Below are 57,073 nucleotides of genomic sequence, written 5' to 3'. Positions count from 1 at the left end.
AAACCGAACGCCTGCGCCTCAGAAGCTGGATCGACAGCGATCGCGATCTCTTTCGCGAGATCAATTCCGATCCAAAGGTGATGGAGTTCTTTCCGTTCCGACGCACCTACGAAGAGGCCGATGCCTTCCTCGCAAAGCTCAACGACGCGATCACCGAGACCGGGCTTGGCTTCTACGCACTGGAACTAAAGGAAACCCGGGAGCCCATGGGTTTTTGCGGCCTGTCGCTCGCCAACATGCCGGATGTCTTTCCGGTCGAGACCGTGGAGATAGGCTGGCGTCTGGCGACCCGCTTCTGGGGCAATGGCTATGTCACCGAAGCCGCCCGCGCCCTTCTCGACTTCGCCTTCGGCGAAAAGCATCTCGACGCGGTGGTCTCCTTCGCGGTTGGCGAAAACAAGCGATCGACCGCGGTGATGAAGCGGCTCGGCCTGCACCGCATCACCGGCATGGATTTCGACCATCCGCGGGTGCCGGACACGCACCCGCATCTGAAACCGCATGTGGTCTATGCGATAACGCGCGACGAATGGCTGCGCCAGCGAGCGGACGCGGGACGCGCCCGCTGACCGGCTCGCGCCACAGGCTTACTCCAGCGGGAGCGCCACGAAGCGCAGGTTTCCGGAAGGATCCGAGACCATTACATGCGCGTTGCGGCGGCCCTCGGACTTCAGGACCGCAATCCGCTTGACGACGTCCGCCGGGTTCTCCACGAAATCCTGTGCCACTTCGACCACGACCTCGCCGACCTTCAGCCCCTTCTGGGCGGCTGGCGAGTTCGGCGCGACGGCCGTGATCAGTACGCCCTCGACGCTTTCGACAATGCTGAAACTCTTGCGGCGGTCCTCGTCGAGCACCGCGAGCGTCATGCCGAAGGCGGCGGCCGGGTCCTGGCTGAGCTCGCCCTTCTGGTCGCCGGGCGCCTTATTGTCCGGCGCCTTGTTCTCGCCCTGGCCTTCCGGCAGGGCCGGCTGGTCGTCTTCCTCGTCCGGCTCGGCGCTATCTTCCAGGCGGCCGAGCGTCACCTTGACGGTCTGCTGCTTGCCGTCGCGCAGGATCACCACGTCGACTTCCTTGTTGACCGGGCTTTCCGCGACGATGCGCGGCAGGTCGCGCATCTCGTTGACGGACTGGCCGTCGAAGGTGAGGATCACGTCGCCAGCCTTGATCTCGCCGTTCTTGATCGGCCCGCCATTGACGACGCCCGACACCAGCGCGCCGCGCGCCCGGTCGAGGCCGAGGCTTGCCGCCACGTCGTCGGTGACCGGCTGGATGCGCACGCCGAGCCAGCCGCGGCGCGTTTCGCCGAATTCGGTCAACTGGTGCACGACGTTTTCGGCGAGTTCCGTCGGTACGGCGAAACCGATGCCGATCGAACCGCCGGATGGTGAAATGATCGCGGTATTGATGCCGATCACCTCGCCGCGCATGTTGAACAACGGGCCGCCGGAATTGCCCTTGTTGATCGCCGCATCCGTCTGGATGAAGTTGTCATAGGGGCCGGCATTGATGTTGCGGCCGCGGGCCGAGATAATACCCAACGTGACAGACCCGCCGAGACCGAACGGATTGCCGATCGCCATCACCCAGTCGCCGATCCGCATGCGGCGGGAATCGCCGAAGCGAACCGCCTTCAGTGGCGCCTTGGGCTCGACCTTCAGGACCGACAGGTCGGTCTTGGTGTCGGTGCCGACCAGCCTGGCCTTGAGCTTGGTGCCGTTTGGAAAGATCACCTCGATGTCGTCGGCGCCTTCGATGACATGGTTGTTGGTGACCACGTAACCGGAGGGATCGATAACGAAGCCCGAGCCGAGCGAGGAAACCTTCTGATTGCCGTTCTGGTTGCCCTGGCCGTCGAAGAAATCCTCGAAAAACTCCTGGAACGGCGAGCCTTCCTGGATCTGTGGTTGCGGGCCGGCACCCTGGTCCTTGACGCTCTGGGAGGTGGAGATGTTGACGACGGCATCGAGCAGGCCCTCGGCGAGATCGGCGATCGAACCCGGTCCGCCGCCTGCCATCGGCCCCGGAGCCGGGGGCGGATTGATGCTCGGAGACGGTGTCGGCGGAGCCGGCAGCATGAGGCCCGGAGAACCGGCGGCCGGCGGATTGGCATTCTGCCCTGGAGCGGCAGGAACCGGCGTCTGGGCAATCGCCTGCAAGGGAGCCGCCAGCAGGGCAAAAGTTGCCGCAAGCGTGACGGTGCGCTTGAAGGTCGATCGAACCGAATGGGCCATCTGGCATCCTCGCTGTTGGATTGTCCGCAACCCCGGAAGAGCGGTCTCTACCCGGGCAGGCTATAGGAACCTTTGAATCGGGCGGAGTTTCGGCAGAGCATAAGGCGGAATGACGACTGTGGAAATTACCTTTTCGTGAGGATTGCGCCCTTACCCGTCACGCCTGTGGATGGCCTTGTCATGAAAGGGGCGGCTTGCGCCGCCCCAAGCTTGTCGGGTCACTTCGCCGGCGCAGCAGGCGGTGCCGGAGGCTGCACCGGCGCAAGTGCCTGACCTGCGGACGAGTTGAAGAACCGGAAGAATTCCGAATCCGGCGACAGCACCAGTGTCGTGCTGTTGTCGGCAAGTGACGCCACGTAAGCCCGCATGGTGCGGTAGAACTCGAAGAAGGCCGGATCGCGCTGGAAGGCTTCGCCGAAGATCTTGTTGCGTTCGGCATCGCCCCGACCACGCAGGATTTCCGAATCCCGTTGCGCTTCGGAGACCAGTTCGACCACCTGACGGTCAGCGATGGCGCGGCGGCGCTGGCCCTGCTCGTTACCACGGGCGCGGATCAGCTCGGCTTCCGCAAGACGCTCGGCCTTCATGCGCTGGAAGGTCTGCTGCGAGACTTCCTGAGTGAGGTCGGTGCGGCGGATACGAACGTCGCGGATCGCGAGCCCGAGTGTTTCCGCAGCAGCGGTGAGGTCTGTACGAACCTCCTGCATCATCGAAGAACGCTCGTTGGAGAGCGCCGCATCGAAATTGCGCAGACCATAGACACGGCGCAACGCCGCATCGAGGCGGGTGCGAAGCCGCGATTCGGCAGAGTCGCGGTCGCCCGAGACAGTTTCCCGGAAGAGGCGCGGATCGGTGATCGAATAGACAACGAAAGCATCGACTTCATAAAACGCGCCACCGCGCACCTGGACGCGGATATTGTCGAGATCGAAGCGCAAAGCCCGGTCCTCGACATACTGGACACGATCGGCATCCATGAAGGCAAACGGCAGCTTGAAATAGATGCCCGGCTCGCGCTTGACGTCCTGGATTTCGCCGAAGCGGACGACGATTGCCTGTTCGCGCTCGTTGACCACGAAGACCGACGAGTAGATGAGCACGAGGAGAACGGCGAGGCCGATCAGAATTGCGGGGAGTCGATTGGAGTTCATCGGTTGGCTCCCTGGTTCGTCTGCGGCTTGATCATCTCGTTGAGCGGCAGATAGGGGACGACGCCGTCCTTGTTGTCCAGAATGACCTTGCGGGAGTTCTTCAGGACCGTTTCCATGGTTTCGAGGAAGATCCGCCGGCGCGTCACTTCAGGCGCATTGGCATATTCGTTGTAGATCGAGACGAAGCGTTGGGCCTCGCCCTGCGCTTCGTTGACGACCCGGTCCTTGTAGGCGGATGCCTCTTCGCGGACCTGGGCTGCCTGGCCGCGGGCCTGGCCGAGCTTCTGGTTGGCGTACTGGTTCGCCTCTTCGACGAAACGGTCCTCGTCCTGCTCGGCACGCTGCACTTCTTCGAAGGCGTCGGCCACTTCGCGGGGCGGTGCCGCATCCTCGATCGGTACGGCATTGATGGAAAGGCCGGAGCCGTAGGTATCCATCGTGCCCTGGATGATGTTGCGCACTTCGGTCGAGATGCCTTCTCGGTTGTCGCGGAAAATGTCCTGCGCCGGACGACGGCCGACGACTTCGCGCATGGCACTTTCGGAAACCTGCTGCAGCGTCGAGGCCGGACCTTCCAGGTTGAAGAGATAGGCCTTGGGATCGGTCACGGTAAACAGAACGGAGAACTGAACGTTGACGATGTTCTGGTCGCCGGTCAGCATCCAGCCGGCATTGGAGCTTGAGCCCCGGGCCGCGCCGATATTCTGCTGCTGTTCGGTGACCTTGACGATCTCGACGGATTCGAACGGCCAGAAATGGAAATGCAGGCCAGGCATGGAGATTTCGTCCTTCGGGCGGCCGAAGCGCAGTTCGACACCGCGCTCGTCCGGCTGGACCGTGTAGACGGACTGGAAGGCGAGGAAGGCAATGATCACGATGACCACGATCGCGAAGGCGCCGCCGTTGAAGCTGCCGGGCATCACGCTGCGCAGCCGGTCCTGACTGCGCCTTATGATGTCTTCGAGGTCCGGTGGACCACCGCTGCCCCCGCCGCCGCGCGGGCGGTTCGGTCCCTGTCCCCAGGGCCCTTGATTATTACCGCCACCGCCGCCCCAAGGGCCGCCGCCGCCACCATTCTGATTGCTCCAGGGCATCAAAACCTCTTTGTTCGTATTCGCTCCCAAGCCGCGACCCTGCCGTGTGGCAGCAATCTGGCTATTGCCCGTTATAGGGATGGGGAGGCCCGCTTTCAACGCGGGTTCAATAACTTCCCGTTCAACGGTAACGAAATGTTTCAGTTTGTCGCGGCTCTGCGGACATAAGTGGCGAAACGGGTGGGATAACTGTCCTTCTCGCCCGCCGGAACCGCAATCTCCTCCACCTTCTCGAACGCCGCCGGATCGATGGCAGGAAAAAACGTATCGCCGTCTAAGATATCGGTCTCGACATGGGTAACGCGCAGCATGTCTGCGATCTTGATCGCCTGGGCATAGATTTCACCGCCGCCGAGCACATAAATCTCGTCAGCCCCAACCTCCTCGGCCCTGCGGTCAGCCATTCCCAGAGCCGCGTCGAGGGATACGGCCACGTCGACGCCCTCGTACCGGAAATCCCGATTGCGCGTGACGATCACATGCGGCCGCCCCGGGAGAGGCCTGCCGCCGAAACTGTCGAAAGTCTTGCGCCCGACGATGACCGGTTTTCCCAAGGTCAGCGCCTTGAACCGCCTGAGATCGGTCGAAAGCCTCCAGGGCATGTCCCCATTCCGGCCGATGACGCCGTTCTGCGACACCGCCGCGATGATGACGAGGCGAGGCTTGCTCACACCGCCACCGCTGCCTTGATATGCGGATCGGCCTCATATCCTTCGAGCGCAAAATCCTCGAAGCGGAAGGAGAAGATGTCCTTCACCGCGGGATTGATGCGCATGGTGGGCAGCGCCCTGGGAGTGCGGGTCAGTTGCAGCTTCGCCTGCTCGAAATGATCCGAGTAGATATGCGTGTCGCCGAGCGTGTGGACGAAGTCGCCGGGCTTCAGGCCGGTGACCTGGGCAACCATCATCGTCAGCAATGCGTAGGACGCGATGTTGAAGGGCACGCCGAGAAAGACGTCGGCGGAGCGCTGGTAAAGCTGGCAGGAGAGCTTGCCGTCAGCGACGTAGAACTGGAACAGGCAATGGCAGGCAGGCAGCGCCATGTCGTCGAGCTGGCCGACATTCCAGGCCGACACGATATGCCGGCGCGAATTGGGATTGACCTTGAGGCCCTCGATCAGCTGCGAGATCTGGTCGACATGGCTGCCGTCGGGGGCGGGCCATGAGCGCCACTGGTAGCCGTAAACGGGGCCAAGCTCGCCCTTCTCATCGGCCCATTCATCCCAGATCGAAACGCCGTTCTCCTTCAGATAGGCGATATTCGTATCGCCCTTCAGGAACCACAGCAGCTCATGGATGATCGACCTCAGATGCAGCTTCTTGGTCGTGAGGACCGGAAAACCTTCTGCGAGGTCGAAGCGCATCTGATATCCGAACACCGAGCGGGTACCCTTGCCGGTGCGGTCGCCCCGGTCGGTACCGGTTTCCATCACATGCCGAAGAAGATCGAGATATTGTTTCATGGGTCAGGCAGCCGATTCCATCGTCACTGAATGATATAGTAGCATAAACGCGCCCGACCAATCTCCTGTGACGGCTTTCCCCGCTATTTTGGCCCCGCTATTTTGGCAAGGCCCGGCCCTCAGGATCAGTTGGTGACATATTTGCGCCAATCATGGCTCTCGGCGAAACCCAGCACCTCCCTGATCTTGCGGTTGCTGATCGGAGCCTCGAATTCGCCGATCCTGCCGACGATAGGCGTACCCGGCGCCCAGCGCTCGAGGAACGGCCTGGTCGGCTCAAGCGCCGTAATCGTGTCGTTGACCGCGTTGAAGACCTGGAAGCCCAAACCGTCTTTTTCGATGCAGAGATGCACGATCTGGCCGAGATCGCGGGCATCGATATAGCTCCAGGCATTGCGCTTGCGCGATGGCGGGTCCGCCAGGAAACCGGGGAAGCGGCTGTAGTCCTCAGGCGAGATCACGTTGCCGATCCGAAGCGCATAGATGTCCGCGCCGAACCGCATGGCAAAGGCCCGCGCCGTCTTCTCGTTGACGACCTTGGAGAGGCCGTAGCTGTCCATCGGGTCGACATCGTAATCTTCGGTGAGCGGAAACGAATGATAGTCCTTGTCGCCCTCGGCAAAGCAGACTCCATAGGTCGTCTCGCTGGATGCGATGATCACCTTGGGGATGCCGAGCTTCATCGCCGCCTCGATGACATTGTAGGTGGAGATCGTGTTGGCCGAGAACGTCGCATTGTCGGGGCGCATCAGGATGCGCGGCACGGCGGCGAAATGCACCACCGCATCGACGCGCGCAGGCCCCTTGCCGCTTTCCAGCCCCTGGAAGCCGAAATGCATGGAGAGCGCGTTGAAGGTCTCGCCGCCGTCCCTGAGATCGGTGATTAGCGTGTTGACGCCGGGGCAATCGAGCGGCACCAGATCAAGGTTGAAGACCTCATGCCCTTCCCCGAGGAGATACGGCACGACATGCCGTCCCGCCTTGCCGCTGCCGCCGGTGAATACGATTCGCTTGCCCATGATGCCGCCTCCTCAAATCCCATCCGGCCCTGCCGCGACTGTCGACATCGCCTGCCTGCTGCGACGAGGCATAGCCGGAACGACGTAACCGGGCCGATGATGAAGCATGGCACCGCCTGCCCGTCAATGTCGATCGCGCCTGCCGATCATCGCCTCCGCCTCACAAGAGAGTGCGGTCAAGCGTTTCACCTGGACATTGCCCGAAGGGAAAACGTGACTGGCGAACGTCACAAATCGACGAGGTGGAAAACGGCCCGGGACTTTCGTGACGTTGTTGCAGTGCCACACAAACGACGCGAAGTGGTGGTTGGAGAAGGCGGCGGTTGACAAGCTCGAATGCTCTGTCGATCCTAACAGGCATGAGCGGGATGTATCGAATCACATCTAGAGCAATGGCACTGATGTTCAGACTGGTGATGATCTTGTCACTGGCTGGCTACAGCTTTTCCGCCGTCAGCGCCGCTATGCATCCTGAAAGCTCCGCCCAGATCGCACAGATCGAAGAGGGCCACTCCTCTCACCATGGCGACGACGGCGTCGCGATGGCCGATACCGATCATCACGGCAACCAGCAAGACCACGGCAGCCCGGAAAAATCCAAGAACTCCTGCTGCAAGGACTATTGCGGCGTTACGGCCATCACGTGCTCCGGTTCCGCGTTGAGCCATCCGCGCGTGGTCTCCATTCGCGAGTTCATCGACGACACGGATGCCGCCGGTCAAAAGCCGAGCCTCAATCGTCCACCTAATATCTGAGAACTAGCACCCGCAGGGCGGGTCTTGCTGTGCCTGCGCGCGAGTGAGCGCCATGGCGCAATTGCGATCATATTCTCGGATTTTCACCATGAAACATTTGTTCCTGGTGGTTGCTCTTCCGCTTTTCGCTAGCGGATGTGCATCCACATTGCCTGAAGTCGTTGCCTCGACTGACCACCCTGACACCGTGTCCGACGTCAGGCCCGCCCGGTATCAGAGCTCCTTAGGCGGCTATACTCACCGCATGCCCGTCGACCCGAAGCCGTGGCGCGATCTCAATGACGCCCAGGCTCCGAAAAAAGGATGAGCGCGATGATCGCACGTCACATCAAGCTCGCGTCCGCCATCGTATTTCCCCTCGCCGCCGCAGGCTGCGTTGCGACGGACTACGCAGCCAGAGATGCCGGTTTCATGAATGCCTCGTTGAAAAGCAGCGAAGCGACCGGCAAGCAAACCGTCTGGGTGCAAGACCGGCAGCAGGCCCAGGCAGTCCGGGACCGCGTGAAGACACTAATGGCCAGGAAGACCATCGACGTCGAGACCGCCGTCCAGGTCGCTCTCCTGAATAACAAGGGCCTCCAGGCCTCCTATGCCGATCTCGGAGATCGTGCTGCGGACGCATGGCAGACGCAGCTTTCGGTTTTGCCGCGCTTCTCCGTCGGCCTGACCGGGATAGCCACTCCCGGACTTGAGGCATATCGTGTTCTCGAAGGCGCTATCGCTGCCAATATTCTGGCACTGGCGACATACGACAAGAATATCAAGCTGGCTGACACACGGTTGCGCCAGGCTCAGCTCGACGCAGCCATCGCAACGGTCTCTCTCGCCGCCGAAACCCGCCGAGCCTGGATCAACACGGTGGCGGCATGGGAGAACGTCGCCTACCTCAACCAGGCCAAGGTAGCCGCCGACGCTGCCTCCGAGCTCGCCAAGAAAATCGGGGAAGCCGGGTCGATGGCGAAGGGCGACCAGGCACGGGAGCATGTTTTCTACGCCGAGTTGACTGGCGAGACCGCCAAGGCCCGCCTCGCTGCAAAGCTCGCCAAGGAGGAACTGATCAGGCTGATGGGACTGTCCGGCTCCGAAGTGGAGTTCCAGATCCCCAACCGCCTCCCCCCGCTGCCGAAGGCCCTGATCGGGCGCAACGACATCGAGGCCGAGTCGATTCACAAACGTATGGACCTGCAGGTCGCCCGCCTGGAGCTTCAGGCGACCGCCCAGTCCTACAAGCTCGAGGATGTCACCCGGATCGTCACCGACATCGAACTGGTCGGCACTTACGAAAAGGAACGCGAGCGCGAAGACGGCAAAATCCTCTCGGACGTCTCGAAGACGGCGTCGCTGGAGTTCACGATCCCGATCTTCGATTCCGGCCAGGCGCGTCTGCGAAAGGGTGAGCTCGCCTATATGCGCGCCGCCAACCAGCTGGCCGAGCTCGCGGTCAATGTCCGCTCGCAAGCCCGCTCTGCCTATCTGGCCTACAAGTCGAACTACGACATCGCACGTCACTACCGAAACAACGTCCTGCCGTTGCGCAACGCGATCGAGGAACAGTCGCTCCTCACCTACAACGGCATGATCACCAGCACCTTCGAACTGATCGCCGATGCCCGCGAAAAGATCGACTCTACCATCCTCGCCGTCAACGCCAAGCGTGACTTCTGGCTCGCCGAAGCGAACCTGGCCCCCGTCATCTATGGCGGCGGCACCGGTTCGGCCTCGGCGGAAACCAAGGTGGCATCGGCCGAACAAACCGCAAGCGGCGGACACTGAGAAAGGAAACGAGAATGTTCAATAGAAGACAACTGCTCGGAGCAGGTGCCGCCGGTGCCGCCCTCGTCTCCTCACAGGCCTGGGGCCAGACCTCCAACATGGGTCTGCCGGAGGCTGCCGTCATGGGCACTGCCGCAACCCAGACGCCGGTTCGCCCGTCTACCGGCCCCGATTACAACCCGGTCGTGACCTTGAACGGATGGACCCTGCCGTTCCGCATGAACAACGGCGTCAAGGAATTCCATCTGGTCGCGGAACCGGTCGAACGCGAGATGGCCGAGGGCATGACAGCCTATCTTTGGGGTTATAACGGCCAGTCGCCGGGGCCGACCATCGAGGCGGTCGAAGGCGACCGCGTTCGTATCTTCGTGACCAACAAGCTGCCGGAGCACACGACGGTCCACTGGCACGGCATGATCGTCCCGTCGGGAATGGACGGCGTTGGCGGCCTTTCGCAACCCCACATCCCCGTCGGCAAGACCTTCGTCTACGAGTTCGACCTCGTGAAGTCCGGCACCTTCATGTACCACCCGCATTCCGACGAGATGGTCCAGATGGCGATGGGCATGATGGGGTTCTTCGTGGTGCATCCCAAGGACCCGAAGTTCATGCCGGTGGACCGCGACTTCGTCTTCCTGCTCAGCGCCTATGACATCGATCCCGGCACCTATGTACCGCGTGTCATGGAGATGACCGACTTCAATCTCTGGACCTGGAACAGCCGCATCTTTCCGGGCATCGACCCGCTGGTGGTTTCGAAGAACGACAAGGTCCGCGTCCGTGTCGGTAACCTGACGATGACCAACCACCCGATCCACATGCACGGATATGATTTCGAAGTGACGTGCACCGACGGCGGCTGGGTCCGGCCCGAGGCACGCTGGCCGGAGGTCAGCATAGACATTCCCGTCGGCGCCATGCGGGCCTACGAGTTCGACGCAAAGCATGTCGGAGACTGGGCGATCCATTGCCACAAGTCGCATCACACCATGAACGCGATGGGTCACGACATCCCGACGTTCATCGGCGTCGACAAGAAGGACGTCACCAGGAAGATCAGGCAGATCCGTCCCGAGTACATGCCGATGGGTACGACCGGCATGGCCGATATGGGCGAGATGTCCATGGAAATACCGGAAAACACCGTTCCCATGATGACTGGCTGGGGTCCCCACGGCCCCATCGAGATGGGCGGCATGTTTTCCGTGGTGAAGGTCCGCGAGGGTATCTCGGCGGGCGACTACACCGATCCGGGCTGGTACGAAAACCCGCCCGGCACACAGGCCTGGGAGTGGACGGGAAGCCTTCCCGACGCGACCAAGGCCAAAGACGCAAAGACGCAGCCGCCCTCGAGACATTCGAACCACGGCTGATCGAACACCTCCCAAACAAGCAAAGGACATGATCATGAAAACTGCAATCCTCGGCCTGCTCCTGGCCACCCTCGCAACGCCGGTTCTGGCCTCGGGCAGCCACGCGGGCGGCCACGGTGAAATGGCCGTTGGCGAACCCGGCGACAAGTCGAAGGTCAGCCAGACCATCCGTGTCAGCATGAAGGAGACGCCGGATGGCAAGATGATCTTCACCCCCAACGATTTCAAAGTCCGCAAGGGCCAGACCATCCGCTTCACCATCAAGAACGAAGGCGAGCTCGACCACGAGTTCGTCCTCGACCAGGAGGACAAGGTGATGGAGCACAAGGCCGTCATGGAGAAGTTCCCGGGCATGGAACATGACGATCCGAACGCGATCCGCCTCAAGCCGGGCACGTCCGGCGATATCGTCTGGAAATTCACCAACGACGGCGTCTTCAAGATCGCCTGCCTCGTTCCCGGCCACTACGACGCCGGAATGCATGGCGACGTCACTGTCGCCAAGAAATAAGTAAGAAGGAAGGAGTAGTCCATGAAAACCGTTTTCAAACTTGCTCTCGTCACAGCGCTCGCCCTGACCTCGGTGTCTGGTGCGCTTGCCCAGGAATTCACCAAGGGCACGGTCAAGAAGGTCGATGCCAAGGCCAAGAAGGTGACGCTCATCCACGAGGAGCTGAAGAACCTCGAAATGCCCGCGATGACCATGGTCTTCAGCGTGGCCGACGAGGGGATGCTCAGGAAGATGAAGGAAGGCGCGAACATCCAGTTCGTGGCGGAACGTGTCAACGGCAAGCTGACCGTCACCCAGGTGAAGTGACAACAACGGCCCCCGCTTCCCCGGAAGCGGGGGCCTCCCTCAGGAGACGGGTTGAAGGCACAAGGCCTTCCACAGGTCCTCTTTCCAGTCGCCCATTACAGCCGGGTCATGCAGTCTGTAAACTGTAGCACCGACCAATACCGTTCGTGGCGCCTGACACCGGATGCGCATGACATGGGTGCCGTTGTCCACGAAGATGGGTCCGCCGCCGGTCTTGTGCTCGGTCAGCCCAATTGCGACGTCGTAATCATACTCGATGTCTTCCGACGTCGCCGCCGACGTGATCGTGAGGCTCACCGTCCGGCTGTCGGGGAATTGCGCAATGTGAAACGGCTGACGTTCCTGAGCCTCCAGGCCCGACGCCACGATGACGAATGCTGCCACAGCTAAGCAGAGACGGCCCATCGGCCCCTCCCAAGGCACGATACTTCAATAGCTTAGCATCGATCGGACCGCTGGGACAGCGATTATCAGGTGCTGCCACGACGGCTCATATCAAAAGGGGAAGCGCAACGATCGCGGATGGTTATCTGCGCGAAGGAACCGGTCGATTGCGCTGATCCTCGGTTCCTGCCCGTTTTCCTGTTGGCCAGCGGCAAAAGTGATCGATGCGACGATTTATGGGAGCCTTCACGGCTCCCACCCCTTTTCACCGGCGGAGGAAGCGCCTATATGACGGTTGCCGGACCTCGGTCCGGCTATGGCAATAAACGGTCGGTGTAATAAACCTATTGGACCCGGGGGCGGTACCCGGCGCCTCCACCAAAAACCGGTCGGCCGCATGGAAAACCTTGCGGACCGGCTTTTGATGGGGGCGAAATAGGATCGACAAGGGCTTAAAGATCGAACTTTTGCTCGGCATGATACCACCGTTATCGGGTCAAAAAGTGTAGTTGCAAACGACAACAACGCTAAGGGTTATGCTCTCGCTGCCTAATGGCGGTGCGGGAAATCCGAACTAAGTCCTTGGAGGTAGCACTTTAAGGCGGGGTCCGAAGGCACCTGGCAACAGAAGCCTTCACCTTCGCTCCCCAGTCGAATACTATGGAACTGACTCGGATGCTCGTCGGGGCTTCCCCGCAGCCGGTCGGCATGGCATAACGCGTCTGACTAAAAGACGAGAGAATGGAAAGACAGGACCGTATGGGGCAGGACCACATCCGTTACGATATTCTGGCGCAGGACGCTTTGCGCGGCGTCATCCGTAAGGTTTTGACCGAGGTTGCGGCCACGGGCCGTCTGCCGGGCGACCATCATTTCTTCATCACATTCCTCACCGGCGCTCCGGGTGTGCGCATCTCGCAGCACCTCAAGGCGAAATATGCGGAACAGATGACCATCGTCGTCCAGCACCAGTTCTGGGATCTCAAGGTCTCAGATACCCAGTTCGAGGTCGGCCTTTCCTTCTCCGACACCCCAGAACGCCTGGTGGTTCCCTTCAATGCCATTCGCGGTTTCTACGATCCCTCGGTGAATTTCGAACTCGAATTCGAAGTGCCGCTCGCCGACGAGGACGAGAACACAACCGCCGAAATCACCGCCATTCCCGTAGACGCCGTTTCCAAGTCTACCGACACCGAAGCCAAGCCCGGTGAAGAGAAGAAGCCCGGCTCGGTCATCTCGCTCGATTCCTTCCGTAAGAAGCAGTAAGCGCCGGGAGGCGCGTCAGCCATGAGCGCCGAAATCGTCAATCTCCGCCAGTTCCGCAAAGCCAGGGAACGGCTCGAAAAGGAAAAGGAGGCGGAACAGAACCGCCTCACCTTCGGCCGTACCAAGGTCGAAAAATCCCTGACCAAGGCACGCAACGACAAGGCTGAGAAGGAGCTCGACCAGAGCCGCCTGGAAAAGCCCGGAAAGGACGACTAAGTTTCCCTCCGGTGCATATTAACGGTCCGCTAACCACGCTTTAGCCGATCGGCTTGACGCCGGAAGTACCACAGTCTGAATAAGCGAGCTTGTTCCGAAGGTCCGGAGAGTCTCGTGATCCGCAAACATTCCGCGACCCTTCACGGTCATCGCACCAGTTTTTCCCTCGAGGACGAGTTCTGGGTGGAGTTGAAGGCAATCGCCGCAAAACGCGATATCAGTCTGGCAACCCTGATCGCCGAGATCGACGATCAAAGAAGTGCCGACAGCAATCTCTCGTCGGCGTTGCGCGTCCATGTCCTGACGTGGCTCAAGTCCTCATAGAACGGAAACGGGCACCGCCAATATCGAGGCGGAATTCTTGCCAAACAAGCGAACCCGACGCAAACGCACAGTCGGCTACAAAGGCCGACCCGAACTCGTCGGAGAAGCTACTGCTGCACCCCTGGCAGGCTTGGCATATTGGACATGCCGGCGGGCGGAAGGCTCGGAAAGTTCTGTCGGATCGCGCCGTCGGTCGGCGGAACGATGAGCTGCGGCGGCTGGCTGATCTGGCGTTGACGCACCTCTTCCGCCGCGCGCGCTGCCGCTTCCACCGCCTGCCGCTGGCGTTCAGCCTCGGCTGCCTGCTGGCGGGCTCGCTCTTCGGCCGCCGCCCTGTCGCGGGCCGCCTGCCGCTCGATCGCCTGAAAGTTATAGAGCGCCACCTCGCGGCGAAGCCGCTGCTTTTCGAGCACGCTCGCCTGGAGCGTCTCGACACGCCGCCGCTGCTGCTCGAAGGCCCGCTGCGACAGGAAATTCGTCATCGCCGCGATATCGATCCGTTTGGTGGGCGCTGCGAGATCCCCCGAATATTCGAGCCGGATGGTGGGATCGCCGCCGGCCAGCGCTTCCTCGCCGGCATCGTAGGTGACCGCCAGATTTGCGTTCACACTGTCATCCAGAAGGTCGAATCGCCCCTCGCCCGACAGTTTCGCCGCGCCGACGGCGGCCGTGATATTTTGCGCCCGCGCTTCGCCTGCCGTGATTGTCACGGGAATGGTCACGTTGCCGATCGCTGAATTTCCCTGATGCAGCAGGCCGGCCACGATCGGCCGGACCCGCGCCTCCGTCACCTCGCCCCCGAGCTTGTCGACCCCGGCCATCAAGGGCTTCATCGCATCGGGATTGATGCCGGCGACGGTCAGGCCCTTCAACCGCAATTCGGCCGAGCCGCTGGTTGCACCGAGGAGTTCGGCCAAGGTCTTGCCGGTCGATTCGGCGGACATGTTGAAATCCAGCTTGCCGCTGGCGACCGGCTTGCCGCCAGCCTTCCAGACGAGCGGCGCAAGATCGGCGTTTTCAGCCGAGAGCCGGGCCTGCAGAAGTCCGGTCCCGTCACCGTTCGACATCAGCAGCCGGCCGGCAAGCCGGCCGCCCTGCCAGTCGCCTGCACCGTTCTCGATGGTGATGCCGCCGCTGCGATGGATGACCTTGGCCGCAAAATTATCGATATTGCCGAACATGCCGGCATCGAACCTTCGCGCCTTGACGTCGAGAGCGACATCCGCGCCGGAAAAGATCGGCCGGGCGAAGGGCCTGGAGGAAAACGCCGCGCTCTGCGGGTCGCTGACTGGCCCGTAGATCGCCTCCCCGAGCCAGGCAAGATCGAGGCTATCGACGCTGATCGAACCAGTGGCCGGCATGCCCGGAGCCTTGCGGTCAATGGCGATGTCGCCGCTGATCGCATTGCCGTCTGCCGCACCTTTCAGCGCCGCAATCTTCACGGCCTGAGGGGTCATGCTGATATCGGCGTCGAGCGTGACCGGCAGGCCCGTCCCGAACTGCGGCAGGCCGATGCCGTTCATCAGCAGATAAGGCTCAAGGTCGGCGCTCCGCAGCGTGACGTGACCGCTTCCCTCGCCAAAGCCCTCGCTGCCGATCCGGATATCGCCGTTAAGGTCCAACGAGGTCTTTTCGGTCGTGAACGTCAGCCTAGTCTGTGCCGCGGCATCCGGACCCTGATGGACGTTGAGCAGGAGTTCGCCCGCGCCATCCCCCTTGAAAGGCAGGGGATCGAGGCCCGCCTGCCCCAGGAGAACCATCGGATCGGTATTGTCGAGCGAGGCGACGAGCGTCATGTCGGTGCCGCTTGTCAGGTCGAAGAGACCGGGCAGCTTCAGGTTGGCGTTGAGCGCGCTGCCGTTCGTCTTGCCTTTGACGACGACCTCAACCCCGTTCAGGCTCCCGCCGACGGTCAGGCTGGCGCCGAGATCCGTATTGGCGAACCAGGTGCCGTTTGCCGCAAGCCGGGCCAGAGCCGGATGTGGAGGCAGCCGATCGCGCAGCATGGTCAGAAAAGCCGTCGGATCGGCGGAACGCAAGGTGACGCTGCCGTTGCCCGAATAGGCAAGCAGCGATCCTTCGATGCGACCTCGCGCCGAAACCGTGGCACCTTCGATATTGCCGATCGTCAGGCGCTCCAGCGACAATGCGCCGCCGGCCAGGGTGAAGGCGGTGTCGACATTGTTGGCGGCTACCCCCAAGGCGGTGAACCGGTCGGCCTTCAGCGTCGCGGCCACCCGATGGTCGAGCACGTCCTGCCCGGCGTCGTCGCCGGTCAACAACGAGGCAAGCGCCCGCATGGCGTCGATATCGATCTCGTTGCCGGCAAGGCTCATCGAAAGATTGGGCACCTGCCCCTGGGTGGACTGGCGTTCGAGACGGCCCTTGAGCGTCGCCGGACCGACCGCCAGTTCGAGGTTGTCGAACCGCTGCAGGTCCGGCGTCAGGTTGACCTTTGCCGAAAAGCCGGCGGAGCGGAGCTGGCGCAATTCAGGCGCCACCCGGCCCGAAAGCCAGTCGGAAAGTCCGGATGGTTGGCTGGAGGCGACCAGCATGTCCCCGACGAAGGACGTCCGGTCGCGCAGCACGAGGCTGCCCTTGGCCTCCAGCTGCGTGCGGCCCGGCAGGGTGGCCACCACGTTGTCTACCGTCCAGCCGCGCCCGGCAGGCCGGATGTCGAGCCTGATATCGCGTATGGTCGTGTCGTTGGCGACGATCGCCGGCAGCCGGAGGCTCGCGCGGCCAGGCACCTGCGGAATCGGGATCGATGCTGCGAGCCGGATGAAATTGTTGATGCGGCGCTGTGCAGATGCGGCGGCATCGCGGCCGGTCTTGGCCCGTGCCCCCTCGCCCAGCCGGTTGACATCGATCTGCTGGCCGTCGGCGGTCAGCAGGAATTCAGGCTTCCCGCCGGTATCGAGCGTCGCCTCGCCGGTCACCACGTAAGGGTTGTCGGTCGCCCCGACTTCCAGCCGGTATTGGGGCACGCGAATACGTTCGTTGGTAACCTCGAAACCGCCCTTGAGGCGCGGCCCGGGCGGCGGCGGCGTCACCGGCTCGGTCTCGTCTTCCTCCTCGAGGAAGTCGAGGGTGAAGTTGCCGTTGTAGGCAGGCTTGTTGTCGGCAACGGTGAGCTCGCCGTCGAGATTGACCTCGACGGGCTGCGCATCGGGCCAGAGCCTGAGGCGCAACGGCATACGCTTGCCCTCGGCATCCGCGGTGCCGCTCGCCAGGTTGAACCGCGTCTCATAACCGTCGAGCGTCGCATTGCCTTCACCGCGCCACGGACCGCGCAGCGAACCTGCCGAAAAATCGCCCGCGAGGCCGGTAATCTGCCGCGACCGGCCGGACTGTTCATCGATCAGGCTGATCTCGCCGCCGGTGATATGCACGTCCTCGATGACCACGGTGCGGGCCGGGATCGAAGCACGGCTGCCGCGCATCCAGTCGAGCGAGCCATCCTTCAATAACCGGACCCGAGCCTTCGGCTCCTCGATGCGCATGTCGAAAATGCGCGCCTCGCCCGAGAGGAAGGGCGCAAGCTCCATGTCCATCGAAAACCGGGCTACCTGCACCAGCGGCTCGCCATCCGTATCGGCCCCCACCCGTACGTCATGCAGGGTGACTGAGGGAAACGGCAGTATACGCGCATCGACGTTGCCGTGGACGGTGACCTTCTTGCCGAGGATGCGGCTCGCCTGTTCCTCGAAGCCGACGCGCAGGCTCGACCAGTCGACGAAGAAAGGCGCGAGCAGTGCTGTGAACAGCGCCACCACCACCAATCCGCCGAATGCCAACAGGATGCGTCCGAGCACGGTATCCGTCTCCCTGATCTTGCCTAAGAGACTAGTTCCATCGGGTTCACAGGCAAGTCAAGCTTGCGGGAGCATCTCATTCGGCAATCCTGAAGATCTTGCCCGGATTGAAGATATTATCCGGATCGAGGCCCTGTTTGATGGTCCGCATCAGGTCGACGGCGCCGCCCAGTTCCTCCTCAAGGAACGACATCTTGCCCTGGCCGATGCCATGCTCGCCGGTACAGGTTCCGTCCATGGACAGCGCCCGGTGATTGAGGCGGGCGATGAACGCCTCGACCTTGTCGACCGAGGCCGGGTCCTTGCCGTCGAACAGCACCAGGACGTGGAAATTGCCGTCGCCCGCATGGCCGACGATCGGGGCGAGCAACCCCCGCTCGGCGATATCGTCTTGCGTCTCGGCGACACATTCGGCAAGACGCGAGATCGGCACGCAGACGTCGGTCGACAGCCCGTCGAGTTCCGGCGCCAGCGCCCGGCTCGCCCAATAGGCATTGTGCCGGGCGTGCCACAGCTTTGCCCGCTCCTCGGCATTGGCCGTCCAGAGAAATTCGTCGCCGCCACAGTCCGCGGCGATCTCGGCGAACTGCGCCGACTGCAGCGCCACCGTCTCCTCGGTGCCGTGGAATTCCAGGAAGAGCGTCGGTTTTTCCGGATAGGAGAGTTTCGAATAGGCGTTGCAGGCGCGCATCTGCACGTCGTCCAGCAGTTCGATGCGGGCGACCGGTATGCCCATCTGGATGGTCATGATGACGGCGTCGCAGGCCGCCTTGACGCTCGGAAAGGCGCACACGCCGCCGCCGATCTTCTCCGGAATACCCTGCAGCCTCAGCGTCACCGAAGTGATGACGCCGAGCGTGCCTTCCGAACCGACGAAGAGACGGGTCAGGTCGTAGCCGGCCGAGGACTTCCGGGCCCGCTGCGCGGTGCGGATTTCCTCGCCGTCGGCGGTGACGACCGTGAGCGACAGGACATTGTCCTTCATCGTGCCGTAGCGCACCGCATTGGTGCCGGATGCGCGCGTGGCGGTCATGCCGCCGATCGAGGCATTGGCACCGGGATCGATCGGGAAGAACAGGCCGGTGTCGCGAAGCTCGCGGTTCAGTTCCTCGCGGGTGATGCCGGGCTCCACGGTCACGTCGAGATCGGCCGGGCTGACGCGAAGCACCTTGTTCATGCGGCTGAAATCGATCGAGATTCCGCCGGACGGCGCATTCACCTGGCCTTCAAGCGAGGAGCCGACGCCAAAGGGCACAACCGGCACGCGGTGCTCGGCGCAGGCCTTGACCACGGCTTTGACGTCATCGGCACTTTCCACGAAGACGACGCCATCCGGCAATTGCGCCGGCAGATAGGTCGTCGTGTGCGCATGCTGCTCGCGAAACGACTGGCCGGTCTGAAAACGTTCGCCGAAGGACTGCTTGAGGATGCCGAGGACCGTCGAGATGCCCTCCTCGTTGCGAAGGCCCGCCTTCACGTCCTTGACCGCCATGATCACTCTCCTCGTGTCTTTTCAAGGGATTGGTTAGGCGACGGGTGAGGCTTTGTCCAGACGGAACAACGGTGGATCGACCGGGCGGAGTCGGACCTTGGCGATTTCGATTTTCGGTGTCGGACGGGCGCTGAAAGCTGCCTCGTAAGATAGGTAACAGGTGACACCTCTCAGCCCCCGTTCGGCGGTTTATGCCCGCGACTGCGGTCCCTCTGCGATGACGGGGGTTGTGAGAACGGTTGCGTGCCCCTCCGGAGAGGGCGTCATGCACGCTCTCAGACCATGATACCGCAGCCATGACCGCCGCCCGGCATCGTCTTCCACCTGCGCCACACAATCCGGGTTTTGAAAAACCCTCGGACGCCGCCCGGCGCGGCCCCGATCACCCTGTGTGCCTCACAGGCACGCCCGGCGCTCCATGATGGAAAACGAAACGAGAAGTCGGTCCGACAGCTTCTCACCCGTCCCACGCCGCCGGAGGGAGACCATTTTCCGCGAACCCCGAAGGGAAGGACTTACGTCGTTTCCTGCCCACCCGGCGCCGGTCCCGCCTCGCCGGCACGCCTGCCGGTGTATCCGTGACGAAACGGGAGGATTGTAGGCACGGGTTGGGAAGGCGGGGGTGAGAGGGATGAAAAATTAAACTAAGTCGTTGAGCCCACAGGCGGGTAAAGCTTGGGACATCCCCGCGACAGTGCTTCCCGACGAACCCGAAATGAGGATGCCGGACGAGAAACCTGAGGCCGGAACCTAGCCCGCTATGGCCACGCTCAGCCTCTGCTGTACCTGATCGACATTGCCACGGACATAGACAGCCGTGGGCTTGCCGCCGGTGCTGGCGAGCGCAAGCGCGACGATCGTGACTTCCTCTTCGAAAGTCGTGACGTAAAGCACCTGTGCAGGATTGATGTATACGGGCTGGTTATGGGTATTCTTGAAGCCGATCAGCGCCATACGTCTCTCCTTCTGCTGCGTGGCAACATTGCCATGCCATGCACAAGGTTGCCGCAAGTTTAACAGGCGCCGATCGCGAACGTCATGGACACAAGAACCCTCGAAAGCGACCACCACAAGGAGATATCTGTGGCGAGCCTCCCGCGTCGGTAAGTCCTTCAGCTCCACCCCGGCATGGCTTCCACGAGCCGGACGCGAATCGCCGAAGTAGTCGTTGACCGAGGTGGAAGCAGGAGTCCCCTGATTCCGGCACCACGGGCAGATCTTTTTTCCTCGGCGCAAAATAGTTCACCTGCAAGTCACCGATCGATGCTCTAGATCAGGTCCTGCCCTTTTCAAGTTTCAGGAGATCAACGATGGCGACAATTGCAATCATCGGCGCGGGTGCGATGGGGAGCGGGATCGGCCGGCAGTTGGCGGACGGCGGCGCCAAGGTGCTGACCTATCTGGACGGCCGCTCGCCCGAGAGCCACGACCGGGCCAGAGCCGCAGGAATGGAGCCCGCCCCGCTCGAAGACATCGTCGGGGCGGAGATCGTTCTGTCGATCGTCCCGCCCGCCGAAGCGATCGGCGTCGCCGAGCTTCTATCCGCGGCCATCACAGAGCGCCGGACCCCGATGACATTCATCGATTGCAACGCGATCTCGCCCGACACGATGCGCCAGGTTGCAGCGGCTTTCAGGCCCGGCCAGGCGAACGTGCTGGACGGCTCTATCATCGGCCTGCCGCCGCAGCCGGGAAAAGCCGGGCCAAAACTTTATATCAGTGGTGATGGGGCGGACAGAAGCGCCGTTCTCGCCCCGCACGGGCTTCACGTCCGCCGCATCGAAGGCGCGGTCGGGGCGGCCTCGGCGCTGAAGATGTGTTATGCCGGCATCAACAAGGGCGTCACCGGCCTTGGCACCGCCATGCTTCTCGCCGCGATCGGATCGGGTGCCGACCAGAGCCTCAGGCGGGAGATGGCCGAAAGCAACCCCGACCTCGACCGGAAACTCTCAAGCGCCATTCCAGACATGTATGCGAAAGCCTATCGCTGGGTAGCGGAAATGGAAGAGATCGCCGCATTCCTTGGCGAAGACGATCCGGCCTCGCTGATCTTCAAGGGAATGGCCGGATTGTTTCAGAAGATGGCCGATGATCGGGCGAGTGGCGGCGAGCTTTCTGGCCAGTTGAACGGGCTGCTCGGCCGGTAGTGCAGACAGGCCCTTTCCGCACTCCCCGGGATCGGCTCCGGTGCAAAGGGAAGCGACGGCTTGCGCCGGCGCTTGCGAACAGGCTCATTCGGCGGCGAGCAACTGTTCCTCTTTTTCCTTCTCGTTGTCCTGCTTCTCTTGCCTGCGGCGCGTGGCATGCGCCAGTTCCTGATGGAACCGCGCTTCCTCGTGCATATGCGGCCTGGCGAAACCGGCGATCAGAAGATAGGCGACCGGGGTGATGAACAGCGTCACGATGACCGCAAAGCCGAGCCCGCCGACGATGACCCAGCCGAGCGCGATACGGGCTTCCGCACCGGCGCCCTGGGCAAGCAGCAGCGGCACGCCGCCGATGACGGTGGCGATCATCGTCATCATCACCGGCCGCAGACGAAGCGCACAAGCGGTTTCGATCGCCTCGCGTACGCTCGCCCCGCGGTCCCGGAGCTGATTGGCGAATTCGACGATCAGGATGCCGTTCTTGGCCATGACGCCGACGAGCAGCACGAGGCCGATCTGGCTGTAGACGTTGAGGCTCGATCCGGTCAGCACCAGCGCGATGGCGGCGCAGGCAAGACCAAGCGGCACGGTCGACATGATGATGATCGACGACAGCACGCTTTCGAACTGCGCCGCCAGAACCAGGAAGATGATCGCGATCGCAAAACCGAAGGTCATCAGCATGGCGTTGGAATTTTCGCCGAGCGTCTTGGCCTCCGCCATCGGCACCAGCCGGACGCCCGCCGGCAGCAACGGCTGGGCGATCGCGGAGACTTCCCTGACCGCATCTCCGAGCGCCACGCCGTCGCGCAGGTTCGACGAGATCGAGACAGATGCGAGCTGTTCCTCGCGGTTGAGCTGCGGCGCCACCGCGCCTTCCTTCAAGGTAGCGATCGTCGACATCGGCACGATCTTGCCGTCACCGGTCTTGAGGAAGATGTTTTCGAGATCGGTCGGGTCGTCGATCGGACGGGTGGTCGAGGTGAGCTTGACGGGCAGCGCATCGCCATTGACGAAGACGTCGACGACCGAGCGGCCCTCGAGCAGCGACTGCATAGCGGTCGACAGGCCGGTAATGTCGATGCCGAGGTCGGAGGCCCGCTCGCGGTCGATTGCGACAGAAAGCTGCGCCTGGGTCGGCTCGTTGGTGAGACGCGGCGTATCGAAGAACCGGGCTCCCTGGCTTTCCATATGCGACACGAGCTTCTGGGCCGTCGAGGTCAGAACGTCGTAGTCGTTGCCGACCAGGGCCATCTGCAGGCCGTTGCCGGCGCCGCGGATCTTCAGGCTGTTGGCCTGCATGGTGAAGCCGCGCAGGGCCGGAACCCTCAGCGCTGCCGCATTGACGTCGGCGGCGATCTGGTCTTGGCTGCGGGTGCGCTCGTCCCAGGGCGCCAGCGTCAGAACCATGAAGCCGCTGTTGGTGTTGGCTCCGAAACCCGAGATCGAGAAGACATTGGTGATCTCGCCGGAATCGCGCAGCGGCTTCAGGTTCTCTTCGAGACGCTGCATCTGGTCGCGGGTGTAATCGAGGCTGACGCCCTGCGGGCTCGTGACGCGAAGCATGATCGTGGCGCGGTCTTCGCGCGGCGTCAGCTCGCTCTTGACCAGTCCAAAGACATTGTAGGCGGCAACCGAGAAGACCACAGACACGACGATGACGACCAGCGGCGCATTGAGGCAGAACCGCAGCGCCGACGCATAGACCTTGGCGAACCCGTTGCCGAAGGCGCCGAGCAGGCCGTGGTCTTCCTTCATCGGCTTGGTCAGCATGCGCGACGCGAGCATCGGGCAGAGCGTCAGGGCGGTGACCGACGACAGGGCCACCGAGAAGGCGAGCACGAAGCCGAATTCCTTGAACAGGCCGCCGATCTGGCCGGGCAGGAAGGACAGTGGAATGAAGACGGCCGCGAGCGTCGCGGTGGTCGCGATGACGGCGAAGAACACTTCCTGGGTGCCGAGCACGGCGGCGGCGCGCGGACCCATGCCTTCCGCTCGGCGCCGGACGATGTTTTCGAGCACGACGATCGCGTCGTCGACCACGAGACCGGTCGCGAGCACGATGGCGAGCAGCGTCAGGATGTTGATCGAGAAACCGACGAGGTAGATCGCCACCAGCGTGCCGATCAGCGCCACCGGCATGGTGATCGCCGGGATCAGCGTGGCGCGCCAGTCGCGTAGGAAGAGGTAGATGACCACGACGACGACCGCGGCCGACAGCATCAGCGCGGTCTCGACCTCGTGCAGCGCGCCCTGGATGAAGATCGCGTCGTCGCCGGTGACGGCGATGCGGGTGCCTTCCGGCAGGGTCTTCTGCATCTCGGCGACGGCGGCCTTGACGCCTTCCGAAATGTTGAGCGTGTTCGACTGCGCCTGGCGGATGATGCCGAGGCCGACGCCCTGCACGCCGTTGGCGCGCAGCACGGTCGTGCCGTCATCCGGACCGAGTGCCACGGTCGCCACATCGCGGACGCGGACATTCGGACCGATCAGGACGTTTTCGAAATCCTGCGGCGTGGTGAGGTTGGCGGTGGCGCGAACGACGATATCCTGGGTGGTGCTCTTCAGCGAGCCGGCCGGAACGTCGAGCGCCGCGCTCGACAGCGCCTTGGAGACGTCGGCGACGGTCAGGCCGCGGCCAGCCAGGGCGGCCTGGTTGACGTCGACGCGAAACACCTTGTCCTGATCGCCGTAAAGTTCCACGTCTGCGACACCTTCGACGGCGGCGAGCCGGTCGACGACCTCGTTGTTGACCAGCTGGGTGAGGTCTTCCATCGACAGTTTCGACGAGGTGACCGCAAGCCGCATGATGGCGTCGGAATCGGCGTCCGCCTTGACGATGCGCGGTTCGTCGGCATCGTCCGGCAGCTGGTTGACGACACGGCCGACCGCATCGCGCACGTCGTTTGCGGCCTCCGACAGGTCGACGCTGTCGGAAAATTCCATCGTCACGCGGCTGGAGCCGAACTGTGACTGCGAGGACAGCGCCTTGAGGCCTGAGACACGGGCCACAGCCCCTTCGATGACCTGGGTGACTTCCTGGTCCATCGTCTGCGGCGAGGCACCGTCGTAATTGGTCCGCACCGTGATGACCGGCTGGTCGACGTCGGGAAGTTCGCGCACTTCGACGCCGGCGAGCGCCGCAAGGCCCGCGACGACCATCAGCGTGTTCAGAACTGCGGCAAGGATCGGCCGGCGGACAAAGAGGGCGGTAAAGCTCTGCGCGGATTTCTCCGCCTCCGCCTTGCCCTCGTCGTCATGGCCAACGCCTGGCTGTTCGGTCTTCATTGGCGCGCCACCTCAGCCGTTTCCGGCGCCCCGAAAATCCGGACCGCTGCCCCCTCCCTCACACGCTGCAAACCTTCGGTCACGATCCTGTCGCCCTCCTTGAGCTCGGCGCCCACGAGGACCGCATCGGGATTGCGCTGAACGACGCGCACCCGGGTCTTGACCGACTTGTTCTCCCTGACCTGCCAGACATACGAACCTTCGCCGTCCCACTGGATAGCCAGCGGATCGACCGCCGGATATCTTTCGCCGGCAAAACGCATGCCGACGTTGAAGGCCATGCCGGCGCGCAGCACGTCGCCCGGATTTTCCACCCGGGCGCGGATCCGCATCGTGCGGCTGGCGGGATCGATGCGGTTGTCGATTGCTTCGACCTTGCCGGAGAAGACCTGGCCCGGACGAGCGATCGAACTCGCCTCGACCGCCTGGCCCGGTTCGATGGCGACGGCAAAACGCTCCGGCGCCCAGAAATCGACGAGGATCGCCGAGCGGTCGTCGAGCGTCACGATATTGGTCTGGGTGGTGACGTTGTCGCCGATATTGACCGCGACGATGCCGGCAATGCCGTCGATGGGCGCGACGATATCGCGGCGCCGGAGATTGAGTTCGGCGGTGGAGAGCGCAAGCTTTGCGGCCTGTTCGGCGATCTGCGCATCGAAAACGTCGAGGCGCGAGAACGACTGCAGGTTCTTGTATGAAGCGGATTTTTCCTGGGCGCTGGCCAGCGCCACCCGCGCCTTGTCGCGCTCGATCGTCTGCTCTTCGTCGTCGAGGCGGGCGAGAACCTGGCCCTTGGTGACCTTCTGGCCCGACGTCACCATGATCTCGTGGATGGTACCGGAAGCCTGCGGCATGACGACGACCGACTGGATCGCCTCGCCGCTGCCGATCGCCGACAGGCGGTCGTTGACGGTGCCGGTCGCGACCGGCTGGGCGACGACGAGCGTGGCGCGATTGCCGCCGCCCTGTCCGCCGCCTTGGCCGCCTGCCCCGCGCTGGCCGTTCTGGGCTGCTCCCTGTGCCCCGCCCTCGCCCTGCGGACGCGCCGCAGCATTGCCGGCCGCACCACCCGCTGGAGCGGGTGCTGGCTGGGCTGCGGTTTTCGGAATGACGGCGGCGATCACTTCACCGGGAACGCCCATCTTCGTGAGGGTTCCGCCGGCGCTCGGCACCAGATAGACCCACAGGCCGAGCGCTCCGGCCAGGACTACGATACAGAGCAGAAGCTGTTTCCAAATCCGCATTCAATTCTCCGATGGCGGCACCAAGAGGCCATATTGCCCGGGAGTATCCTTTTTTGCGGGTGCTCACGCAATGGGTGTTCGGCAACCTTACAAAAATGTAACCTCACGAAATTTCACGCATATGTTAGATCGGAGGCATACATATACTCCTAAAATCGCCGCTTTCGCAGTGGGCAACCGGCAGCCTCTTCACAATTTGGCCTTGCCTTGTGTGAACAGTCGGAATGAAAGCAGAACATTTTCTGGTCTTTCAGGTCCGAATCACTACATTGGCCGCATGACGAACAGTTTCGACGACATTCCGTTCTTCGACGAAGAACCGCAGCACCCGCAGGCGCCGCGCAAAGCCACGTCGCCAGCCCCGCCGCAGGCTGCGGGCAATGGCGGCCTCGGCATCGCCGCGCGCGCCATGGCGGCCCGCGACCAGCACCGGGCGCCCGACTATCTCGCTGGCCTCAACCCGGAACAGCGCGAAGCGGTCGAGACGCTCGACGGCCCGGTTCTCGTGCTCGCGGGCGCGGGCACGGGCAAGACGCGCGTGCTGACAACCCGCATCGCCCACATCCTCGCAGCCGGCCGGGCCTACCCTTCGCAGATCCTTGCCGTCACGTTCACCAACAAGGCGGCGCGCGAGATGAAGGAACGCGTCGGCGTTCTGGTCGGCGGCGCGGTCGAGGGCATGCCCTGGCTCGGCACCTTCCACTCGATCGGCGTGAAACTGCTGCGCCGCCATGCGGAACTGGCGGGCCTTCGCTCCGACTTCACCATTCTCGACACCGACGACGTGGTGCGGCTGATCAAGCAGCTCATCCAGGCCGAGGGGCTGGACGACAAGCGCTGGCCGGCAAAGCAGTTCGCCGGCATGATCGACACCTGGAAGAACAAGGGCCTGTTGCCCGCAGACATCCCGGAGGGTGATGCCCGAGCGTTTGCCAACGGCAAGGGCCGAGAACTCTATGCCGCCTACCAGGCGCGGCTCAGAACCCTGAACGCGTGCGATTTCGGCGACCTTCTGCTGCACCCGATCGCCATCCTCCGCAAGAACCCGGATCTGCTCAAGGAGTATCACGGCAAGTTCCGCTACATCCTTGTCGACGAGTACCAGGACACCAATACGGCGCAATACATGTGGCTGCGGCTGCTCGCCCAGCGGCCGAAGGATGTGCCTCAGAACGTCTGCTGCGTTGGTGACGACGACCAGTCGATCTACGGCTGGCGCGGCGCGGAAGTCGACAACATCCTGCGCTTCGAGAAGGATTTTCCGGGCGCGAAAGTCATCAAGCTGGAGCGCAACTACCGCTCCACCGAACACATCCTCGGCGCCGCCGGCCACCTGATCGCCCATAACGAGGGCCGGCTCGGCAAGACGCTGTTCACCGACCGCTCCGACCCGGACGACGAGAAGGTGGTGGTGCATGCCGCCTGGGATTCGGAAGAGGAAGCCCGCGCCGTCGGCGAGGAGATCGAGAACCTCCAGCGCGGCAAGCACGCGCTCAACGACATGGCGATCCTGGTGCGCGCCTCCTTCCAGATGCGCGAGTTCGAAGACCGGTTCGTGACATTGGGCCTCAACTACCGCGTCATCGGCGGCCCGCGCTTCTACGAGCGGCTCGAGATTCGCGATGCGATGGCCTATTTCCGCATGGTCTGCCAGCCCTCCGACGACCTCGCCTTCGAGCGGATCATCAACACCCCGAAACGCGGCCTCGGCGACACGACCGTGCGCTACCTGCACGACTATGCCCGCAAGCGCGACATTCCGATGCTGCAGGCGGCGGCCGACCTGATCGAGACCGACGAGCTCAAGCCATCTCCACGCAAGTCTCTGTTCGACGTCGTCACGAACTTCCGGCGCTGGCAGGACTTGCTGGAGAATACGCCACATACCACGCTTGCCGAGCAGATACTCGACGAGAGCGGCTACACCGCGATGTGGCAGAACGACAAAACCGCCGAAGCGCCGGGCCGCTTGGAAAACCTCAAGGAACTGGTGCGCTCGATGGAAGCCTTCGAGAGCATGCGCGGCTTCCTCGAACATGTGTCGCTGGTCATGGATGCCGAGAACAACGAAAACCTCGATGCCGTCTCGATCATGACGCTGCATTCGGCCAAGGGCCTGGAATTCGACACTGTTTTCCTGCCCGGCTGGGAGGAAGGCCTGTTTCCGCACCAGCGGGCGCTCGACGAGGGCGGCCGCTCAGGGCTGGAGGAGGAACGCCGCCTCGCCTATGTCGGCCTGACGCGCGCAAAACACCGCTGCCATATCTGGTTCGTCTCGAACCGCCGCATCCACGGCCTGTGGCAGTCGACCATGCCGTCGCGCTTCCTCGAAGAATTGCCAGCCGCCCATGTGGATGTCGCGGCCTCCGACAGCAATTACGGCGGTTATGGCGGCCGCGGCGGCTACGGCCAGTCACGCTTCGACAAGGCCGACCCCTTCGCCAACAATTATTCCACACCCGGCTGGAAACGCGCCCAGGCCAACAAGACCGACGCCACCCGCGACAACTGGGGCACCCGCTCCGGCCACGCCGTGGAACGCATCGGCTACGGCGAAAGCGGCCCGCGGACACGGACGATCGATGGCGAATTGGTGGCCAAATCGGTAGCGGATACGCCTTCGCAATTCTCGGTCGGGGACAGGGTCTTTCACGTCAAGTTCGGGAACGGCAATATCTCGGCGATCGAGGGGAACAAGCTGACCATCGAATTCGACCGGGCCGGAGAGAAGCGGGTGCTTGAAGGGTTTGTGGAGCGGGTGTGAGTGAGTGCGGTAACTCCACCTCAGTGCACCCGCACCGTCTTTCCAAGTCTTCGATCCAGCCACACCATCACAGTACCGGCGATCAGGTAACCGATCGCTATTCCTATGGCGTTGACCGCGACACGTGCCCAGCCAAGTGCGGCAACGTCGAGAAACGGATAGGCATATCGCCCCTCCGAGAAACCTCGGGCAATCGCGTAGACGAAGTAGAGGAGCGGGAATACCGCCCATTGAAACGGCGCTCGGAGCGCGAGGGTATTCTTCGAGACGAGGAAAAGCCAGAACAGCGGCACCAGCAGCGGATTGAGGCGGTGCAGCAGGAAGTCACCGACAATCCCCGCGCCGCTCAATTCGCGAAGGCCCTGCAGCAGCAAGGCGAACACGATCCCCACCAAGGCAATACTCAATGCCACACCGGCGACATACCATCCATGATCGGCTCGAGGTCCGACCACGGCGATATGCGAGAACAATAGAGCGACGAGGAAGTTGGTGATGATGGTGAAATAGGCGAAGATGATCCATAGTGCCACCGGCAGATTGAACCCGTTCGCCAGTACCGCCCGCAGCTCGATGAACAAGCCGAGCCAGGCCGAGATCGCGATCACAGCCGCCGAAAGTCGCGAAACGGCGGGATGGCTCGTTGCAAACATCAATATCCTCTACGTGACGGATCGAATGGTTCTCAGTCTACACGATCAGGCGTCTTCTGTGACTCTCTGAATATGCTGCCGCAACGTCACCTCGTCCCTGCCTTATCACCTCCACATCCGGCACCGCCACATCCATCGCCGCAGCCTCATTTCAGCAAAGGGTTTCGCCGCAAACTCCGCGGCGGCGCGGACATCGCCTTGTCAGCCTCCCTGTCTCCCGCTACCTGAAGCACCGGAGATTTTTGAATTTTAAGGGGAGGAATTCATGAAGGCGATTGTCACAGCCCCAGGCGGCCTCGATGCCCTGAAACTCGTCGATCTGCCGGATCCGGGAAAGCCCGGACGCGGTGAGATCCGGGTGGCGCTGCATGCGAGTTCGATCAACTTCCATGACCTGAGCGTCGCAAGCGGCAGGACGCCAACCGATGGGCGGGTGCTGATGGCGGATGGCGCCGGCGTGGTCGAGGAGGCCGGTGAAGGGGTGGGCGAGTTCAAGCCGGGCGACCATGTGGTCTCCTGCTTCTTCCCCGACTGGCAGGACGGCCCGCCTTTGCCCGGCGGTTTTTCGCGCACGCCGGGCGACGGCATCGATGGGTTTGCGACCGAATATGCGGTGCGGCCGGCGGCGGCCTTCACGCTGGCTCCAACAGGGTTCAGCCACGTGGAGGCGGCGACGATCACCACGGCCGGCCTCACCGCCTGGCGGGCGCTGGCGGAGCTTGGGCGACTGAAGGCCGGCGAGACGGTGCTGGCGCTCGGCACGGGCGGCGTGTCGATCTATGCGCTGCAGATCGCGAGAGCCATGGGCGCACGGGTGGCGATCACCTCCTCCTCGGACAACAAACTGGAGCGTGCCCGCAAGCTCGGCGCCGAGTTTACGGTGAACTACAAGGACAATGCCGACTGGGGCAAGCAGGTTTTCGACTGGACCGGCGGCCGCGGCGTCGATCATGTGGTGGAGGTCGGCGGTCCGGCAACGCTCGGCCAGTCCATCCAGGCGGTGAAGATGGGCGGCCATATTGCCATGATCGGCGTCCTGACCGGCCCGCGCGGCGAAGTGCCGACGGCGGCGCTGATGGGCAAGCAAGCGGTTCTCTCCGGCATTCTGGTCGGCAGCCGCCGCCAGCAGCAGGATTTCGTGCGGGCGCTCGATACGGGCCTCGTCCGGCCGGTGATCGACAAGGTCTTTCCGCTCGAACAGCTCGCCGACGCCTTCCGCTACGAGATGAGCGGCAGCCATTTCGGCAAGATCGGCATCGAGTGGTGATTGGTCGGGCAGAGGTTTTCCTTGCGGAGAACCCCTGCCCCGGTTACCTCGGGATCAAACCCGGCGATCACGGAGCGCGCCATGTTTCTCACCAACCAGGACGTCATCGAGCTCACCGCATGGCGGCGCAAGCTGCATGCCATGCCGGAAGTGTCCGGCGAGGAGGTGGCGACGGCCGTGGAAGTGCAAGGCTTCCTCGCCGATACCAGGCCGGACCGGATCGTGACCGGCCTCGGCGGCATGGGTGTCGCGGTCGTTTACGACAGCGGTATCGCCGGCCCGACCGTGCTGTTCCGCGCCGAACTGGACGCGCTGCCGATCGAGGAGGTGGGCATGCCGGACCATCGCTCGAAAATTCCCGGCAAGGGACATATGTGCGGGCATGACGGCCACATGACCATGCTGGCCGCGCTCGGCCGTCAGTTCGGTCGCGAAAAGCCGAAGCGCGGCCGCGTCATCCTGCTGTTCCAGCCCGCCGAAGAGACGGGCGCCGGTGCGGCGGCGGTCATCGCCGACGAAAAATTCCGGGACCTGGTGCCGGATTACAGTTTTTCCCTGCACAACATGCCCGGCCTGCCGCTCGGTCGCGTCTGGCTGAAGCAGGGGATTGTCAACTGCGCGTCGCGCGGCCTGCGGATCGTCCTCACCGGGCGCACGGCGCATGCCTCCATGCCGGAAACCGGCATTTCGCCGGTCCCGGCGGTCGCAGCGCTGATGCCGGCGCTGACGGCGCTCAGCGAGGGCTCGATCGCAACCAGCGACATGGTGCTGGCAACGGTCACCCATGCCGCCGTCGGCGAACCGGCCTTCGGGATTGCGCCCGGTCATGCCGAGGTCTGGGTGACATTGCGCACCATGACCGACGGCCAGATGGAGGCGTTGACGACCAGGGCCGAAACCCTCGTCCGCGAGATCGCCGCAACCGGCGGCCTTGAATACGAGATGGATTATCACGACATCTTCGGCCACTGCGAAAACGATGCGCAGGCGACCGAACTGCTGCGGGCAGCGATGATTGCCGAAGGCGTTCCCCACGAGGCGGGAGAAACGATGCGCGGCTCGGAGGATTTCGGACGGTTCGCGACCGTCTCGAAATCGGCGATGTTCTTCCTGGGGGCCGGCGAAAACTTGCCGAACCTGCACAATCCGAACTACGATTTCCCTGACGACCTGATCCCGATCGGCACGAAGATTTTTATGCGGGTGGCGCGGGATATTCTGGGCTGAGGTGCCGTTGGTGACGTCGTCATCCGGGCGCGCCACCATCAAGGCTGCGACTAAGCGTCGTTATTGCCGAACAGCTTGGCCATGAAGCCGCCATTGGTGCCGCGGCCGGGGCGCTTGCCGTCCCACTTGGGCACGATCACCATATGGGTGATATCGCCGCGCTGGAAGGCTTTCAGGAACGCGCCGTAATCGGCAAAGGCGACGCAGCCGTGCGAGTCGCCGCGCACCCGCAGCAGGAAGCTGTGGGCCAGCAGGCCGGTGCGGCCCTGCGGGGCCCTGCCGTCGACCGGCGTCAGGCGGATCGCGGCGACGCCGTGAAACAGCGTTTCGCGCATCGACAGCTTGTAGGTGCCGGGCGGCGTCGGGCCGCGCATCGTCACATGCGTAAAGTTCGGGTTGTCGCGCATCTTGCCGATGCCGGAATGCGCCTCGAGCTTCGAGCCGTTCGGCATATAGACCATGCCGCCGGAAATATCGTAGACGGCGACTTTCGTGCCGATGCCGGGCCAGGCGGGTGCGGACTGCGACGGACGGGTCGGCTCCTCGCGCATCGGGTTGTCGGGCTTGGCGAAGGCGAGCGCCGTCGGCTTGTCGTTGCTGTCATCCGCCTTGGCAGGCTTTTGCGGCGCGACAGCTGCGATGGCCGCAAGTGCTGCCGGCTTGGCGGGCTTGTCGGCGGCCGACCCCGGACGGATCACCGGCAGCGGGCCGGCCTTCGGCAGGGCGTAGGAAGGCGCCGCGGGAACGGGCGCCTCGGCAACCGCGACTTCGCTCTCGTCGGTGCCTTCGTCCGTCTCTTCTTCCAGGGCGGTGTCTTCAAGCGCGGCCATCTCGACCGGCTTCATGTCCTTGAGCCCGGCAACGGTGGTGACCGTCTGGGCATCCTGGATCATATCCGGCAAGGTGCCGCTGGCGGCGCGGGGCGCCACGACGACGAGGCTTTCCATCGCAGGGCCGAGCACGGCACGGATGGCATTGGCGTCGGGGCGGGCTTTTTCGAGTGCGGCAAACCGCTGTTCGTATTCCTGATGCCGGGCGGCCTTGGCCATCGCGACGTTGAGCACCTGGCTGACGCTCGAAACATCCGGCTTGCGGGCTTCAAGCGCAGCGATATCGGCGCCAGCGAGGCGCTTGCCCTTCGGATTGGCGGGCGCACTGCCCGGCAGGCGGGAGAATTTCGAAACGTCGATTTCGCGCTCACGCGTTGCGACAGTGGGAGCGGCAAGACCGATCGGTTTCGCCAGTGCCGTTTCGAACTTTACATCGGAAGCCGACTTCACCGCCGTCGCCATGGTAACCATCGACGCACCCATCAGGGCGGCGACCGTCAGGCCGAAACCGACCGTGACATTGACCAGGAGAGAGCGGGATTTCTTGCGGCGTTGCGGAGCCTTGCCTGCCTGCCTGCCATTCACCGACGTCTGGACCGAACGCGCCATCACTCGTTACCCGAACCGTTACTCACACCGGCAGGCATCGCTTCCGCGAGACCGCCAACACAACCCTGACGAGCACTGAGCAAACGAAGCATTTGCTCACTGCCGCCTATCGACTGCATGTGAGGATGAACGATTATGGTAACCAATGTCTTTACGCCGCCCCGATTTGGTTTCGGTGGTGCACATAAAAGCGCATGCCGTCGGAAGTTTAACCGAATTGCGGCGACAGGGTGTCCCCCACGTCCCCAATTGAGGCTAGTCAAGCCAGCGACCGTTGCTGTTTAGCCACAAAATCTCATTCTTTCAAGGCTTGATACGATTTTTATACCAATTCCTTCCGCTGCCGCCGGAGGCCTTCGGCCGCATGTTGCGATAGCAGCACCTTGGCGACGTCCATGACCGCGCGGACCCGAGGTGTATACCGAAGCCTCTCATGGGTGATCAGCCAGATCTCCGCAGCGGGCGGCATGTCGGGGCGAAAGCAGTAAACCAGGTCGTCGTCGCTGGCCGCCACGAACTCCAAAACAGCCCTATTCCGAGCCCGCTGCGAATGCTCGACAGCGTTGCAGCGACCGAGTTCTGGCGGACCACGATCGCCCTCTCCGGATAGTTCTCCCGCACCCATAAAACCGCGAGGTGGTCCCTGATATGTGGGTGGATGGCGATCAATCACTGCCGATTGAGATCGTCGATATTCCGACCGAACAGCACCGACTATTGCACCGCGAAACATGTCGCCCTTGATCCTGCCCTCCACCCTTGGCATCCTGCAGCGATCCAGGAACCGGAGGACGACCGATGAAAGCGCTGCTCCTGATCGACATCCAGAACGGTTTTTGCCCGGGCGGCAACCTGCCCGTCGCCCATGGCGATGAAATCGTGCCGATTGCAAACCGGCTGATCGAGGACGGCGGTTATGATGTCATCGTCGCCTCGCAGGACTGGCACCCGGAAAACCACGGCAGTTTTGCCTCCCTGCATCCGGGCAAGAAGCCGTTCGACATGGGCGAGTTGTCCGGCCAGAAGCAGGTCATGTGGCCGGACCATTGCGTACAGGGCACGGCGGATGCGGAATTCCACCCTGACCTCAACGTCGAGGCCGTGGACTATATCCAGCAGAAGGGCGAGAACCCTGCGGTCGACAGCTATTCCGCCTTCCGCGACAACGACCAGGCCGCAATAACGGGCCTTGCCGGCTATCTGAGAGCCCAGCAGGTGACCGAACTCGATCTCTGCGGGCTTGCGACCGACTATTGTGTGAAATTCTCCGCTCTGGATGCCGTCGAGATGCTGCCGGGCGTAAAAGTGCGCGTCATTGAGGACGCCAGTCGTGGCATCGATCCGGAAGGCGTGAAGAGCGCCATTGCCGAGATGAGGGGCAAAGGCATCGGCATCGTTTCGAGCAAGGACATCCTCGCTGCCTGACCGCCCGAACCAGCTCGGCACAACCCGATGGTTCAGCGGAATCGATCGTTCCATCAGCCCAATTGAATTGCGCGAGGTCTCGCAGGGCTCTAAAGCCGGGGCGAAAAGGATTTCGTCAATGAATCGCAGCGAATTCAACCAGGGCCTGAGGGGCGGCCTCATCATCGCCCTGTCCTCGGCGCCTTTCGCGGTGCTGTTCGGCGCCGTGGCGAGCGACAACGGCCTCTCTGTCGTGGAAGCGGGCCTGATGAGTGCGACCGTCTACGCAGGCGCCAGCCAGCTCGTCGGCATCGAGCTTTTCGGCCACCACGTGGCACCGTGGTTGATCGTGCTCTCCGTATTCGCGGTCAATTTCCGCCACATCCTCTATTCGGCGGCGCTGACGCGGTTCATTACCCATTTTACGCCGCTCCAGAAATTCCTCACCTTCTTCGTGCTGACCGATCCGCAATTTGCCGAAGCCGTGAAGCGAGGCGAAAGCGGCCAGGGCGTTACCTTCCCCTGGTATATCGGCTTCGGCGCCGCGATCTATTTCCCCTGGCTGTTCTTCAGCGTCGTCGGTGCGTTTTTCGGGCGGATGATGGGCGATCCCCGTGCGCTTGCGATCGACGTGCTGCTGCCGGTCTATTTCCTCGGGCTGGTCATCGGCTTTCGCCGGAAGCCGGGTTTTTATCCCGTGGTGGTGGCGAGCGCGCTCGGCTCCGTGCTCGGCTATCATTTCGTCGGCTCGCCCTGGCATGTCAGCATCGGTGCCGCGGTCGGGGTCGTCGTCGCAGCTTTCCTGCCGCTGTCCACCGAGCCCGCGCCGATGACGGCCGCCGCCGAGACGGAGAGCTGATATGGCAGACCAGCTCTCGATGGACATGGTGGTTCTGATTCTCGCTGCAGCGGCCGCGACTTTCCTTACCCGCATCGGCGGTTATGTGCTGATCACCCGGATGAAGTCGATCCCGCCGCGCATGGAACAGGCGCTCAACGCCGTGCCGGCGGCTGTCCTGACGACGCTCGTCGCCCCCGCCTTCTTCAACGGCGGCTGGGACTTCAAGATCGCAATGCTGGCGGCACTGGTGGTCGGCATCCGATATCCGGGCCTCCTGCTGCTCGGCGCAGGCTGGGCGGCGGCGATGATCTGCCGCCACCTGCTTGGCTTCTGATTTCAGGCGTCCCTCATTCAGGAAAGAGGCTCGGTCGCTTTCACCAACCAGGCCTTGACTGCTTCGTCGTCGATCAGCGGCAGCAGCTTTTCGCGCACAGTGGCGTGGTAGCCGTCGAGCCAGCCGAGTTCCTCCGCCGTCATCAGCGCAGGCAGCACCAGACGGCGGTCGATCGGGCACCAGGTCAGCGTCTCGAAGGCGAGCATCGGCTGGTCCCCGCCGTCGATCTCTTCCGCCGCCTTCACATAGATGAGGTTTTCGATGCGGATGCCGAACGAGCCTGGCCGGTAATAGCCGGGCTCGTTGGACAGGATCATGCCGGGAAGCAGTTCCTGCGTCGCCAGCCGCGAGATCCGCTGCGGTCCTTCATGCACCGACAGATACGAGCCGACGCCATGGCCGGTGCCATGCGCATAGTCGCCGCCAGCCTTCCACAGCGCGATGCGGGCGAGCGGATCGAGATCGCAGCCGCGCGTGCCCTTGGGAAAACGCGCCGTGCTGATGCCGATCATGCCCTTCAGCACCAGGGTAAAGAATCGCTTGTGCTCTTCCGGAACGGCGCCGACCGCGACCGTGCGGGTGATGTCGGTCGTGCCGTTGACATACTGTGCGCCGGAATCGACGAGGAAAAGTTCGCCCGCTTCGAGCTTGCGGTTGGTCTCGGTCGTGACGCGGTAATGGATGACCGCGCCATGCTCGCCCGCACCCGAGATCGTCTCGAAGGAAATGTCCTTCAGCGGGTTCTGCATGGCCTGGCCGACGCGGTCGCGGGTCGCCTCCAGCGCCTTGACCGCGTCGATTTCGGTGATCGTTCCGGGTGCTTGGCTGTCGAGCCAATAGAGATATTCGACCATCGCCGCGCCATCCTGCAGATGCGCCTTTGCCGAGCCTTCGAGCTCCTCGCGGTTCTTGCAGGCACGTGGCAGCTTGGCCGGGTCGGTTCCCTCGACCACCTCGCCGCCTGCGGCCGTGATCGCCTTGGTGAGCGCGAGCGGCGTCAGGTCGGGATCGATCAGGATCTTTGCGCCATCCGCCGAGAAAGCCGCAAGACGGGAGAGGAATTCCGACGGCGGACGCTGCACCGCGATCTGCGCGAGATAGGCGGCCTGTTCGATGCCGGTCTTCATCCGGTCGAGGAAGATCTCGGCCTTGCCTTCCGCCGGAATGATGGCGCGCGATAGCGGATAGGGCGTGTGTGGAACGTCGTCGCCGCGGATGTTGAATATCCAGGCGACCGATGTCGGGTCGGCGATGACGACCGCGGCAGCCCCCTTCTCCTTCACCTGGCTCGCGATGGCAGCGATCTTCTCGCTCGCCAGCGTGCCGGCATATTCCTGTTTCTGGATCGAAACGGCGCCGAGCGGTTCGGCCGGCCGATCGCTCCAGATCGCATCGAGCGGATTGGCGTCGAGCAGCACCAGCGATCCGCCGATCTCGGCCAGCGCCTTTTCGAGCCGGCGCACTTCCGCGCCCGCATGCAGCCATGGGTCGATGCCGAGGCGAAGGCCCTTCGATCCATGGCGCGGCAGCCAGACATGCGGCGGCTCGTTGACGAGGTCGCCGGCGGTGAACACCGAACCGTCCACCTGTTCGGCAAGCTGGGTGACGTAACGTCCATCGACGAAAACGATAGCCTCACGCTGCGTGATGAGTGCCATGCCGGCCGATCCGGTGAAGCCGGTGAGCCAGGATAGGCGTTCGGCCGAGGCCGGCACGTATTCGCCCTGATATTCGTCCGCACGGGGGACGAGAAAACCGTCAATGCCGAGATCGGCGAATTTCGCCCGGAGCGCACTGACGCGATCACGGCCGAACTGCGGGGCGGACTTCACTTCGAAGGACTGGAACATGGGGTTGTTTTCCGGGCTGCCTGATTCCGAGAGGTTGAAACCATGTTAGCCGATCTTCGACGGACATTGCCAGCCGAGCCGCATGAGCGGCGATTGTGCATCTGCTCAACAGGTCTGGCGCAGATCTGTTCATCCTATGCAACAAACGCATACCACCAATGAGACAAGCCCTCTCACTGTGCAGTGCAGCAATCGCTATATTCACAACATCGAACGGGCGCCGAACAAGGCCCGTATCAAAAGGATAGCTTCCATGGCCAACTCTTTCTTCCGCAATGCCTTCAACCGGGTGGTCGAAGCTCGCGAGCGTCAGGTTGCCCGTTACGTCAACGGCGCTTTGCTGTCCCTCGACGATGAAACGCTGAAGGGCCTCGGCACCAGCCGCGAAGAACTGCGCCGCAAGGGCGCTCAAAGCTACGTATTCTGATTTTACGGCCGGCACGGGCTCTCCTCCCTCACCCGCCCCGGCTTCCAGGATACGAGGCCCGCTCGAGCAAATCCTCCCTCACGCTCGCGGGTAGATCAGTCCCAGAACTGATCGCAAGGCGGCACCAGTGGTGTCGCCTTTTTGCTGTCTGCACGAGGAGCCATGCAAAGAAATCAATGCTGCATTGCGAAATGGATTACCGACTGCGCAGATGGATCGTCACCCAGCCGTTGCGCCAGATGGTGCGGACATGGGCCAGGCGGACGCCGCTATAGGCGGCCAGCACCTTCCAGCGCTGTCCGGCCAGGATGCCGGACAGGATTACCGAACCGCCAGGCGCCAGATGTGCCGCCAGCTGCGGCGCCATCTTCATCAGCGGCCGCGCGAGAATGTTGGCGATGATCAGGTCGAACGGTCCCTCCCGATCAAACGCCGGCGAATGAAATCCCGGCGCCGTCTCCAGACGGATGCCGGTGGCGATGCCGTTGCGGCGGACGTTTTCACGGGCCACCCGCACCGCGACCGGATCGATGTCGGTAGCGAGCACCGGAATGTTGCGCAGCTTGCGTACGGCAATCGCCAGCACGCCGCTCCCGGTCCCGAGATCGAGTGCATTGCGGACCGGTCTTGCCCGCATCACGTCCTCGATCACTTCGAGGCAGCCGGCAGTCGTGCCGTGATGGCCAGTGCCGAAGGCCTGGCCCGCATCGATCTCGATGGCGATATCGTTGACCTTCACCTTGTCGCGGTCATGCGAGCCGTGGACGATGAACCGCCCGGCCCTCACCGGCTTCAGGCCTTCCAGCGACTTGGCGATCCAGTCGATATCCGGAATGACTTCCCTTTGGATTTCGAGAGCGGGAAAGGCCTGGGCAAGGCCCTCGGCGATACGCTCGCGCACCGCCTCCTCGTCCTCCGCCATCATGTAGACCGAGGCTTCCCAGATGTCTTTCTTTTCATCGACCTCGGTTGTGGCGATGGCGAAATCCTCCTCGCCGAAGACCTCCGACAGGATATCGAGGATCTCGGTCGCACCTCTTTCGGTGGACGTGACGTAAAGGCGGATTTCGCTCAAGGAAGGGTTCTCTCAGCTATTGATCGGTGGCGGAGAGGATTGCCACAGAAGCCATGTCGGCTTCAACGCCAAACGTATCAGCCCTTGATCAGATTTTCGAGCTTCTTGACCGCGACGTCGGGGTTTTCGCCGTAGGCAATGGTGCCGGCGAAGCGTCCGCCATTGTCGAGCAGGAAGACGGAAGCCGTATGATCCATCGTGTAATCGCCGTTCGGATCCTTCTCGTCGACCGGCACTTTCTTGAAATAGACCTTGAAGCCCTTGGCCATCTCCTGAACCTTGGCCGGCGGGCCGGAAATGCCCTTCACCCGGTCGGTGACATTCGAAACATACTGGCCGAGCAGTTCCGGGCTGTCGCGTTCCGGATCGATGCTGACGAAATATCCATTGAGTTTCGTGCCGTCCGGATCGACCTTGTGCAGCCAGCCGTTAAGCTCGAACAGCGTCGTCGGGCAGACTTCCGGGCAATGGGTGAAGCCGAAGAACAGCGCCGTGGGCTTGTCCTGAAACGCTTTTTCGGTGATCGGCTGGCCGTTCTGGGCCACGAGCTGGAACGGTACGCCGAAGGGACCTTCAGCAAGCTGCTGTTTCGAACGCGTGAACGTCAGCGTCAGCGTGACCAGCACGCCCGCCAATGCAACGACGGCGATCCACAGAACGATTCGAAAGCTCTTCATCGGTATCTCTTCAGCTCAGGCCTGGTTGACGGAGCGATAGACCCGAGCCGCCGGACACGCAATTCAAGAAGTTGTTTTCGAATGACATCGCGCTGATTTGTCCCAACGATACGGCAGCGGTCAGAAACACCAGGAAAGACCGCTTTCACCGAGCGTCAGCAGAATGGAAGAGCCGAACCGGAGCCAGCCATAAAAGGCGACGCCGCCGAGCCCGAGCAAGACCAGGCTTACGGCGGTGATCAGCGGCAGGCGGTAACCGTCGACAGTGCGATCCATGGTGTTCAATCTACAATCTTTTCCGCCATTCCGGAAGGTCGGCACAACCTCCAAACATGCTTAGCGTAAGATTAATACCTGTCTGAGATCTTATAAAGGCGAAGATGGTTCACGAATCGTTGCGGCAAAGTGGAGGTGAGGATGCAGACGCATCGCACCCGGGGGCCGCGATCTCGCCAGGACCACCAAAGACATGACGTCGCCGATATCGGCTCGCTCCCTGTTTCCATCTCTATCCGAAAGCCTGCCGGACATGTCCGGCGCCGGGAGGAATTTCAACAGCATGACGGCAACACCCATTCGCAAGACACTCTCGGTCAATCACCGACTATGGACCCTGGCAGGATCCGCCTTTGCCGGTATCGGCGCCATGCTGCTTGTCGGCTGGTACGAGGGCCGCCAGGTTGACGAAGCGCTGCAGCGCGCCACCGAGGTCCGGCAGCATGTGGATACCGTCAACGGCATGCGCATCGCCAACCTGGAGCTCGTTCTGGCGGCGATGGACACGATCGTCGATCGCGACGACAAACGCGTCGATCCTGCCCGGCTGAAGGCGATGGCGGACTCCATCGACAAGCTGAAAAGCTCCTCGGGCGACCTGAAGAAACTCGCGGCCGAAATCGGCAATCCGGGCGTCGTCTCAAGTTTCGAAACGGATCTCGCGACTGTTTCGACGGCGATCCAGGTCGATCTCAGAAAAATGGTCGAAACGGGCGCGCCCGACGAAGCCTATGACAAGATCGACGACGTCATCGACGGTGCCGGCGAACGGGTCGGCACGACGCTCGAGACAGCGGCCGTCGCGGGCGAGAAGCTTGTCAGCAACCGCGTCCACGAGGCAAACACGCTTTCCTCGAAAGCGCTTTATGTGCAGCTTGGCTTCGGCTTGATCGCACTGGTCGCCATGGCGATCCTGCAGAGCGTTCATGGCGGCGCCATCCGGCGCGGCATAGACGGCGTCCGCGCCAGCATGCAGCGGATCATCGGCGGCGACTACAAGACCCCCGTGCCCGGCATCGACCGCGGCGACGAGATCGGCGAGATGGCGCGCGCCACCGATATCTTCCGGCTTGCGGCCGTGGAGCGCCAGACCCTGGAGAACAGCCTGGACGACGAACGTCGCCGGAACGAGACCCAGCGGCAGGCGAGCGAGTCGGAACAGAGGGCCGAAGCCCAGGCGCTCCAGTACGCGGTCGATTCGCTTGCGAGCGCGCTCAACCGTCTCTCCGAAGGCGACCTCGCAGCTGCCCTCGATCGTCCCTTCCGCGGAGATCTCGAGCGCCTGCGCACCGACTTCAACCGGGTCGTCGAGCGTCTGCGCCACATCATGACCGAGGTTGCCAACAGCTCCAGCTCCATCGGTGCCAACGCCAACCAGATGCGCTCCGCTGCCGACGACCTGGCGAAGCGGACCGAGAAGCAGGCGGCCTCGCTCGAGGAAACATCGGCAGCCCTCGAAGAAATCACGGCGACCGTACGCAACGCCACCAGCCGCGCCGAAGAGGCGACCCAGATGGTGAGCCATGCCAAGGACTATACGGAACAGTCCGCCAGCGTGGTGCGGGATGCCACCGCCGCCATGGGGCGGATCGAGGGTGCCACCGCCGAGATCGGCAAGATCATCAACGTCATCGACGAAATCGCCTTCCAGACCAATCTTCTGGCACTCAACGCCGGGGTCGAAGCGGCCCGTGCGGGCGAGGCCGGCAAGGGTTTTGCAGTGGTCGCCCAGGAAGTGCGCGAGCTCGCCGGGCGTGCAGCCGGCGCCGCCAAGGACATCAAGGCGCTGGTCACCCGCTCCAACCAGGAGGTCAAGACCGGCGTCGATCTGGTCAAGGCAACCGGCGACGCCCTGACGCGGATTGGCGACGATGTGCTGAAAATCAATGATCACGTTCACGCGATTTTCACTTCTGCGCGCGAACAATCGACCGGACTAACCGAGATCAACATGGCGATCGGCCAGATGGACCAAGCAACGCAACAGAATGCCGCAATGGTGGAGCAGAGCACTGCTGCCAGCCATTCGCTGGCCAGCGATGCCGAAAACCTCAACCAGCTGATCAGCCATTTCCAGATCCGTGGAGGCAATGGCCCGCGCGCCGTCGAGGCAGCAGGCGCTTCCACGCCACCCAAACCATCGCCCGCACTCAACTTGATGAACAAGCTCGCGGGAGCCTTCAGCAATAGCCCCACCTCCGCCAAGCCGAAGGCCGTGGGATCCTCAGACAAATGGGAAGAGTTCTGACATGAGCAATGCCATCAAGCAGTCCGGCGCCTACCTTGAAATCGTCTCCTTCCATCTCGGAGACCAGGAATTCTGCATCGATATCATGGCGATCCGCGAAATCCGCGGCTGGGCGCCGGTGACCCCGATGCCGCACACCCCGCCTTACGTGCTCGGTCTCATCAACCTGCGCGGCGCGGTGATCCCGGTCATCGACATGGCCTGCCGTCTCGGCATGAAGATGACCGAACCGTCGGAACGCTCCGCGATCATCGTCACCGACATCGCCGGCAAGCTGGTCGGCCTTTTGGTCGAGCAGGTTTCCGACATGATGACCATTCGTGGGGAAGACCTGCAGCCGGCCCCGGAAATCATCCCGGAAGCCCAGCGCGCTTTCTGCCGCGGCATCGTCGCGCTCGAAAAGACCATGGTCTGCTTCCTGAATCTCGACACCGTCATCGCCGACGAACTCGCGCGCGAAGCCGCGTAATCTGCGGCGCAAAAAAGTTCGAAACTATGACCAGATCTCCCGTTACACGCAGATGTGACGGGAGATTAACTTATTGTAATCATTGCTTATTTGTAATAATTTTAAACGGAACCGAGGAAGCAAGTCGACGTTCTCCTGCCGCAAACGCCCAACCGGATCGCTTCAAAAGCTCTTCGGCTGGTTTACCCAAGATAGGAGAATGACCATGAACAAGGCTTTTGCTCTCGCAGTCCTGATGTCCGCCGCCACGATGGGAACCGCCTATGCCCGCGATATGGGCATGACGGCAAAACCCGCCGGCGACGTCGCCATCGTCTTTACCAACCCTGAACTCGACGACAGCGCAAAGCGGCTGGACGTTCCGGACGCCTTCATCCACCCGGATCAGGCCACCATCCAGAAGGCCCAGAACGAAGTGAAGACCGACCGCGCGCTGCGCGCCGATCTTCTGAGCCAGAACGTCGAACTCAACAACGTCGTGGCGATCGACACCGCCGCCGACGGCAGCCGGACCGTCTACGTCCGCTGATTCGCCCACCATTCCCGACGGATTTCAAAACCGGGTTCGCTTGCCGAGTCCGGTTTTGTCGTTTTGCCGGCCATCCTGTTGACCTCAGTCACACCGCATGACTGTATTCGCCGTAAGGATGCAGCATGCTCTGCATCCTCACGCTTTGGGAGGAGCGCGCTTGAGCGACAGAGTTGACGCCATCGTGGTAGGTGCCGGCCTTTCGGGCCTCGTCGCCGCGACCGAACTTGCAGATGCCGGCCGCTCTGTCGTCATCTTCGATCAGGAGCCGGAACAAAACCTTGGAGGCCAGGCCTTCTGGTCGCTCGGCGGGCTGTTCCTGGTCGATTCCCCCGAGCAGCGGCGGATGGGCATCCGCGATTCGCTCGATCTCGCCTGGCAGGACTGGCTGGGCACCGCCGGCTTCGACCGCGAGGAGGACCACTGGCCGCGGATGTGGGCGGAAGCCTATGTCGCCTTCGCAGCCGGGGAGAAGCGCGCCTGGCTCAGGCAGATGGGCCACCGCATCTTCCCCATCGTCGGCTGGGCCGAGCGTGGCGGCGGCTCGGCGACCTCGCACGGCAATTCCGTGCCGCGATTCCACACCACCTGGGGCACCGGCCCCGGCGTCGTCGAACCCTTCGAACGGCGGGCGCGCGAGGCGGAAAAGAACGGAAAGATCCGCTTCCTCTGGCGGCACCGGGTCGACAATCTGGTGAAGACCGGAAAGGCCGTGACTGGCGTTGCAGGCACAATCCTCAAGGCGAGCACGGCCGAGCGTGGCGAGGAGACATCCAGGACACCTGTCGGTGACTTCGAGCTCAGCGCGCCGATCGTCATCGTCGCTTCGGGCGGCATCGGCGGCAACCAGGACCTGGTGCGGCAGATGTGGCCGGCAAGGCTGGGCAAGCCGCCTGCCTTCATGGTCTCGGGCGTGCCGAAACACGTGGACGGGCGGATGATCGGCATCACCCGGACAGCCGGCGGGCAGGTAATCAACCGCGACCGCATGTGGCACTATACCGAAGGCCTGCGGAACTGGAACCCGATCTGGCAAAACCATGGCATTCGCATCCTGCCCGGCCCCTCCTCGCTGTGGTTCGACGCGACGGGCAAGCGCCTGCCAGCCCCTTTTTATCCCGGTTACGATACGCTGGGCACCCTGCAGCACCTCATGGCGACCGGCTATGACTACAGCTGGTTCGTGCTGAACCAGAGCATCATCCGCAAGGAATTCGCGCTCTCCGGCTCGGAACAGAACCCGGACCTCACCGGCCGGGACTGGAAGCTGACGGCGAAACGGGCGATCGGCAGGAAGGCGACCGGGCCGGTGGAGGCCTTCAAGGAACATGGCGAGGACTTCGTGATCGCCGACAGCCTTGCCGAGCTGATAGCCGGCATGAACCGGCTCGCGGGCAGCAATCTTCTGGACATTGCACAAATCGAGCGCGAGATATTGGCCCGCGACGGCCAGGTGGCCAATCCCTTTGCCAAGGACGCACAGATCATGGGCATCCACAACGCCCGCCGCTCGCTTGGCGAAAAGCTGGTACGCACCGCAAGACCCCACCGTATTCTCGATCCGGCGCACGGACCGCTGATCGCGGTGAGACTGAATATCCTGACGCGCAAGACGCTGGGAGGGATCGAGACGGACCTCTCGGCCCGCGTGCTCGGCGAGAACGGAGAAGCGATCCCGGGGCTCTATGCCGTCGGCGAGGCCGCGGGTTTCGGCGGTGGCGGCATGCACGGGTATCGGGCGCTGGAAGGCACCTTTCTCGGCGGCTGCCTGTTCTCCGGCCGCAATGCCGGCCGGGCGGCCGCGGCCGCCCTCACCTGAGGCCGATTACGGCTTGGGCTTGCCGTTCTTCCAGGTGACGTTCTGGTTATAAAGCGGAACGGTCGAGATCGCCATCTTGGCCGAGCCGTCGGTGAGTTCGCGCGTGTGGACGAGATAGATCAGCGTGTCGTTGGCCTTGTCGTAGATCCGGTTGACGACCAGCGTCTTCCAGATCAGCGACATGCCCTCGCGAAACACCTCGTCGCCATCCTTGGAGAGATCGATATTGCCGATCTCGATCGGGCCGGTCTGGCGGCAGGCGATCGAATTGTTGGACGGGTCCTCGAACCAGTTACCGTTCTTCAGCCGGTCGATGATGCCGCGTTCGAAATAGGTCACGTGGCAGGTGACGCCTTTCACTTGCGGATCGGCGACCGCCTCGACGATGATGTCGTTGCCGATCCAGTCGACGCCGACTTCGCCAACCACTTCGGCGGAGGCGGGTGCGGCAAGCCCACCGAGCGAAAGAGCGGCGGCAGATGCAAGGCAGGCAAGGCGATTCATGGGCTTCAGCTCCGGTAAACGATCCGTGATCTGAGATAAGGATTGCCGGAGCGGAAACAAGCAGGCGCTTGGCCGAACTCCTATTTCATCCGGCAGGTACAGGGCGCGTAACCGCCTGAAAACAGCCGCCCGACCTTCATGCCGATCGCCTCCGGAATGTCGCGGACATGCGGTACCGAAAGGGATTTGGCGATCGCGATCGTCGCCAGCGCGCAGACGGCAGCATCCTCCGCCGCATTGTGATGGGCAAACCTGAGGCCGAGATGCTGGGCAAGGACGTTGAGCTTGTGCGAGCCGAGATGCGGCCAGACCTTCTGCGACATCTTTACGCTGCAGAGATAGGAAAGCTCCGGATAGCTCTGCCGATAGACGTCGAGGCAGGCTCGCCAGACACTGAAATCGAACGCCGCATTATGGGCGATCATCGTCGCGCCGCGAAAATCGTCCGCAAATTCGTCCATGACCTCGGGAAACTCGCCGGCATCCTCGACATGTTCCGGCCGGATGCCATGGATCGCCACGTTGAAGGAAGAAAACCGCATGTCCTTCGGGCGGATCAACCGTTCTTCCACCCGCACCACCTCGTCGTCCTCCAGCCAGGCAAGCCCGACGGAACAGGCGCTGCCGCGCTGCTCGTTGGCGGTCTCGAAATCGATGGCGATGGTTTTCAAGGGCGCGTTCCGGATGAGGGTCGGAGAACTTCTACAGGTGGGAATTCGATTCGGCAAAGACCACCAGCGCTTTCACGCCTCTTGACGCCTCGGCGCTTGTTTGAGACCTTGTCGGCCATGACCCGTTTCGCCGCCCACATGCATCTCACCGTGACCATTCACCCTGCAGGGTGCGTGGCGGTCTTGGCGCGTTAACCGGTCATCCGTCCACCCAACCCTGTCCGATATGGCAGGGTTCGGGGTTTCCGCTCTGCCTCGGCGAAAAACCAAGGAGAGCAAGATGAAGATAGCCGACGAAATCCAGGAGAAACCACCCCGACCGTCGAGGCTGGAAGGCCTTGAGGTTCGTGCCTTGCGCGTGACGGACGTCGAGGCCGTCAACGCATTGGCCAACATGCCCGGTTACCGCTACGGAACCCTGCGGCTGCCGCACGCACGCTTGGAAGAGACCCGCAAATGGGTCGAGAGCCCGACGCCTGGAAGCATCGCGCTGGTGGCCACCTACGAGGGCCAGATCGTCGGCAACGGCGGCATCAACCGGTTTCAGGGTCGGCGGAGCCACGCGGCTGGCATCGGCATGGGCGTGCACGACGGCTTTGTCGGACGCGGGGTGGGCAGCGCCCTGCTCGGCGAGATGGTGCAGGTGGCGGACGACTGGCTGGATATCCGCCGGCTCGAACTGACCGTCTACACCGACAACGAGGCAGCCATCGCGCTCTACCGGAAATTCGGCTTCGAGGTGGAAGGCCATTTCAAACAATTCGCCTTCCGCGAAGGACGATATGTCGATGCCTATTCGATGGCGCGGCTTAAGGACGTGACCGCCCTTACCCGATAAAGGCGAGCCATTCGTCCTCGTCCATCACCTGGACGCCGAGTTCCCTTGCCTTGTCGAGCTTGGAGCCGGCGCCCGGGCCGGCGACCACATAGTCGGTCTTCTTGGAGACCGACCCCGCCACCTTGGCGCCAAGACTTTCTGCCCTTGCCTTGGCTTCGTCGCGGGTGAATTTTTCGAGCGAGCCGGTGAAGACGACCGTCTTGCCGGCAACCACGCTGTTGCTCGCGGCGATCTGTTCAGCAGCCTGCGGCGTCACCTCTTCGAGAAGCCGGGTGATGACCTCGACATTGCGCGGCTCCTTGAAGAACTCGACGATGGCGCGCGCCATCACCTCGCCAATGCCCTCGATATTATTGAGATCGTCCCAGGCATCGCCGGAAAGCTCGGCCGCATCCTGCATGGCCTTGGCAAAGGCCTCATAGGTCCCGTAGGCGCGGGCGAGCAGCTTGGCGGTGGTCTCGCCCACATGGCGGATGCCGAGCGCGTAGATGAAGCGATGGAGCGCGATCTCGCGCCGCTCGTCGATCGCGTCGAACAGTTTCTTGACGCTGACCTTGCCGAAGCCCTCGATATTTTCGAGCTTGGTAAGCGTCGATCCCTCCTGTCGCCGCTTCAGCGTAAAAATATCCGGCGCGGTGCGGATCTTCAGCGCCTCGTCTTCCGCCTCGAAGAAGAAATCGATCTGCTTGGAACCGAGGCCCTCGATATCGAAGGCGTTGCGGGAGACGAAATGTTTGAGATGTTCGGTCGCCTGCGCCCGACAGACGAAACCGCCGGTGCAGCGGGTGACCGAATCGAGCTTGCCGGTCTTTTCGTTGCGCTCCCGCACCGCATGGCTGTCGCAAACCGGGCAGCGCTTCGGGAATTCGTAAGGCACGGCTTCCGCAGGGCGTTTCTCCATCACCACGTCGAGCACCTGAGGGATGACATCCCCTGCCCGCTGGACGATGACGGTGTCGCCGACACGGATATCGTGATCCGGCTCGCGGATCGGTTCGCCTGAGTTGCCGAGCCCCTTGATATAGTCCTCGTTGTGCAGTGTCGCGTTGGTGACGACCACACCGCCGACCGTGACCGGCGTCAGGCGCGCGACCGGTGTCAGCGCGCCGGTGCGGCCGACCTGGATGTCGATGCGCTCAACATGCGTAAAAGCCTGTTCGGCCGGGAATTTATGGGCCGTCGCCCAGCGTGGCGAACGCGAGCGAAAACCGAGCCGCGCCTGCAGGTCGAGCCTGTCGACCTTGTAGACGACGCCGTCGATCTCATAGTTGAGGTCCGGGCGCTTGAGGCCGATATCCTTGTAATGGGCGATGATATCCTCGACCGCGGAAAGCCGCTTCATCAGCGGATTGACCGGAAAACCCCAGTCCCTGAATTTTTCGACCATGCCCATCTGGGTATCGGCCGGCATTTCCGACATCTCGCCCCAGGCATAGGCGAAGAATTTCAGGTTGCGGCTGGCGGTCACCTTGGCGTCGAGCTGGCGCAGCGACCCTGCCGCCGTGTTGCGCGGGTTGACATAGGTCTGCTTGCCCTCCGCCGCCATCTTCTCGTTGAGCGCCAGGAAGTCGCTCTTCGTCATATAGACCTCGCCGCGCACCTCGACGACATCGGGCACGCCTGCGGGTAAGCGGTTAGGGATTTCCTTGATGGTCTTGATGTTTTCGGTGACGTTCTCGCCGGTCGTGCCATCGCCGCGGGTGGCGGCATTGACGAGCCGGCCGTTTTCGTAGCGGATCGACATGGAGAGCCCATCGATCTTCGGCTCGGCGGTAAAGGCGATTGATCCATCCGGGAGCTGGCCGAGGAACCGGTAGACGGAGGAGACGAAATCCCGCACGTCGTCGTCGGAGAACGTGTTGTCGAGCGACAGCATCGGCCGTGAATGGGTAATCGCCGCGAATGTCGGCAGGGGTGCTGCGCCGACCCGGATGGACGGGCTGTCGGCGCGGATCAGCTGCGGAAACCGCTTCTCGATCGCGTCGTTACGCCGCTTCAGCGCGTCGTAATCCGCATCCGAAATCCGCGGCGCATCATGGCCGTGATAGAGCTCGTCATTGCGGGCAATCTCGGCCGCCAGATAGGCGAGCTCGGCTGCGGCCTGTTCTTCGGTCAGGTTTTCGACGGGCGTCTGTTCGGCGGGCATGATCAGAGACTCCTCAGCGTAGCGGAGTCGTTTTAGAGCAAATTCCTCGATTGGAAAGTATGAGAAGGCGGCAGCACGGGATATGTAAGTGGAAATCGGACCGCTTCTGCCCTAGCCATTGCCCGCCAGAAGCCTCTTGGCTGCCGCCCTCGCCTCATCCGTGACGGAGGCCCCGGCCAGCATGCGGGCGATCTCTTCGGTGCGGTGTTCCGGCTCCATGGTGGCGACGCGGGTGGCGATCTTGTCTGTGCCCTCGCCGGCCGGCCCCTTGGAGATCAGGAGATGGGTCGCGGCGCGGGCAGCCACCTGCGGCGCGTGGGTAACGGAGAGCACCTGCACCTTGTCCGACAGCCGTTTCAGCCGCTGGCCGATCGCGTCCGCCACCGCGCCGCCGACACCGGTATCGATTTCATCAAAGACCAGCGTCGGAGCCGAGCCTCGGTCGGCGAGCGCCACCTTGAGCGCCAAAAGGAAACGCGACAGCTCGCCGCCCGAAGCGACCTTCATGATCGGGCCGGGACGGGTGCCGGGATTGGTCTGGACGTGGAACTCGACGGTATCGACGCCTTCAGCGCTCGCCGCTTCCGGATCGCTCGCCACATCCACCATGAAGCGGGCCCGTTCGAGCTTCAGCGCAGGCAGCTCAGCCATCACGGCGTCGGCCAGCGCCTCGGCGCCACGCCGGCGCTTCTCGGACAGGATGGCGGCGGCCTGATCGTAGGCGGCCTTGGCAGAGGCGGTGAGCTTTTCCAGCTCGGCGAGCTTCTCCTCACCCGCATCGAGATCGGCAAGGTCCGATATCATCTTTTCGGCAAGCGCCGGCAGGTCGGCGACCGGGATCGAATATTTACGACCGGCGGCGCGCAGGGCAAACAGTCGCTCCTCGACTCGCTCCAGTTCGCGCGGGTCGAATTCGGTGCGCCTCAGCGCCGCCTCGACTTCCATCTGGGCATTGGAGAGGTAATTCAGCGCCTGATCGAGAAGTTCGACCGTCTCTTCGAGCAGGCCGGGCGCCTCGTGGCTCTTGCGCTCCAGGCGCCGCACCAGCGAGGCGATCAGCGGCACGGGCGATGAATTGCCGTTGAGAAATTCGGAGGCCTCGGAAATGTCGCCGGCGATGCGCTCGGATTTCTGCATCCGCGAGCGCTGCTCGGCGAGTTCGTCCTCCTCGCCGTCGCGCGGCGCGAGCGCTTCGAGCTCTTCCACAGAGGCGCGGATATAGTCGGCTTCGCGCGCCGCGGCCTCCACCTTGGCGCGATGGGTCTTGAAAGCCCGTTCCGCGTCCTTCCAGGAGCGATAAAGGCCGGAAAGCTGCGGCACCTCGTCGCTTAAGCCCGTGAAGGCGTCGAGCAGCGTGCGGTGCGCGTCAGTATCGATCAGCGCCCGGTCGTCGTGCTGTCCGTGGATTTCGACCAGAAGCTGGCCGGCCTGACGCATCAGCTGCACGCTGACCGGCTGGTCGTTGATCGAAGCGCGGGTGCGCCCGTCGGCCGACTGGATGCGGCGGAAGATCAGGTCGCCGTCGTCGTCTATACCGTTGTCGCGCAGAAGCTTGCGGGCGCCGTGGCTGCCGGACACGTCGAAGACGGCCGTCACCTGGCCCTTGTCCTCGCCATGGCGCACCAGGTCGCCATCGCCACGGCCGCCGAGCGCCAGCGAGAGGCTGTCGAGGAGGATCGATTTGCCGGCGCCGGTTTCGCCGGTCAGAACCGAAAGGCCGGTCTCGAAGGCAAGGTCCAGCCGTTCGATCAGAACGATATCGCGGATCGACAACTGGATCAGCATGTCTCAGACCTTATGCGCCGATCAGCTTGGCCCCGGCGCGGGAAATCCACGAACCGCGATTCTCGCGGGGTTCGACGCCGTTGCCCTTCAGGAGCTTGAAGGAATCGGCATACCACTGGCTGTCGGGATAATTGCGCCCGAGGACAGCGGCAGCGGTCTGCGCCTCTTCCGTGATGCCCATCGCATAATAGGCTTCGGTCAGACGCGCCAGCGCCTCTTCCACCTGGTTGGTGTTCGGGTACTGCTCGACCACGTTGCGGAAGCGCTGGATCGCGGCAAGATACTCCTTGCGCTCCAAATAGTAACGGCCGATCTGCATTTCCTTGCCGGCCAGCTGGTCGCGCGCAAAGCGGATCTTCGCCTGCGCATCCTCGACATATTCCGAGGTCGGATAATTGGTCACGACCTTGTTCATCGCATCGATGGTGCGCACTGCAGCGCGCTGGTCTTGGGTTACGTCGGCGATCTGCTTGGAGTAAGCGAGGCCGACGAGATACTGGACATAGGCCGAATCCTGCGATTGCGGATACTGGTTCATGTAGCGGTTGCCGGTAGCCACCGCCTCGTCGTTGCGGCCGAGTCGGTACTTGGTGAATGTGCTCATGACGAGCGCCTTGCGGCCCCATTCGGTGAAGGGATTCTGGCGGTCGATCGCATCGAACTTGCGGCCCGCTTCGGCCAGGTTGCCAGCCTTCATGTTGGCGAGACCCTGGTTGTAGAGCGTCTCTGGGGCATCCGTTTCCAGACCGAGCTTGGTGATGTCGATATCGGGATCCGATTGGCAGGCGGTCATGCCAAAGCCGGCGCCGGCCAGCACCAGCGACACAAGCGCTACTCTTGCCGTCTTACGCATTCCAACAGACCTTACATGGTTCATTCGACAATTCCTGATCGTCCCGCGCCTGAAAAGCCCGCTGCCCAAGCAGGCCGTTCTAGCCATAAAAGCAAAGGGAGAGCAACGCAATGCTGTGGCATTAATGCATTTTTGTGGCACGTCGCCGCAATATAGGGCATTTCAAGGTTAAATCGGAACCTGTCTCCCAAAAAGAAAAAGGCCGCTTCCGGGGAAGCGGCCGAGTCGACTGGGTCAACTTTATCAGGCAAACCAGGACGCGAGTTCCGGCACGTTGACCGGTACGAACTCCCCTGCTCGCACGCGGGCCGCGCGCGACGACGGAGCCTCGACGACCTCGTAGGCCGTCGGGTCGCTCATCAGCGCCTTCAGTGCATTGGCATTCATCTTGTGGCCGCCGCGATAGGAGCGGTAGCAGCCGATGAACTGGGCGCCGGCAAGCGCCAGGTCGCCGACGGCGTCGAGCGTCTTGTGGCGGACGAATTCATCCTTGTAGCGAAGGCCCTCGACATTGACGATCGTGTCGTCGTCGGAGATGACCACCGAATTTTCGAGCGAGGAACCGAGTGCGTAACCCGCAGCCCAGAGACGTTCCACGTCGCGCATGAAACCGAAGGTGCGGGCGCGCGAGAGTTCCTGCTTGAAGGTCTCGGGCGTCAGGTCGCCCTTCCAGCTCTGGCGGCCGATCAGCGGCGAAGCGAAATCGATCTCGACTTCGAAGCGCGTGCCGTCATAGGGGCGGAATTCCGACCAGGAAGCACCGTTATCGATGCGCACCGGCTTCAGCACGCGGATATAGCGGCGCTTGATGCCGAGATTGACGATGCCGGCCTGCTCGATGGCTTCGATGAAAGGAAGGGAGCTGCCGTCCATGATCGGCATCTCGCCGCTGTCGACTTCGACCATGAGGTTGTCGACGCCGAGCGCGTAGATCGCGGCCATCACGTGTTCGATCGTCGCGACGGAGCGGGAAAGCGACGTGCCGAGAACGGTGCAGAGATCGGTATTGCCGACCTGGGAGGAAACGGCCCGATATTCGACCGAGCTGCCGTCGTCGAGAAGACGCGTGAAGATGACGCCGGTGCCGGCTTCGGCAGGCTGAAAGGTAAGGCTGACAGGGGCTCCGGAATGAACGCCAATGCCCTTCAGGGTTACCGGGGAGGCGATGGTGGTCTGGAAACCGAACAGTCCGATGGTCATTCCTGCTGCCTTCTTTTCGCCGGATCCGTAAAGCAGAAGGATCCGATATTCTTAACGCCTGCCGGACCGATCGCCTGAATCGGTCGATCTCTGTCGGCGTGTCTCAGCGTCTTTCATACGCAGCCATCCGGCACAATCCAAATCACTGTTCATTTCGGATTGTTACGTTGTTAACCCTGCGTGTTGATTGATAAAACGAGCGAAGGCCCGGATGCGTGATCCGGGCCTTCTTCACATTTCGTGACCGTCTTTAACTCAGTTCGACTGGCGGCGCAGGAAGGCCGGAATTTCGAGCTGGTCTTCCTCGTGATGGGCCTGCGGAACCGCACGTCCATGATCGTCGAGATTGCCGCGGCGCGGCGCATAGAGGCTTGCTTCGGCCGACAGCGGACGGCGCTGCTGCGGGGCCGGAGCCGGTGCCGCCGGCTCGATGTGAGCAGGCTCTTCCTCTTCGCGGCGGCCAAGCGAGTTGGTGATCCGCTTCAGGAGACCCATCGGGCCGCGCTCTTCCTGCACATGGCTCACGGGCTGGGCGCGACGATCCATTTCGGCCTTCACGACCGGCGGGAAATCCTCGACCTTCGGCATGCGAACCGGTTCGACCACCTGCGACATCGAAGGCGCCATCGGCTCGCGGTAGACCGGCTGCGCCGGGCGCGGAGCCGGCTGGCTCATCGCCGGAGCGGGCTGCTGCACGTGATGATGAACCGGGGCCGGCTGCGGGGCCGGAGCCGGGCGGCTCATGACCGGAGCCGGTGCTTCGGCCGGAGCCGCTGCGAAGATGCGGCTCTGCGGACGGAACTCTTCCTGCTGATGCATGATCGGCTGCGGAGCGACCGGCTGAGGTGCCGGGGCCGCATGCTGGTGCTGCGGTTCAGCGATAGCGAGTTCGCGTTCCATTTCGGCTTCCGCCATGCGGATCGTCTCGGCGATCGGATCGACGAACGGCTTCGGAGCCGGGGCTGCCTGCATGACCGGAGCCGGCTGAGCGGCAACCGGAGCCGGAGCAATGGCCGCTGACGGGCGGATGATCGGCTTCGTGGCGGCGCGCATTTCGGCGGCACGGATGTCGACGGCGCCGGCGGCGCGATCGATGCCGGTCGCGACGACCGATACGCGAATCAGGCCTTCGAGCGCTTCGTCGAAGGTCGCGCCGAGGATGATGTTCGCATCCGGATCGACTTCTTCGCGGATGCGGGTCGCAGCTTCGTCGACTTCGAACAGCGTCAGGTCGCGGCCGCCGGTGATCGAGATCAGGAGGCCCTGGGCGCCCTTCATCGAGGTCTCGTCGAGCAGCGGGTTGGCGATGGCGGCTTCGGCGGCCTGCATGGCGCGGCCCGGGCCGGATGCTTCGCCGGTACCCATCATCGCACGACCCATCTCGCGCATCACCGAGCGGACGTCGGCGAAGTCGAGGTTGATCAGGCCTTCCTTGACCATCAGGTCGGTAATGCAGGCGACGCCGGAATAAAGAACCTGGTCGGCCATCGCGAATGCATCGGCGAAGGTCGTCTTGTCATTGGCGATGCGGAAGAGGTTCTGGTTCGGAATGACGATCAGCGTGTCGACCGACTTCTGCAGTTCCTGGATACCCGATTCGGCAAGCCGCATGCGGCGCTGGCCTTCGAAGTGGAACGGCTTGGTGACGACGCCGACGGTCAGGATGCCCTTGGAGCGGGCGGCCTGCGCGACGACCGGCGCAGCACCCGTGCCTGTGCCGCCGCCCATGCCGGCGGTGACGAAGCACATATGCGTGCCGTGCAGGTGATCGACGATTTCGTCGAGGCATTCTTCCGCGGCGGCGCGGCCGACTTCCGGCTGCGAACCAGCGCCGAGACCTTCGGTGACCCGGGCGCCCATCTGAATGATGCGTTCGGCCTTGGTCATGGTCAGCGCCTGGGCGTCGGTATTGGCAACGACGAAGTCGACGCCTTCGAGGCCTGCGGTAATCATGTTGTTGACGGCGTTACCGCCGCCGCCACCGACGCCGAATACGGTAATCCGCGGCTTCAATTCCGTGATATCAGGCTTCTGCAGCTTGATGGTCATTGCACCAGTTCCTTCTTTTGCTGGCCGCATCGCCGCCGGCCAATTCATTACAACTCTGCTCCGATGCGGGCGGGCGAAGCCCTCACATCAAAAACTTTCCTTCAACCACTGCCCCACGCGGGCCAGGCGGCCATTCCCGCTTCCCAGCGTGGCCATCAGGCCGCTCTGCGAAGCGTGTGTTTCGAGATCCGCGACCTGCGGATAGATCATCAGCCCGACTGCCGTCGAAAAGGCCGGTCCCTTGGCTGCCGTCGGCAGGCCCGAGACACCCATCGGGCGGCCGATCCGGACATTGCGTGCCAGGATGCGGCGCGCCGTTTCCGAAAGGCCGGTAAGCTGGCTGGCACCACCCGTGAGCACGACGCGCTTGCCGACGATCGGGCTGAAACCCGACTTCTGGATGCGGTCGCGGATGAGTTCCAGCGTCTCTTCGATGCGCGCCTGCACGATGCGGGTGACCAGCGAGCGCGGCACCTGGGTCGGCTGATCGCGATCGTCCTCGCCGATCGGCGGAACGGAGATCACATCCCGCTCGTCGCCACCGTTGGCGAGCGCCGAACCGTGCACGACCTTCATGCGCTCGGCATCCTCGATGCGGGTCGAAAGCCCCCGGGCAAGGTCGGTCGTCACGTGATGGCCGCCAAGGCTGATCGCATCCGTATGGACGAGCTTGCCCTCGGCAAACACCGAGATCGTCGTCGTGCCGCCGCCCATGTCGATCGCGGCACAGCCGAGTTCGACTTCGTCGTCGACCAGGGCCGCAAGGCCGCTCGCATAGGGCGTCGCGACCATTCCTTCGACCGAGAGATGCGCACGGTTGACGCAGAGTTCGAGGTTCTTCAGCGTGGCGCGCTCGGCGGCCACGACGTGCATGTCGACACCGAGTGTGTCGCCGAACATCGCCAGCGGATCGCGGATACCGCGTTCGCCGTCGAGTGAGAAGCCGGTCGGAAGCGAGTGCAGGATGGCACGATCCTGGCGCAGCGACTGCTGGCTTGCCGCGATCAGAACCTTCTTGAGATCGGCCTCTTCCACTTCCTGGCCGCCGAGATCAATCGTCGCGGTATAGACGTCGCTGGTGATGCGGCCGGCGGAAACGTTGACGATCAGGCTGTCGACGGTAAGCCCCGCCATGCGTTCGGCGGCATCGACCGCGAGACGGACGACGCTTTCTGCGGCATCGAGATCGCCGATCACGCCGGACTTCACACCGCGCGAGCGCTGATGGCCGATGCCGATGATCTCGATATTGTGGGTGCGGCCGGGCAGAACCTGGCTTTCCTGACGCGGCGTCAGCCGGGCGATCATGCAGACCACCTTGGTAGAGCCGATATCGAGGACCGAAACGACGTGGCTGCGCTTGGAAGACAGCGGCTTCATGCGCGGCAGACCGAAATGGGATGAACCGAATACGCTCAAGACTGCTCTCCCAATTTCTTCAGGGCCTTCGTCCGCGCATCCAACGCCTCTCTGCGGCGATCCAAGGCACCGGGAGTAAGCTGGATGGTGGTGCGATCCTCAAGCCTCAGATCGACGGCGGCGACATCGCGCTCCAGCAAGCCCTGCTCCTTTTCGAGCCGTGCGAGCACGCGCAGCGCCTTGGCGACATTGGCTTCTGGCAGCTTCAGCACGACGCCATTGTCGAGATGCAGATCCCAGCGGCGACCGGCGATGCGGACATAGGCCTTCACGCGATTTTTCAGCTCCGGCCAGCCGGCCATGGCGTCCTCGAAGGAGGATGCAGCCGTCTCGGCATCGCGGCCGACAAAGAGCGGCAGCGAGGCGAACTTGTTGTCACGCAGCGGCGCGATCACGCTGCCGTTCTTTTCAATCAGCGACAGCTCGGAACCATGCTGCCAGATGCCGAAGGCCTG

General features: G+C 62.9%; 51 protein-coding genes and 1 other RNA gene (2 of these 52 cut by a window edge). 25 read left to right on the top strand and 27 right to left on the bottom strand.

The genetic code is table 11. The annotated features are described in order from the left end of the window. Nucleotides 1–569 carry the 3' portion of a GNAT family N-acetyltransferase gene (locus J2857_RS07095; protein ID WP_210009351.1) on the top strand. 13 nt of this gene lie to the left of the window's left edge, so the window shows 569 of its 582 coding nt (coding positions 14–582); its start codon lies off the left edge, out of view; its stop codon occupies nt 567–569. Nucleotides 570–587: 18 nt separating this feature from the next. On the opposite strand, the gene J2857_RS07090 is transcribed toward J2857_RS07095, so the two are convergent. From J2857_RS07090 to J2857_RS07065, 6 genes are all read right to left on the bottom strand, one after another. Next, nucleotides 588–2,234, bottom strand: a complete 1,647-nt coding sequence (locus J2857_RS07090) for a Do family serine endopeptidase (protein ID WP_210009349.1) — start codon at nt 2,232–2,234, stop codon at nt 588–590. A gap of 218 nt (nt 2,235–2,452) precedes the next feature. Further along, nucleotides 2,453–3,385 carry a protease modulator HflC gene (gene hflC / locus J2857_RS07085; protein WP_210009347.1) on the bottom strand — a complete coding sequence of 311 codons (933 nt, stop codon included), beginning with the start codon at nt 3,383–3,385 and terminating at the stop codon, nt 2,453–2,455. Then, on the bottom strand, nt 3,382–4,479 hold the full coding sequence (gene hflK / locus J2857_RS07080) for an FtsH protease activity modulator HflK (RefSeq protein ID WP_210009345.1): 1,098 nt from the start codon (nt 4,477–4,479) through the stop codon (nt 3,382–3,384). Before hflK ends, hflC begins: the two co-directional genes overlap by 4 nt. 140 nt (nt 4,480–4,619) lie before the next feature. Further along, a complete protein-coding gene (locus tag J2857_RS07075; protein WP_210009343.1) occupies nt 4,620–5,150 on the bottom strand; it encodes a dihydrofolate reductase in 531 nt (176 codons plus the stop codon). Continuing rightward, nucleotides 5,147–5,941, bottom strand: a complete 795-nt coding sequence (locus J2857_RS07070; RefSeq protein ID WP_210009341.1) for a thymidylate synthase — start codon at nt 5,939–5,941, stop codon at nt 5,147–5,149. The genes J2857_RS07075 and J2857_RS07070 overlap by 4 nt, the downstream gene beginning before the upstream one ends. A gap of 125 nt (nt 5,942–6,066) precedes the next feature. Continuing rightward, entirely contained in the window at nt 6,067–6,960 is an 894-nt protein-coding gene (locus tag J2857_RS07065; protein ID WP_210009339.1) for an NAD-dependent epimerase/dehydratase family protein, read from the bottom strand. Nucleotides 6,961–7,361: 401 nt separating this feature from the next. Between J2857_RS07065 and J2857_RS07060 the strand changes: the two genes are divergently transcribed. From J2857_RS07060 to J2857_RS07040, 6 genes are all read left to right on the top strand, one after another. Beyond that, on the top strand, nt 7,362–7,715 hold the full coding sequence (locus J2857_RS07060) for a hypothetical protein (RefSeq protein ID WP_245363039.1): 354 nt from the start codon (nt 7,362–7,364) through the stop codon (nt 7,713–7,715). 88 nt (nt 7,716–7,803) lie between these two features. Then, nucleotides 7,804–8,022 (top strand): hypothetical protein, encoded by a 219-nt coding sequence (locus tag J2857_RS30875; protein WP_245363038.1) that lies wholly within the window; start codon nt 7,804–7,806, stop codon nt 8,020–8,022. 5 nt (nt 8,023–8,027) lie between these two features. Further along, entirely contained in the window at nt 8,028–9,488 is a 1,461-nt protein-coding gene (locus J2857_RS07055) for a TolC family protein (RefSeq protein WP_210009336.1), read from the top strand. Nucleotides 9,489–9,502: 14 nt separating this feature from the next. Next, nucleotides 9,503–10,861 (top strand): multicopper oxidase family protein, encoded by a 1,359-nt coding sequence (locus J2857_RS07050; RefSeq protein ID WP_210009335.1) that lies wholly within the window; start codon nt 9,503–9,505, stop codon nt 10,859–10,861. Between the two features lie 34 nt (nt 10,862–10,895). Next, nucleotides 10,896–11,372 carry a cupredoxin domain-containing protein gene (locus tag J2857_RS07045; RefSeq protein ID WP_210009334.1) on the top strand — a complete coding sequence of 159 codons (477 nt, stop codon included), beginning with the start codon at nt 10,896–10,898 and terminating at the stop codon, nt 11,370–11,372. Nucleotides 11,373–11,393: 21 nt separating this feature from the next. Next, entirely contained in the window at nt 11,394–11,678 is a 285-nt protein-coding gene (locus J2857_RS07040) for a copper-binding protein (protein WP_210009333.1), read from the top strand. 39 nt (nt 11,679–11,717) lie between these two features. Here J2857_RS07040 and J2857_RS07035 read toward each other — a convergent pair whose 3' ends face one another. Then, a complete protein-coding gene (locus J2857_RS07035) occupies nt 11,718–12,083 on the bottom strand; it encodes a hypothetical protein (RefSeq protein WP_210009332.1) in 366 nt (121 codons plus the stop codon). A 237-nt stretch (nt 12,084–12,320) separates the two neighbouring features. On the opposite strand from J2857_RS07035, the gene ssrA reads away from it, so the two are divergent. The 4 genes from ssrA to J2857_RS07015 all read left to right on the top strand — a co-directional run bounded on the left by ssrA (nt 12,321) and on the right by J2857_RS07015 (nt 13,868). Then, nucleotides 12,321–12,701, top strand: a transfer-messenger RNA (tmRNA) gene (ssrA, locus tag J2857_RS07030). A gap of 120 nt (nt 12,702–12,821) precedes the next feature. Continuing rightward, nucleotides 12,822–13,328, top strand: coding sequence for an SspB family protein (locus J2857_RS07025; protein WP_210010069.1), 507 nt, complete (start codon nt 12,822–12,824; stop codon nt 13,326–13,328). 21 nt (nt 13,329–13,349) lie between these two features. Further along, a complete protein-coding gene (locus J2857_RS07020) occupies nt 13,350–13,544 on the top strand; it encodes a DUF4169 family protein (RefSeq protein WP_210009331.1) in 195 nt (64 codons plus the stop codon). A gap of 114 nt (nt 13,545–13,658) precedes the next feature. Further along, on the top strand, nt 13,659–13,868 hold the full coding sequence (locus J2857_RS07015) for a ribbon-helix-helix domain-containing protein (RefSeq protein WP_210009330.1): 210 nt from the start codon (nt 13,659–13,661) through the stop codon (nt 13,866–13,868). A gap of 107 nt (nt 13,869–13,975) precedes the next feature. Here J2857_RS07015 and J2857_RS07010 read toward each other — a convergent pair whose 3' ends face one another. The 3 genes from J2857_RS07010 to J2857_RS07000 all read right to left on the bottom strand — a co-directional run bounded on the left by J2857_RS07010 (nt 13,976) and on the right by J2857_RS07000 (nt 20,129). Next, a complete protein-coding gene (locus J2857_RS07010; protein WP_210009328.1) occupies nt 13,976–17,683 on the bottom strand; it encodes an AsmA family protein in 3,708 nt (1,235 codons plus the stop codon). Nucleotides 17,684–17,759: 76 nt separating this feature from the next. Beyond that, the gene (locus J2857_RS07005) at nt 17,760–19,175 is read right to left on the bottom strand and encodes an FAD-binding oxidoreductase (protein ID WP_210009326.1); all 1,416 of its coding nucleotides are present in this window, start codon (nt 19,173–19,175) and stop codon (nt 17,760–17,762) included. Nucleotides 19,176–19,925: 750 nt separating this feature from the next. Continuing rightward, the gene (locus J2857_RS07000; protein ID WP_210009324.1) at nt 19,926–20,129 is read right to left on the bottom strand and encodes a hypothetical protein; all 204 of its coding nucleotides are present in this window, start codon (nt 20,127–20,129) and stop codon (nt 19,926–19,928) included. Between the two features lie 356 nt (nt 20,130–20,485). Between J2857_RS07000 and J2857_RS06995 the strand changes: the two genes are divergently transcribed. Continuing rightward, entirely contained in the window at nt 20,486–21,322 is an 837-nt protein-coding gene (locus J2857_RS06995) for an NAD(P)-dependent oxidoreductase (protein ID WP_210009322.1), read from the top strand. Nucleotides 21,323–21,406: 84 nt separating this feature from the next. Here the strand turns inward: J2857_RS06995 and J2857_RS06990 are convergent, their stop codons facing one another. After that, nucleotides 21,407–24,610 (bottom strand): efflux RND transporter permease subunit, encoded by a 3,204-nt coding sequence (locus J2857_RS06990; RefSeq protein ID WP_210009320.1) that lies wholly within the window; start codon nt 24,608–24,610, stop codon nt 21,407–21,409. After that, on the bottom strand, nt 24,607–25,854 hold the full coding sequence (locus J2857_RS06985; RefSeq protein WP_210009318.1) for an efflux RND transporter periplasmic adaptor subunit: 1,248 nt from the start codon (nt 25,852–25,854) through the stop codon (nt 24,607–24,609). Before J2857_RS06985 ends, J2857_RS06990 begins: the two co-directional genes overlap by 4 nt. 277 nt (nt 25,855–26,131) lie before the next feature. On the opposite strand from J2857_RS06985, the gene J2857_RS06980 reads away from it, so the two are divergent. Further along, on the top strand, nt 26,132–28,618 hold the full coding sequence (locus tag J2857_RS06980; protein ID WP_210009316.1) for an ATP-dependent helicase: 2,487 nt from the start codon (nt 26,132–26,134) through the stop codon (nt 28,616–28,618). Between the two features lie 20 nt (nt 28,619–28,638). On the opposite strand, the gene J2857_RS06975 is transcribed toward J2857_RS06980, so the two are convergent. Continuing rightward, nucleotides 28,639–29,271, bottom strand: a complete 633-nt coding sequence (locus J2857_RS06975; protein ID WP_210009314.1) for a Pr6Pr family membrane protein — start codon at nt 29,269–29,271, stop codon at nt 28,639–28,641. A 265-nt stretch (nt 29,272–29,536) separates the two neighbouring features. Between J2857_RS06975 and J2857_RS06970 the strand changes: the two genes are divergently transcribed. Next, nucleotides 29,537–30,538, top strand: coding sequence for a zinc-dependent alcohol dehydrogenase family protein (locus J2857_RS06970; protein WP_210009312.1), 1,002 nt, complete (start codon nt 29,537–29,539; stop codon nt 30,536–30,538). An 81-nt stretch (nt 30,539–30,619) separates the two neighbouring features. Next, entirely contained in the window at nt 30,620–31,765 is a 1,146-nt protein-coding gene (locus tag J2857_RS06965; protein ID WP_210009310.1) for an amidohydrolase, read from the top strand. A gap of 50 nt (nt 31,766–31,815) precedes the next feature. On the opposite strand, the gene J2857_RS06960 is transcribed toward J2857_RS06965, so the two are convergent. After that, nucleotides 31,816–33,204, bottom strand: coding sequence for a DUF2778 domain-containing protein (locus J2857_RS06960; RefSeq protein WP_210009309.1), 1,389 nt, complete (start codon nt 33,202–33,204; stop codon nt 31,816–31,818). A 433-nt stretch (nt 33,205–33,637) separates the two neighbouring features. On the opposite strand from J2857_RS06960, the gene J2857_RS06955 reads away from it, so the two are divergent. From J2857_RS06955 to J2857_RS06940, 4 genes are all read left to right on the top strand, one after another. Further along, nucleotides 33,638–33,814: a hypothetical protein gene (locus J2857_RS06955; protein ID WP_210009307.1), complete on the top strand. Its 177-nt coding sequence runs from the start codon at nt 33,638–33,640 to the stop codon at nt 33,812–33,814. A gap of 188 nt (nt 33,815–34,002) precedes the next feature. Then, complete coding sequence (gene pncA, locus J2857_RS06950) at nt 34,003–34,629, top strand: bifunctional nicotinamidase/pyrazinamidase (RefSeq protein ID WP_210009306.1); 627 nt, start codon at nt 34,003–34,005, stop codon at nt 34,627–34,629. A gap of 118 nt (nt 34,630–34,747) precedes the next feature. Continuing rightward, entirely contained in the window at nt 34,748–35,467 is a 720-nt protein-coding gene (locus J2857_RS06945; protein WP_210009305.1) for an AzlC family ABC transporter permease, read from the top strand. 1 nt (nt 35,468) lies between these two features. Next, nucleotides 35,469–35,783, top strand: coding sequence for an AzlD family protein (locus J2857_RS06940; protein WP_210009304.1), 315 nt, complete (start codon nt 35,469–35,471; stop codon nt 35,781–35,783). Nucleotides 35,784–35,800: 17 nt separating this feature from the next. On the opposite strand, the gene J2857_RS06935 is transcribed toward J2857_RS06940, so the two are convergent. Continuing rightward, nucleotides 35,801–37,633 (bottom strand): aminopeptidase P family protein, encoded by a 1,833-nt coding sequence (locus J2857_RS06935; RefSeq protein WP_210009303.1) that lies wholly within the window; start codon nt 37,631–37,633, stop codon nt 35,801–35,803. A 253-nt stretch (nt 37,634–37,886) separates the two neighbouring features. Between J2857_RS06935 and J2857_RS06930 the strand changes: the two genes are divergently transcribed. After that, nucleotides 37,887–38,060, top strand: coding sequence for a hypothetical protein (locus J2857_RS06930; RefSeq protein ID WP_046607519.1), 174 nt, complete (start codon nt 37,887–37,889; stop codon nt 38,058–38,060). Nucleotides 38,061–38,256: 196 nt separating this feature from the next. Here J2857_RS06930 and J2857_RS06925 read toward each other — a convergent pair whose 3' ends face one another. From J2857_RS06925 to J2857_RS06915, 3 genes are all read right to left on the bottom strand, one after another. Further along, entirely contained in the window at nt 38,257–39,135 is an 879-nt protein-coding gene (locus J2857_RS06925) for a 50S ribosomal protein L11 methyltransferase (protein WP_210009302.1), read from the bottom strand. A gap of 77 nt (nt 39,136–39,212) precedes the next feature. After that, nucleotides 39,213–39,812 (bottom strand): SCO family protein, encoded by a 600-nt coding sequence (locus tag J2857_RS06920; RefSeq protein ID WP_210009300.1) that lies wholly within the window; start codon nt 39,810–39,812, stop codon nt 39,213–39,215. Nucleotides 39,813–39,932: 120 nt separating this feature from the next. After that, complete coding sequence (locus tag J2857_RS06915; protein WP_210009299.1) at nt 39,933–40,088, bottom strand: hypothetical protein; 156 nt, start codon at nt 40,086–40,088, stop codon at nt 39,933–39,935. 283 nt (nt 40,089–40,371) lie between these two features. On the opposite strand from J2857_RS06915, the gene J2857_RS06910 reads away from it, so the two are divergent. The 4 genes from J2857_RS06910 to J2857_RS06895 all read left to right on the top strand — a co-directional run bounded on the left by J2857_RS06910 (nt 40,372) and on the right by J2857_RS06895 (nt 45,153). Further along, nucleotides 40,372–42,336, top strand: coding sequence for a methyl-accepting chemotaxis protein (locus tag J2857_RS06910; protein WP_210009298.1), 1,965 nt, complete (start codon nt 40,372–40,374; stop codon nt 42,334–42,336). 1 nt (nt 42,337) lies between these two features. Further along, a complete protein-coding gene (locus J2857_RS06905) occupies nt 42,338–42,805 on the top strand; it encodes a chemotaxis protein CheW (protein WP_046607492.1) in 468 nt (155 codons plus the stop codon). Nucleotides 42,806–43,010: 205 nt separating this feature from the next. Then, nucleotides 43,011–43,334 (top strand): hypothetical protein, encoded by a 324-nt coding sequence (locus J2857_RS06900; protein ID WP_210009297.1) that lies wholly within the window; start codon nt 43,011–43,013, stop codon nt 43,332–43,334. A 160-nt stretch (nt 43,335–43,494) separates the two neighbouring features. Beyond that, nucleotides 43,495–45,153: an FAD-binding dehydrogenase gene (locus J2857_RS06895; RefSeq protein WP_210009296.1), complete on the top strand. Its 1,659-nt coding sequence runs from the start codon at nt 43,495–43,497 to the stop codon at nt 45,151–45,153. 6 nt (nt 45,154–45,159) lie between these two features. Here the strand turns inward: J2857_RS06895 and J2857_RS06890 are convergent, their stop codons facing one another. Next, nucleotides 45,160–45,657, bottom strand: a complete 498-nt coding sequence (locus J2857_RS06890; protein WP_210009295.1) for a CreA family protein — start codon at nt 45,655–45,657, stop codon at nt 45,160–45,162. 80 nt (nt 45,658–45,737) lie between these two features. Next, nucleotides 45,738–46,328, bottom strand: a complete 591-nt coding sequence (locus tag J2857_RS06885; RefSeq protein ID WP_210009293.1) for a 3'-5' exonuclease — start codon at nt 46,326–46,328, stop codon at nt 45,738–45,740. 280 nt (nt 46,329–46,608) lie between these two features. Between J2857_RS06885 and J2857_RS06880 the strand changes: the two genes are divergently transcribed. After that, the gene (locus tag J2857_RS06880; protein WP_210009291.1) at nt 46,609–47,166 is read left to right on the top strand and encodes a GNAT family N-acetyltransferase; all 558 of its coding nucleotides are present in this window, start codon (nt 46,609–46,611) and stop codon (nt 47,164–47,166) included. On the opposite strand, the gene ligA is transcribed toward J2857_RS06880, so the two are convergent. From ligA to J2857_RS06845, 7 genes are all read right to left on the bottom strand, one after another. Then, nucleotides 47,156–49,312, bottom strand: a complete 2,157-nt coding sequence (gene ligA, locus J2857_RS06875; RefSeq protein ID WP_210009289.1) for an NAD-dependent DNA ligase LigA — start codon at nt 49,310–49,312, stop codon at nt 47,156–47,158. The two genes, J2857_RS06880 and ligA, sit on opposite strands and share 11 nt — an antisense overlap. A gap of 111 nt (nt 49,313–49,423) precedes the next feature. Continuing rightward, entirely contained in the window at nt 49,424–51,097 is a 1,674-nt protein-coding gene (gene recN / locus J2857_RS06870) for a DNA repair protein RecN (protein WP_210009287.1), read from the bottom strand. Between the two features lie 10 nt (nt 51,098–51,107). After that, the gene (locus J2857_RS06865; RefSeq protein WP_373426802.1) at nt 51,108–51,950 is read right to left on the bottom strand and encodes an outer membrane protein assembly factor BamD; all 843 of its coding nucleotides are present in this window, start codon (nt 51,948–51,950) and stop codon (nt 51,108–51,110) included. A gap of 243 nt (nt 51,951–52,193) precedes the next feature. After that, on the bottom strand, nt 52,194–53,150 hold the full coding sequence (gene lpxC / locus J2857_RS06860) for a UDP-3-O-acyl-N-acetylglucosamine deacetylase (RefSeq protein ID WP_210009284.1): 957 nt from the start codon (nt 53,148–53,150) through the stop codon (nt 52,194–52,196). 255 nt (nt 53,151–53,405) lie between these two features. Then, complete coding sequence (gene ftsZ / locus J2857_RS06855) at nt 53,406–55,199, bottom strand: cell division protein FtsZ (protein WP_210009283.1); 1,794 nt, start codon at nt 55,197–55,199, stop codon at nt 53,406–53,408. An 87-nt stretch (nt 55,200–55,286) separates the two neighbouring features. Next, the gene (gene ftsA, locus J2857_RS06850) at nt 55,287–56,618 is read right to left on the bottom strand and encodes a cell division protein FtsA (protein WP_037087410.1); all 1,332 of its coding nucleotides are present in this window, start codon (nt 56,616–56,618) and stop codon (nt 55,287–55,289) included. Then, a protein-coding gene (locus tag J2857_RS06845) for a cell division protein FtsQ/DivIB (RefSeq protein ID WP_210009282.1) crosses the window boundary here: on the bottom strand, nt 56,615–57,073 show its 3' end. 474 nt of this gene lie beyond the right edge of the window; 459 of the gene's 933 nt are visible here — the last part of the coding sequence; its start codon lies beyond the right edge, outside the window — the gene reads right to left on this strand; it ends in the stop codon at nt 56,615–56,617. The genes ftsA and J2857_RS06845 overlap by 4 nt, the downstream gene beginning before the upstream one ends.

It is taken from the genome of Neorhizobium galegae (assembly GCF_017877055.1).
Taxonomy (GTDB): domain Bacteria; phylum Pseudomonadota; class Alphaproteobacteria; order Rhizobiales; family Rhizobiaceae; genus Neorhizobium; species Neorhizobium galegae_D.
This window is presented reverse-complemented; position numbering and strand designations above follow the sequence as displayed.

Excerpts from the sequence above, each read along its gene's own strand:
- J2857_RS07090 (WP_210009349.1), bottom strand. The coding sequence starts at position 2,234 with ATGGCCCATTCGGTTCGATCGACCTTCAAGCGCACCGTCACGCTTGCG.
- hflC (WP_210009347.1), bottom strand. The coding sequence starts at position 3,385 with ATGAACTCCAATCGACTCCCCGCAATTCTGATCGGCCTCGCCGTTCTC.
- hflK (WP_210009345.1), bottom strand. The coding sequence starts at position 4,479 with ATGCCCTGGAGCAATCAGAATGGTGGCGGCGGCGGCCCTTGGGGCGGC.
- J2857_RS07070 (WP_210009341.1), bottom strand. The coding sequence starts at position 5,941 with ATGAAACAATATCTCGATCTTCTTCGGCATGTGATGGAAACCGGTACC.
- J2857_RS07065 (WP_210009339.1), bottom strand. The coding sequence starts at position 6,960 with ATGGGCAAGCGAATCGTATTCACCGGCGGCAGCGGCAAGGCGGGACGG.
- J2857_RS07060 (WP_245363039.1), top strand. The coding sequence starts at position 7,362 with ATGTTCAGACTGGTGATGATCTTGTCACTGGCTGGCTACAGCTTTTCC.
- J2857_RS30875 (WP_245363038.1), top strand. The coding sequence starts at position 7,804 with ATGAAACATTTGTTCCTGGTGGTTGCTCTTCCGCTTTTCGCTAGCGGA.
- J2857_RS07055 (WP_210009336.1), top strand. The coding sequence starts at position 8,028 with ATGATCGCACGTCACATCAAGCTCGCGTCCGCCATCGTATTTCCCCTC.
- J2857_RS07050 (WP_210009335.1), top strand. The coding sequence starts at position 9,503 with ATGTTCAATAGAAGACAACTGCTCGGAGCAGGTGCCGCCGGTGCCGCC.
- J2857_RS07045 (WP_210009334.1), top strand. The coding sequence starts at position 10,896 with ATGAAAACTGCAATCCTCGGCCTGCTCCTGGCCACCCTCGCAACGCCG.
- J2857_RS07040 (WP_210009333.1), top strand. The coding sequence starts at position 11,394 with ATGAAAACCGTTTTCAAACTTGCTCTCGTCACAGCGCTCGCCCTGACC.
- J2857_RS07035 (WP_210009332.1), bottom strand. The coding sequence starts at position 12,083 with ATGGGCCGTCTCTGCTTAGCTGTGGCAGCATTCGTCATCGTGGCGTCG.
- J2857_RS07025 (WP_210010069.1), top strand. The coding sequence starts at position 12,822 with ATGGGGCAGGACCACATCCGTTACGATATTCTGGCGCAGGACGCTTTG.
- J2857_RS07020 (WP_210009331.1), top strand. The coding sequence starts at position 13,350 with ATGAGCGCCGAAATCGTCAATCTCCGCCAGTTCCGCAAAGCCAGGGAA.
- J2857_RS07005 (WP_210009326.1), bottom strand. The coding sequence starts at position 19,175 with ATGGCGGTCAAGGACGTGAAGGCGGGCCTTCGCAACGAGGAGGGCATC.
- J2857_RS07000 (WP_210009324.1), bottom strand. The coding sequence starts at position 20,129 with ATGGCGCTGATCGGCTTCAAGAATACCCATAACCAGCCCGTATACATC.
- J2857_RS06995 (WP_210009322.1), top strand. The coding sequence starts at position 20,486 with ATGGCGACAATTGCAATCATCGGCGCGGGTGCGATGGGGAGCGGGATC.
- J2857_RS06990 (WP_210009320.1), bottom strand. The coding sequence starts at position 24,610 with ATGAAGACCGAACAGCCAGGCGTTGGCCATGACGACGAGGGCAAGGCG.
- J2857_RS06985 (WP_210009318.1), bottom strand. The coding sequence starts at position 25,854 with ATGCGGATTTGGAAACAGCTTCTGCTCTGTATCGTAGTCCTGGCCGGA.
- J2857_RS06980 (WP_210009316.1), top strand. The coding sequence starts at position 26,132 with ATGACGAACAGTTTCGACGACATTCCGTTCTTCGACGAAGAACCGCAG.
- J2857_RS06975 (WP_210009314.1), bottom strand. The coding sequence starts at position 29,271 with ATGTTTGCAACGAGCCATCCCGCCGTTTCGCGACTTTCGGCGGCTGTG.
- J2857_RS06970 (WP_210009312.1), top strand. The coding sequence starts at position 29,537 with ATGAAGGCGATTGTCACAGCCCCAGGCGGCCTCGATGCCCTGAAACTC.
- J2857_RS06965 (WP_210009310.1), top strand. The coding sequence starts at position 30,620 with ATGTTTCTCACCAACCAGGACGTCATCGAGCTCACCGCATGGCGGCGC.
- J2857_RS06960 (WP_210009309.1), bottom strand. The coding sequence starts at position 33,204 with ATGGCGCGTTCGGTCCAGACGTCGGTGAATGGCAGGCAGGCAGGCAAG.
- J2857_RS06955 (WP_210009307.1), top strand. The coding sequence starts at position 33,638 with ATGGGTGATCAGCCAGATCTCCGCAGCGGGCGGCATGTCGGGGCGAAA.
- pncA (WP_210009306.1), top strand. The coding sequence starts at position 34,003 with ATGAAAGCGCTGCTCCTGATCGACATCCAGAACGGTTTTTGCCCGGGC.
- J2857_RS06945 (WP_210009305.1), top strand. The coding sequence starts at position 34,748 with ATGAATCGCAGCGAATTCAACCAGGGCCTGAGGGGCGGCCTCATCATC.
- J2857_RS06940 (WP_210009304.1), top strand. The coding sequence starts at position 35,469 with ATGGCAGACCAGCTCTCGATGGACATGGTGGTTCTGATTCTCGCTGCA.
- J2857_RS06935 (WP_210009303.1), bottom strand. The coding sequence starts at position 37,633 with ATGTTCCAGTCCTTCGAAGTGAAGTCCGCCCCGCAGTTCGGCCGTGAT.
- J2857_RS06930 (WP_046607519.1), top strand. The coding sequence starts at position 37,887 with ATGGCCAACTCTTTCTTCCGCAATGCCTTCAACCGGGTGGTCGAAGCT.
- J2857_RS06920 (WP_210009300.1), bottom strand. The coding sequence starts at position 39,812 with ATGAAGAGCTTTCGAATCGTTCTGTGGATCGCCGTCGTTGCATTGGCG.
- J2857_RS06915 (WP_210009299.1), bottom strand. The coding sequence starts at position 40,088 with ATGGATCGCACTGTCGACGGTTACCGCCTGCCGCTGATCACCGCCGTA.
- J2857_RS06910 (WP_210009298.1), top strand. The coding sequence starts at position 40,372 with ATGACGGCAACACCCATTCGCAAGACACTCTCGGTCAATCACCGACTA.
- J2857_RS06905 (WP_046607492.1), top strand. The coding sequence starts at position 42,338 with ATGAGCAATGCCATCAAGCAGTCCGGCGCCTACCTTGAAATCGTCTCC.
- J2857_RS06900 (WP_210009297.1), top strand. The coding sequence starts at position 43,011 with ATGAACAAGGCTTTTGCTCTCGCAGTCCTGATGTCCGCCGCCACGATG.
- J2857_RS06890 (WP_210009295.1), bottom strand. The coding sequence starts at position 45,657 with ATGAATCGCCTTGCCTGCCTTGCATCTGCCGCCGCTCTTTCGCTCGGT.
- J2857_RS06880 (WP_210009291.1), top strand. The coding sequence starts at position 46,609 with ATGAAGATAGCCGACGAAATCCAGGAGAAACCACCCCGACCGTCGAGG.
- ligA (WP_210009289.1), bottom strand. The coding sequence starts at position 49,312 with ATGCCCGCCGAACAGACGCCCGTCGAAAACCTGACCGAAGAACAGGCC.
- recN (WP_210009287.1), bottom strand. The coding sequence starts at position 51,097 with ATGCTGATCCAGTTGTCGATCCGCGATATCGTTCTGATCGAACGGCTG.
- J2857_RS06865 (WP_373426802.1), bottom strand. The coding sequence starts at position 51,950 with ATGCGTAAGACGGCAAGAGTAGCGCTTGTGTCGCTGGTGCTGGCCGGC.
- lpxC (WP_210009284.1), bottom strand. The coding sequence starts at position 53,150 with ATGACCATCGGACTGTTCGGTTTCCAGACCACCATCGCCTCCCCGGTA.
- ftsZ (WP_210009283.1), bottom strand. The coding sequence starts at position 55,199 with ATGACCATCAAGCTGCAGAAGCCTGATATCACGGAATTGAAGCCGCGG.